The following is a 57083-nucleotide window of genomic DNA, read 5'->3' as shown; positions in this document are numbered from 1 at the left end:
ACAACTGTAACTGGCGTAGAAATGTTCCGTAAACTTCTTGACGAAGGCCGTGCAGGTGAGAACTGTGGTATCTTACTTCGTGGTACTAAGCGTGAAGACGTACAACGTGGTCAAGTACTTGCTAAACCAGGTACAATCAAGCCGCACACTAAATTCGACGCAGAAGTATACGTACTTTCTAAAGAAGAAGGTGGTCGTCACACTCCATTCTTAAATGGTTACCGTCCACAGTTCTACTTCCGTACAACTGACGTAACTGGTGCAATCCAATTACAAGACGGCGTTGAAATGGTTATGCCAGGCGACAACGTTGAAATGTCAGTAGAATTAATCCACCCAATCGCAATGGACCCAGGTCTACGTTTTGCGATCCGTGAAGGTGGTCGTACTGTAGGTGCTGGTGTTGTTGCGAAAGTAACTGCATAAGCATATTATAGTGACGGGTTACGTCTCAGGTTGAGGGCTTTGGCTCTCAACTTGCATTATAGGTCAGTAGTTCAATTGGTAGAGCGTCGGTCTCCAAAACCGAATGTTGGGGGTTCGAGTCCCTCCTGACCTGCCATATTTTGAAATAAAAAGCTTGATGCTGGCTTAGTTGTTCATATAATAAGTCGCGAGTTCTACGACGAGTACAAAAATGTCGAATGATAAACCGCGTGACGCATTGAGCGACGCGCCAATTCCTCAAAGAAATAATTCTGCTGAAGTTGTTCGTTCTGGTTCGCCTCTAGACATTGTTCTATGGGTGATTGCAATAGCATTGTTGCTTTTAGCTACCATGGTGAATCAGCACTTACCAGCGTATTGGGCGCCTGCAAATAATGTTTGGGTGCGCGTTGGGGCAATTTTTGCTTGTATCGTTGTGGCTTTAGGTTTATTATACGCCACCCATCAAGGTAAAGGCTTCGTTCGTTTGCTAAAAGATGCACGAGTCGAATTGCGTCGAGTAACTTGGCCAACAAAACAAGAAACAGTCACTACTTCGTGGCAGGTTCTATTGGTTGTAGTTGTTGCATCACTGGTTTTATGGTGCTTTGACTATGGTTTGGGTTGGTTAATTAAGTTGATTATCGGGTAAAAGAGCTATGAAACGTTGGTACATTATTCATGCCTACTCTGGCTATGAAAAACAAGTGTTGCGTTCACTTACAGAACGAATCCAGCGTAGCGCTGTTGCTGATAGCTTTGGTGATGTCCTTGTTCCTACCGAAGAAGTGGTAGAAATGAAGGATGGTAAGAAACGTAAATCTGAGCGTAAATTCTTTCCTGGCTATGTGTTAGTCGAAATGGAAATGAATGATGATACTTGGCATATTGTTAAAGAATGTCCAAAGGTTCTAGGTTTTATCGGTGGTACACCTGAAAAACCAGCACCAATCACTCAGCGTGAAGCAGATGCGATTCTTGCGCGTGTACGTAATACTGGTGAAGCACCACGTCCTAAAACGATGTTTGAGCCAGGTGAAGAATTACTTGTTATTGACGGTCCATTCACAGACTTTAAAGGTGTGGTGGAAGAAGTTCAATACGATAAGTCACGTTTAACGTTGACGATTAATGTATTTAATCGACCAACTCAGGTTGAACTCGAGTTTCGCCAAGTCGAAAAAACGATTTAATCTCAATTGGTTGAAAAGCGCCCGATTTTATCGGGCATTGTTGTTGTAACAGTAGTGTTGCGTAAAGATTGGGGAGCCTAGCGGCGTTTGTACCCAGAGGTATTTTAAAATGGCTAAGAAGATTGACGGCTATATCAAGCTGCAAGTTCCAGCTGGTAAAGCAAATCCATCTCCACCAATTGGTCCTGCGTTAGGTCAACGTGGTGTAAACATCATGGCATTCTGTAAAGAATTCAATGCTGCTACACAAAAAGTTGAACCAGGTCTTCCAATTCCTGTAGTGATTACTGTGTACAACGACAAGTCGTTCACATTCATCATGAAAACTCCTCCAGCTTCTATTCTTCTTAAGAAAGCTGCTGGTATTCAAAAGGGTTCATCTGTACCAAACAAAACTAAAGTTGGTAAGTTGACTCGTGCTCAGTTAGAAGAAATTGCGACTACTAAAGAACCAGATTTAACTGGTGCTGATTTAGACGCACGTGTTCGTACCATCGCTGGTTCTGCACGTTCTATGGGCTTGGAAGTGGAGCTATAAGACATGGCAAAGTTAACTAAACGTCAAAAAGCCATTGCTGCTGCTGTTGAAGCAAACAAAGTTTACACTTTGGAAGAAGCGGTACAAGTTCTTAACAGCCTACCTGCTGCAAAATTCAAAGAATCTTTGGATGTGGCTGTAAACCTTGGTGTAGATCCACGTAAATCTGATCAGGTTGTTCGTGGCGCAACTACATTACCTGCAGGTACTGGTAAAACTGTACGTGTAGCTGTATTTGCTCAAGGCGCTCAAGCAGAAGCTGCTAAAGAAGCTGGTGCTGATGTTGTAGGTTTTGATGACCTTGCTGAAAGCATCCAAGGTGGAAACCTTGACTTTGATGTTGTAATCGCTGCTCCTGACGCTATGCGTGTTGTTGGTAAGCTCGGTACAATTCTTGGTCCACGTGGTTTAATGCCAAACCCTAAAGTTGGTACTGTAACTCCTGATGTAGCGAATGCTGTTAAAAACGCTAAATCTGGTCAGGCTCGTTACCGTGTAGACAAAGCGGGTATTATCCATGCTGCGATCGGTCAATTAGGCTTTGATGCTGCTGCTATCCGTCAAAACGTTGAAACTTTAGTTGCTGACTTGAAAAAGTTAAAACCTGCAACTTCTAAAGGTGTATACATCAAAAAGATCACTTTGAGCTCAACTATGGGTCCTGGTCTTACTGTTGATGTAAACAACGTTTCTAACTAAGTTTAGACTTAGTAAAGAATTTTAAAGTCCTGATTGAGGACAGAGCCTAAATAAAAATATTTTTATTAGGTGGGGTGGAGCAAAGCTTCATCCCTTACTCATCAGGCGGACTTTGAATTGATAAATGAGAATTTATCAGCGTCAAAGACCTCAGGCGAAAAGATGTTGTTTTCGAATAGCACTTTTCTTAATAAACCAGCCTGCGTAGACGCGGTGGTGTGATTTGTTCCTCCTCCGCGTGTAAGTCGAGAGGCTTACGAATTGGGAGTGTGCCCATTGGGTACATAAATCACCTTAGGAGGTTTTACAATGGCTCTTCTTATTGAAGACAAAAAACAGATCGTTGCGGAAGTAAGTGAAGTTGCTTCTAAGGCGTTTGCAGCCGTTGTTGCTGACTACCAAGGCTTAAGCGTAGAGCAATTAACAACACTTCGTGTTGAAGCTCGTAAGTTAGGTGTTTCTACACGTATTGTACGTAACACTTTGGCTAAACGCGCACTTCAAGATACTCAATTCAATATCTTGAACGACAACCTTGTTGGTCCAACAATTCTAGGTTTTTCAACTTCTGAAGATGACATGGGTGCAGCTGCACGTTTGTTTGAAGATTTTGCTAAAACTAACAAAGCATTTGAGTTAAAAGCTGCTGCATTTGACGGCAAAGTTTATCAAGGTGCTGACGTTAGCGTAATTGCAAACCTTCCGAACCAAGAGAAAGCTCTTACTATGCTTGCCTCTGTCCTTCAAGCTCCTATTTCGAAATTGGGTCGCCTTATTACAGCGCTCAAAGAGAAAAACGAGTCAGAAGCTGCTTAATCAATTTTACACACCATTCAATATCCATTTGGAGTTATTCTCATGGCTTTAACTAACGAAGAAATCTTAAACGCAGTTGCTGAAAAAACTGTTCTTGAACTTGTTGAATTAATTTCTGCTTTCGAAGAGAAATTCAACGTTTCAGCTGCAGCTGTTGCTGTTGCTGCTCCAGCTGGTGGCGCTGCTGCTGCTGCTGAAGAACAATCTGAATTCAATGTTGAGTTGACTTCTTTCGGTGCTAACAAAGTAGCTGTAATTAAAGCAGTTCGTGAAGCAACTGGCCTTGGTCTTAAAGAAGCTAAAGACCTAGTTGAAGGTGCTCCTCAAGTTCTTAAAGAAGGCGTTTCTAAAGAAGAAGGCGAAGAACTTAAGAAGAAACTTGAAGAAGCTGGTGCTACAGTTACACTTAAGTAATTGTAAAAGGAGTCGGTTTTTAAATCGGCTCCATAAAATGGCTGATGGCTCTTGGGTCATCAGCCTTTTTGCGTTACAATAATCGGCTCGATTTTTGTTAGTTTTGTTTGATTTTTGAGAAAGTCGAAATAAAACAAGTAATTTCAAATGTTTACCAATATTTTTCTTTTTTAAAAATATTGTTAAGCGTTTTTATACCACTAAAAATTGCAGCATTTGTAAACAGTGGTGGCCATATCGGCCTGCGTAATTCCTTCTGAGCCCGTTCTGCAGGCGGGCTTAGTTTACTTTCCGAGGACTCCAGATGGCATACTCATATACCGAAAAGAAACGGATCCGTAAGAATTTTGGTAAATTGCCCCAAGTAATGGATGCACCGTACTTACTATCGATTCAGGTCGATTCGTACAGAACATTCTTGCAAGATGGCAAAACTCCAAAAAACCGCGAAGATATCGGTCTCCAAGCCGCATTTCGTTCAGTTTTTCCTATCGAAAGTTATTCTGGCAATGCTGCTTTAGAATTTGTTGAGTATAGCCTTGGTAAACCTGAGTTCGATGTACGCGAATGTATTCTTCGTGGTTCGACTTATGCGGCACCAATGCGCGTTAAAATTCGTTTGATTATTAAAGATCGCGAAACTAAATCAATTAAAGACGTACGAGAACAAGAAGTCTATATGGGTGAAATTCCACTCATGACTGAAAACGGTACATTCGTCATTAATGGTACTGAGCGTGTAATCGTATCTCAATTACACCGTTCACCAGGCGTTTTCTTTGATCACGATAAAGGTAAAACCCACTCAAGTGGTAAAGTGTTGTATTCAGCACGTATTATTCCTTACCGTGGTTCATGGTTAGACTTCGAATTTGATGCGAAAGACTTAGTTTACGTACGTATTGACCGTCGTCGTAAATTACTTGCTACTGTTGTATTACGTGCACTGGGTTATAACAACGAACAAATCTTGAATTTGTTCTATGAAAAAGTACCTGTGTATCTTGATATGGGCAGTTACCAGATTGACCTAGTACCTGAACGTTTACGTGGGGAAATGGCGCAATTTGATATTGCTGACAATGACGGTAAAGTTATTGTTGAGCAAGGTAAGCGTATTAATGCTCGTCACGTACGTCAAATGGAAGCTGCTGGTTTAACAAAACTTTCAGTTCCAGATGAATACTTATATGAGCGTATTACTGCTGAAAATATTACTTTACGTGATGGTGAAGTAATTGCCGCTAATACTTTGTTAAGCCATGAAGTTATGGTGAAACTAGCAGAAGGTGGTGTTAAACAGTTCAATATCTTATTTACGAACGATATTGACCGTGGTTCGTTTGTTGCTGACACATTACGTGCAGATACAACAGCTGGCCGTGAAGAAGCATTAGTTGAAATTTATAAAGTAATGCGTCCAGGCGAGCCGCCAACAAAAGAAGCTGCTGAAAACTTATTCAATAACTTATTCTTCTCTTCTGAGCGTTATGACTTATCTCCAGTAGGTCGTATGAAGTTCAACCGTCGTTTGGGTCGTCCATACGAAGTTGGTACTGACCAGAAGTCACGTGAAGTAGAAGGTATTTTATCGCACGAAGATATCATTGATGTATTACGTACATTAGTTGAAATCCGTAACGGTAAAGGTGAAGTCGACGATATCGATCACTTGGGTAACCGTCGTGTACGTTCTGTTGGTGAAATGACTGAAAACCAATTCCGTGTTGGTTTGGTTCGTGTTGAACGTGCTGTTAAAGAGCGTTTAAGCCAAGCAGAAACAGATAACTTGTCTCCGCAAGATTTAATTAACGCTAAACCAGTTGCAGCTGCAATCAAAGAATTCTTTGGTTCAAGCCAGTTATCTCAGTTCATGGACCAAAACAACCCATTATCTGAGATTACCCATAAGCGTCGTGTATCAGCGCTTGGGCCTGGTGGTTTAACACGTGAACGTGCGGGCTTTGAGGTACGTGACGTACATCAAACTCACTATGGTCGTGTATGTCCAATTGAAACGCCGGAAGGTCCAAACATTGGTTTGATCAACTCGCTTTCTGTATATGCAAAAGCAAATGACTTCGGTTTCTTGGAAACACCTTACCGTAAAGTGGTAGATGGTCGAGTAACTGATGCAGTTGAATACCTTTCTGCTATTGAAGAAGTAGGTACTGTTATTGCACAGGCCGATTCTGCAGTAGATAAAGATGGCAACTTAACAGAAGAGTTTGTTTCTGTTCGTCATCAAGGTGAATTCGTACGTATGCCACCAGAAAAAGTGACGCATATGGACGTTTCTGCTCAGCAGGTTGTATCTGTTGCTGCATCACTTATTCCATTCCTTGAACACGATGACGCGAACCGTGCGCTTATGGGTTCAAACATGCAACGTCAGGCAGTTCCTACTCTACGTGCGGATAAACCGCTTGTAGGTACAGGTATGGAAGCGAACGTTGCACGTGACTCAGGTGTGTGTGTGATCGCAAACCGTGGTGGTGCAATTGAATACGTAGATGCTTCTCGTATCGTTATTCGTGTAAACGAAGATGAAATGATTGCTGGTGAGGCTGGTGTAGATATCTACAACCTCATTAAATATACACGTTCTAACCAGAACACTTGTATTAACCAAAATATTATCGTGAATTTAGGCGACAAAGTTGCTCGCGGTGATATCTTGGCAGACGGTCCGTCTACAGATATGGGTGAGCTTGCGCTTGGTCAAAACATGCGCGTTGCGTTCATGACTTGGAATGGTTACAACTATGAAGACTCGATCTTATTATCTGAGCGTGTACTTCAAGAAGACCGTTTAACTTCTATTCATATTCAAGAGTTATCTTGTGTAGCGCGTGATACTAAGTTAGGTGCAGAAGAAATTACTGCCGATATTCCTAACGTTGGTGAAGCTGCACTTTCTAAACTTGATGAATCAGGTATCGTTTATATCGGTGCTGAAGTTACAGCAGGTGACATCCTTGTTGGTAAAGTAACGCCTAAAGGTGAAACTCAGTTAACTCCTGAAGAAAAATTGCTTCGCGCAATCTTTGGTGAGAAAGCAGCTGATGTTAAAGATTCATCTTTACGTGTTCCATCTGGTACTAAAGGTACAGTTATCGACGTTCAAGTCTTCACTCGTGATGGCTTAGAGAAAGATGACCGTGCACTAGCTATCGAAAAAGCACAGCTTGATGCTTACCGTAAAGACTTGAAAGAAGAATACAAGATCTTTGAAGAAGCAGCTCGTGAGCGTGTAATTCGTTTGCTTAAAGGCCAAGAGTCTAATGGCGGTGGTTCAACTAAACGTGGTGACAAACTCGTTGAAGACGTGTTATCTGGTTTAGAGCTTGTTGATTTGCTTGAAATTCAGCCAGCAGACGAAGCAATCGCTGAGCGTTTAACTCAAATTCAAGTGTTCTTAAAAGAAAAGAGCGCAGAAATTGACGAGAAATTCGCTGAGAAGAAACGTAAGCTTGCAACAGGTGATGAATTAACAACTGGCGTATTGAAAGTTGTTAAAGTTTACTTAGCTGTTAAACGTCGTATTCAGCCTGGTGATAAGATGGCTGGTCGTCACGGTAACAAAGGTGTTGTATCTAACATCCTACCTGTTGAAGACATGCCACATGATGCTAACGGTGTACCAGTAGATATCGTATTGAACCCGTTGGGCGTACCATCTCGTATGAACGTGGGTCAGATTCTTGAGACTCACTTGGGTATGGCGGCTAAAGGGCTTGGTGATAAAATCGAAAAAATGTTGAAAGAACAGCGTACAGTTTTAGAACTGCGTGAATTCTTAGACAAGATTTATAACAAAGTCGGTGGTGAGCAAGAAGATCTTGACAGCTTAACTGATGCTGAAGTCTTAGCTCTTTCAGGCAACTTACGTGCTGGTGTGCCTTTGGCTACTCCTGTATTTGATGGTGCTGAAGAAGGTCAAATTAAAGACTTACTTGAGTTAGCTGGTATCTCTCGTACTGGTCAAACAGTATTGTTTGATGGCCGTACTGGTGAACAGTTTGATCGCCCTGTAACTGTGGGTTACATGTACATGCTCAAATTGAACCACTTGGTTGATGACAAAATGCATGCGCGTTCAACTGGTTCTTACTCTCTTGTTACACAGCAACCGCTTGGTGGTAAAGCACAATTCGGTGGTCAGCGTTTCGGTGAGATGGAGGTCTGGGCACTCGAAGCTTACGGCGCAGCATATACTCTCCAAGAGATGTTAACTGTTAAGTCGGATGACGTTGAAGGTCGTACACGCATCTATAAGAATATTGTAGATGGTAACCATTATATGGATCCGGGTATGCCTGAATCGTTCAACGTATTGACCAAAGAGATCCGTTCTTTAGGTATCAACATTGAACTGAAAAATGGTGATTAAGTCGTAAGACTCACGATTTTTTAGGTAAAAACAATATTTGTGACCCAGTCGGGTAAGCGTTGCTTCCCGACACACGGAGAAAAAAATTGAAAGACTTGCTCGATATCATGCGTAAGAAAACGGACTCAGATGGTCATGCACCAATTGAGTTTGACCGTATCCGTATTGGTCTTGCGTCACCAGAAATGATTAAGTCATGGTCTCATGGTGAAGTTAAAAAACCTGAGACAATTAACTACCGTACTTTTAAACCAGAACGTGACGGTTTGTTCTGTGCCAAAATCTTTGGTCCAGTAAAAGATTACGAATGCTTGTGTGGTAAATACAAGCGTATGAAATACAAAGGCGTCATTTGTGAAAAATGTGGCGTTGAAGTAACTACAGCGAAAGTTCGTCGTGAACGTATGGGTCACATTGAACTTGCTTCTCCAGTTGCACATATCTGGTTCTTAAAATCGTTACCGAGCCGTATCGGTTTATTACTTGATATGACACTGCGTGATATCGAACGTGTATTGTATTTCGAATCATACGTTGTAACTGACCCTGGTATGACTCCGTTTGAAAAGTATCAACTTTTAACAGACGAAGAGTACTTCAATGCACTTGAAGAACACGGTGATGAATTCACTGCGAAAATGGGGGCAGAAGCGGTTCAGGACTTGTTGAAAGATATCGATCTTGAAGCTGAAATCGCACGTTTACGTGAAGAAATCCCTCAAACAACTTCTGAAACGAAGTTGAAAAAAGCGTCTAAACGCTTGAAATTGATGGAAGCATTCAAAGATTCAAACAACAAGCCAGAATGGATGGTGATGAATGTACTTCCTGTACTTCCACCTGATTTACGTCCATTAGTTCCACTTGAAGGTGGTCGTTTCGCGACTTCTGACTTGAACGATTTATATCGTCGTGTCATTAACCGTAACAACCGTTTGAAGCGTCTTCTCGACCTAGCTGCTCCAGATATCATCGTACGTAACGAAAAACGTATGTTACAAGAGTCTGTAGATGCATTGCTTGATAACGGTCGTCGTGGTCGTGCAATTACTGGTTCTAACAAGCGTCCATTAAAATCTTTGGCAGATATGATCAAAGGTAAACAAGGTCGTTTCCGTCAGAACTTATTAGGTAAGCGTGTTGACTATTCTGGTCGTTCGGTAATTACTGTAGGTCCTACTTTACGTCTTCACCAATGTGGTCTACCGAAGAAAATGGCACTTGAATTATTCAAGCCATTCATTTTCGCGAAACTACAAGCTTCAGGTCAGGCGACTACCATTAAAGCTGCGAAGAAAATGGTTGAGCGTGAGACTCCGGAAGTTTGGGACGTTCTTGCTTCTGTAATTCGTCAACACCCAGTAATGTTGAACCGTGCGCCAACACTTCACCGTTTAGGTCTTCAAGCATTTGAACCTATTCTTATTGAAGGTAAGGCAATCCGTCTTCACCCACTCGTTTGTGCTGCGTTTAACGCCGACTTCGATGGTGACCAAATGGCGGTACACGTTCCATTGACACTTGAAGCACAGTTAGAAGCTCGTGCATTGATGATGTCAACAAACAACATCTTGTCACCAGCAAACGGTGAACCGATCATTGTTCCTTCTCAGGACGTTGTCTTGGGTCTTTACTACATCACACGTGATGCTGTAAATGCCAAAGGTGAAGGCATGGTGTTTGCGGATACGCATGAAGTAAACCGTGCACTTGCTACTGGTCAGGTTGCGATCCATGCACGTGTTAAAGTACGTGTACATCAAACTGTTATCAATGAAAATGGTGAGCGTGAACATCAAACTATTATTGTTGACACAACTCCTGGTCGTTGTTTGCTTTGGGAAATTGTTCCACAAGGCTTAAGCTTTGACATGATCAACCTTGAGATGACTAAAAAGAATATCTCTAAATTGATCAACTCTTGCTACCGTAAACTTGGTTTGAAAGATACAGTTATCTTCGCTGACCAATTAATGTACTTGGGCTTCCGTCAAGCGACTCGTTCAGGTGTATCGGTAGGTATGGAAGACATGCTTATTCCACCTACTAAACAGACAATTATTGATAAAGCGGAAACAGAAGTTCGTGAAATCGAACAACAGTTCGAACAAGGTTTCGTAACTGCTGGTGAGCGTTATAACAAAGTTGTCGATATCTGGGCGCGTACAAACGACCAAGTTGCTAAAGCAATGATGGATAACTTGTCTTATACACTTGTGAAAAACAAACAAGGTGAAGACGAGAAGCAAAAATCATTCAACAGCATCTATATGATGTCTGACTCTGGTGCCCGTGGTAGTGCGGCGCAGATTCGTCAGCTTGCTGGTATGCGTGGTTTGATGGCAAAACCGGATGGCTCGATTATTGAGACTCCGATTAAAGCGAACTTCCGTGAAGGTTTAACAGTACTTCAGTACTTTATTTCTACACACGGTGCGCGTAAAGGTTTGGCCGATACAGCATTGAAAACTGCGAACTCTGGTTACTTGACTCGTCGTCTTGTAGACGTAGCGCAAGACTTGGTAATTACTGAACCTGACTGTGGTACAGCGGGTGGTTTAGTAATGACACCATTCATTCAGGGTGGTGATGTCATCGAGCCATTACGTGACCGCGTATTAGGTCGTGTAACTGCTGAAGATGTACGTCGTGCATCTGATGATGAAGTTGTATTACCTCGTGGTACGTTAATTGACGAGAAAATCGCAGCTCAGCTTGAAGAAGCTGGTGTCGATGAAGTTAAAGTACGTTCAGTAATCGCATGTGAATCAACATTCGGTGTGTGTGCTCGTTGTTATGGTCGTGACCTTGCACGTGGTCACTTGGTGAACCCAGGTGAATCAGTGGGTGTAATGGCTGCACAGTCAATTGGTGAGCCAGGTACACAGTTAACGATGCGTACGTTCCACGTTGGTGGTGCTGCGAGCCGAACTTCTGCTGCGAACAGTGTTCAAGTACGTAACAAAGGTACTGTACGTTTCCATAACGTGAAAACTGTACAACATGCAAAAGGCCACTTGGTTTCAGTTTCACGTTCAGGTGAAATTGGTATTGCCGATGATTTAGGTCGTGAGCGTGAGCGCTATAAACTTCCTTACGGTGCAAGCATCTTGTTGAAAGATGGTGAAGCTGTAGAAGCTGGCGGTATCGTAGCGACTTGGGATCCGCATACACATCCATTGGTAACAGAAGTTGCTGGTAAAGCACGTTTCAGCCAAATCGCTGATGGCGTAACTGCAACATCGAAAACTGACGATGCAACTGGTATGACTACTGTTGAAATCTTGCCTGTAACAGCTCGTCCTGCTTCTGGTAAAGATTTACGTCCTGCAATCGTGTTGGATACAACAGATGGCGGCGAACAGTTCTACTTCTTGCCACAAAACACAATCGTGACTGTCCGTGATGGCGAAACGATCGGTGTGGGTGACGTTATTGGTCGTGTACCACAAGAAACATCACGTACTCGTGATATTACCGGTGGTCTTCCGCGTGTAGCTGACTTGTTCGAAGCGCGTAAACCAAAAGAGCATGCAATTCTTGCTGAAGTATCAGGTGTTGTAAGCTTCGGTAAAGAGACTAAGGGTAAAAACCGTTTGGTAATTACTCCTGATGATGGTTCTGAGATTTACGAAGAATTGATTCCAAAATGGCGTCAAATCAACGTATTCGAAGGCGAGCATGTGAACCGTGGTGAGACTATTTCTGATGGTCCACAAAACCCACATGACATCTTGCGTTTGAAAGGTGAAGTTGCATTAACTAACTACATCGTGAACGAAGTTCAAGACGTTTACCGTCTCCAAGGTGTAAAAATCAACGATAAGCACATTGAAGTTATCGTACGTCAAATGTTGCGTAAAGTTGATATCACTGATGGTGGTGATACAAGCTTCATCAAAGGCGAGCAAGTGGATTACATCCGTGTTGTTCAAGAGAACCAAGCTGTCTTGGCTCAGAACAAGTTCCCTGCGAAGTTTGAACGTCAATTAATGGGTATTACGAAAGCATCGCTTTCTACTGACTCGTTCATCTCTGCTGCATCGTTCCAGGAAACAACTCGTGTGTTAACTGAAGCGGCTGTAACAGGTAAAGAAGATGATTTACGTGGCTTGAAAGAAAACGTTGTAGTAGGTCGCTTGATTCCAGCAGGTACTGGTCTTGCATACCACCTAGAACGTCGTCGTCAAGAAGCAGAAGCTGCAGAACATGAGCTTCACAATGACTTCAGCGAAGTAGACCAAGCATTCAGCCAAGCATTAAACTCAGAACAATTCTAAGTTTAGACTGGCACTAAAAAAGGCACCTCAGGGTGCCTTTTTTATTTATAGTTATTTTTAACAATTAAGAGTTGTAATTACATAAACATATTAAAGAGTCATTATTTTATTACTAAAGCGGGATAAAGACTCCATAAAAACACACTAGGCTACCTGCTTATGAAGACTGGAGTAAATCTAATGAAAAAAATGATGATGATTGTTGGTGTTGGCTTGATGTCAGCAACTTTGTTTGTGGGTTGTCAGAATGCAAGCCCAGAAAGTCAACGTATTGGTTCAGCTGCAATTGGTGGTGGTGCAGGTGGTGCGGTAGGTAAACATGTGGGTGGTAATATTGGTGCAGGTCTAGGAGCGGCACTTGGCGCAGGTGTTGCTGCTAATGCCAAAGGATCTAGCAGTAAAACCGTACGTAATAGTGCAATTGGTGCTGGTGTTGGTGCGGTCTTAGGTGGAGCAATTATTGGTGGTGATGCTGGTGCTGCTACAGGTGGAGCACTTGGTGGTAGTGCAGGCGCAGCTTATGAAGAGAAAAAAGGTAAATACTAAAAGTATCCTTAATAATTGTTAAACCATAGAAGTCTTTATGTGATTAAAGACTTCTTTTTTTACGCCTTTTTATAATTAAAATTTTGTTTAATGAGCTTATAAGGATGAGCTTTACAAAATATCAATCGATTAGGACAGACGAATAACACAATCTGATCAAATTCCTCATAAAAGGGGATTATTCTTTTCATTAGAACAGATAGTAGTGAGTACGGTCATGAAAAAAACAATTGGATTAGTTTCTGCGTTAATGTTGTCTACACTTATGTTCACAGGCTGTCAAAATATGAGCCCATCTGATCAACGTATTGGTGCGGCAGCAGCAGGTGGAGCACTTGGTGGTGGTTTAGGTAACCATGTAGGTGGAGGCATTGGTGCAGGCTTAGGCGCAGCGGTAGGTGCTGGCGTTGGTTCTAATACTCAAGGTGGTAGTAAACAGACAACGACTAAGAGTGCAATTGGTGCTGGTATCGGTTCTGTAGTAGGTAAAGCACTGATTGGTGGTGACTCTGGTGCTGCAATTGGTGGTGCGATCGGTGGTGGTGCTGGTGCAGCAATTGAAGAGAAAAGATAAAAGGTTTAGAAGATTCATAAAATAAGCGCTTTATAGCGCTTATTTTTATTGAGGGAAGGGCTTCGCTTTTTTACGTCTGATATAAAGCGTTTTTTGAACCTCTGCAATTCTTACTCCTGATTCATCAAAAATATTTAGATGATAGGTTCTTAGAACGGGCTCATAGTTTTCGGCAAGTTCACGAATTTGTTCAATTTCGGCTAAATCGACTCGAATATCTGCATGTACAGTGCTGCGCCCTGGGGAAAGAAAATTGATTTCAGCAGCTTTATCCCAAACAATATATTTTGATCCGAGATGATGCATAAGAATCATCATATAAAATGGGTCAACCATTGAATAAAGACTTCCACCAAAATGTGTTCCGACTAAATTTTGGTTTTTCCAAGTCAGTGGCATCTTTACACGCACATGGCAAAGTTCTAAATTCATGATTTCAATATAAATCCCCGCGCCACGATAAGGGGGATAGTGATTAAATAGAAATTTTGAAATCGTAGGATTGTTCTGAAGTCTTCTTAAAATAGCCATAATAGTCAATTTTTTTTATTGAAACAGTATTCATACTAGATAAGTATCATCTTTTTTATATTGATGGCAATGCTCTATCCGACTAACGACATGATCGATTGAAAAACAAGATAGGAAATGATTATGCAGCCAAAAGTTCATACAGTAACAACAAGTGATCAACAAACGCTTTGTGCCAAAACATGGGGCGACGAAAAAAATACACCGTTGGTTTTAGTACATGGTTATCCTGACAATCAAGAAGTATGGGAATCAATCATTGAACATTTAATCAATGACTTCTACATTGTTACTTACGATGTACGTGGAGCAGGTTTGTCATCTATACCAAAACGTATACGTGATTACCGTTTAGAGCGTTTATCTTTAGATCTCCAAGAAGTGGTAGATGAGTTATTACCGAATCGCCAATTCCATATGGCTGCGCATGATTGGGGTTCTATTCAGTCTTGGGAATCGGTTACCGAGCCTAAGTTCAAAGGACGTTTATTATCATACACAACCATTTCTGGGCCGTGTCTTGATCATGCCGCTTTATTTTTACGTGATAAATTTAAATCTTCGCCAGCCCAAATCTTAAAAATATTAACCAAATCTTGGTATATCGGCGCATTTCATCTTCCGTTAATAGCACCAACAGTATGGTCTCTTTTTAGCCCAGAAAAATGGGGGAAAATTCTTACTCAATTAGAAAGAAAAAGTAATTTACCTTTAAATAATAATATTAATGCTGATGGAAAATATGGCATTAATTTATATCGTGCCAATTTTATTCCTCGCTTAACTGGCCCACGTCAACGTTATGCACAGTGCCCAGTAAAAGCCGTTATTTTAAAATATGATACTTTTGTGAGTCCTGAATACATCACTGAGGCTATGCCAAAGTGGGTTGAAAAATTTGAATATGTAGAGCTTAACGCAAATCATTGGGCGATTCTGAGTGAGCCAGAGAAAATAGCAACTCATATTCGTGAGTTTATTAAAGCTCAAGCTTAACAGTGAAATAACTGCATAAAACTGTTAATTCGGCGATATTTTCGGCTTCATAGATATGAATCTGCTAGAATATCGCCTTTTGTTTTGCTCTGAACTTATTCATGAATGCTGTCGTTATTGCGATTGCAGTGATGTTCTTATTATCACTGGCGCGCGTATCTGTCGTACTGACTTTAGTGGTTTCTGCCATTGTGGGCGGCCTCGTAGCAGGTTTAAGCCTTTCTCAAACCGTTGAAGCTTTTAACGCTGGTCTTGGCGATGGTGCTGAAGTTGCACTTGCCTATGCGGTGTTAGGGGCATTCGCTCTGGCACTTTCAAAATCTGGATTACCTGATTTACTTGCTCATAAGCTGATTGGTTTATTGGGAATGGAGGCTGGGAAAAGCCGTCAGACTAAAGTGAAGTATCTACTCTTAGGTATTTTATTAATTTCTGCTATTTTCTCTCAAAACCTTATTCCGGTTCATATTGCTTTTATACCAGTATTGGTGCCGCCACTATTAAAAGTAATGAACCATCTAAAATTAGACCGTCGAGCAGCAGCTTGCGTACTTACGCTAGGTTTAGTCGGGACTTATATTTTTCTTCCAGTTGGTTTTGGTGCAATTTTCCTTGAACAGATTTTGATGGGAAATATCAACAAGATTGGTGCGGCGTATGGCTTACATGTTGATCGAGCAATGATGCCAATTGGCATGGCTATTCCTGTTTTAGGAATGGTTTTAGGCACCTTGGTTGCGGTATTTATTAGCTACCGTAAACCAAGAATTTATGCAGATCGTAATATCACGCCTGTGACCACGATCGATTTAGATAAACCTCTTCGTGCAAATACAGAAGTTCAAACAGCTGATTTAAAAGCAGATGCTGAGGAGTTAAAGCATGAGGCAGAGCAAGCCCCGGTTATTGCAAAGAAAACAATCTTGATGGCATTGCTCGCAATTGGCTTAACGCTCGCTGCGCAGCTGTATTCAGGTTCGATGATTTTAGGTGGTTTAGTCGGTTTTGCTGTTCTATCTACTGCCGGAATTTTCAAATGGCAAGATGCTGATGATGTCTTTGTACAAGGCATGCGTATGATGGCTTTAGTAGGTTTCATCATGATTTCTGCTGCCGGTTTCGCCTCGGTCATGACCCATACTGGTGATATTAATCAGTTAGTAAATGGTGTAGTCGAGATTATTGGAGATAACCGCGCGCTTGCAGCATTCTTAATGCTTTGTATTGGTCTATTTGTCACAATTGGTATTGGTTCATCTTTCTCAAGTGTTCCTGTATTAGCTGTTATTTATGTGCCTTTATGTGTGCAGTTTGGTTTCTCACCATTAGCAACGATTGCACTTATTGGTACGGCAGCAGCATTAGGTGATGCTGGATCGCCAGCTTCTGATTCAACCTTAGGGCCAACAGCTGGTTTAGGGGTAGATGGGCAACATGATCATATTTGGGATACAGTTGTACCTACCTTTATTCACTTTAATATTCCGCTATTAATTTTTGGCTGGATCGCTGCAATGGTTTTATAAAGTTTTTATAAAATATTAAAGTGTAAACCTTCTTAATCATAATCTTTAGATTTCAATTAAGAAGGTTTTTTGTTGTCTAAATAAAATATGTATTTAAAATAAATTATATTAAAATACTCGGAATTAAAAAGTTTATTAAAATAGTTGGTAATATAAAATAATCTTGATTAATAAGGTTGAAATAAAAACCTATTAAAATGGTTGGTTAATATATAATTTTATTTAAAACAGTTATTTAAAAATAAATACTAAAATAATTTTATAATGAGTATTGCAAGGTTTTAAAATAAGTGTTTATTATAAATATAAATAAGGTTGGAGATATTAAAGTGTTCAAAAAAGCTTTGGTTATTGCATTAATGGGGATGTCTTCTTTTACTTTTGCTGGTAACTGGCAAGTGAAATTTGGTGGTAGTGTTATTGCTCCATCAGAAGATACAACAACAGCTTTAGGCGTGGTAAAAGCAGATCATGAATATGCATTTACACCATCAGTAGAATACTTCTTTGGCCAATCTCCATTTTCGGCAGAGTTATTGTTAGCAACACCAGTTAATCATGATGTTTTGTTAGATGGAAACAAAGTAGCGCGTATTAAACAGTTACCACCAACGATTACTGCTAAATATCATTTTAAAAACTCGACTCGTTTTACTCCATATATTGGTATCGGTGCTACAGCATTTATTCCTTGGGACGAGCAAGGTGTTGCTGACAAAGTAAAAGAAGATTTTGGTGTGGCAGGACAAGTTGGATTTAATTTCCAACCTGCTGATGCTAAAAATTGGGGTGTATTTGTAGATGTTCGTTATGCTGATTTAAGCCCAGAAGTTACTTTAACAAATGGCGCTAAATTTGATCTAGATATTAATCCTTTTGTTTACACTTTAGGTTATAGCTATAAATTTTAAGCATAATAATAAATAGAAAAAATATAATAATAAAACCTAGACTCAGGCACCTCACATATATTTTATGTGAGGTTTTTTTAAGGATTTTATTTGCACTAAAAAAAGCATAAAACAGACAGTTTTATACATATTTTCTGCAAGTTTTTTTCTAAACTAATTTCTATTCATTACAAGCATGGGAATAAGAACATGAATAACAAATTAGCGATTTGTTTAGCACTTTTGAGCGGTATTGCTTTTACTCAAAATTTACAAGCTGCAAGTTTTTCGTGCGATGCTGCAAAAACGAAAACAGAAAAAAGCATTTGTAAAAACCGTTCTTTAAACGATGCAGATGTAAAAATGGCAACGACGTATCAAATCATTCTGCATGCTTTACCGATGGGTGGACGAGATAACCAAAAAGATACTCAGCAGCAATGGCTGAAAAAAAGAAATGCTTGTGCTGCCAATGTCAGTTGTATTAGCAAAGCTTACCAACAACGTCAAAAGCAGTTAGATACGATATTGCAAGATAGGGTGTTAAGCCACGGCCCATTTTAATTAGATTAAAAATTTTTGATATTCAGGATTGAAAAATTCTAGAAGTACTCCATTCATAAAGCATTCGAGAACAAACAGCTTCAAAATTTAAGGAGTGATTTATGAGTGAACAAGCATCACAAAATTATAGTTTCCAAGCAGAAGTTGCCCAGCTTTTACATTTAGTGACGCATTCTCTCTATTCTAACCCTGAGATTTTCTTGCGTGAGCTTATCTCTAATGCATCAGATGCATGTGATAAGTTACGTTTTGAAGGAATTAATCATCCTGAATATTATGAAAATGATCCGGACTTGCACGTACGAATCAGCTTAAATAAAGAAGATAAAACCTTAACAATTTCTGATAACGGTATTGGTTTAAGCCAGCAAGAAGCAATTGATAACTTAGGTACGATTGCGAAGTCAGGTACTAAAGATTTCATGTCAAAATTGACGGGTGATCAAAAAGCAGATGCTCAATTGATTGGTCAATTTGGTGTTGGTTTCTATTCTGGTTTTATTGTTGCAGACAAGATTACGGTTGAATCACGCCGTGCGGGTCTAGATGCATCTGAAGGGGTGCGCTGGATTAGTGGTGGTACAGGCGAGTTTGAAGTTCAGCAAATTGATAAGGCCTCACGTGGTACCGACATTATTCTTCACTTACGTGATGATGCACTTGATTATTTAGAATCTTATAAAGTTAAGCAGATTGTTAATAAATACTCTGACCACATTAGTCTGCCAATTGAAATGCAAAAAGAAGTTTGGCAAGAAGAAGAGGTTGCTGAAGGTGAAGAGCCTAAAGGCGGCCAAATGGTCAAAACTGACGAGTGGGAAGCGATCAACTCGGCAAGTGCTTTATGGACACGTAACAAAAGCGACGTGACTGAAGAGCAATATATTGAGTTCTATAAAAACTTAACTCATGACTTTGAAGCACCGCTCGCATGGGCACATAACCGTGTTGAAGGTAGTACTGAATATACCCAATTACTTTATATTCCAAGTAAAGCGCCACATGACATTTTTACTCGTGAAGCAAAAGCGGGAATTAAGCTATATGTAAAACGCGTCTTTATTATGGATGATGCGGATAATTTAATTCCAAACTATTTACGCTTTGTTCAAGGTGTAGTGGATAGTGCTGATTTGCCGCTTAATGTTAGCCGCGAGTTGTTGCAAGAAAGCCGTGATGTCAAAACGATTCGTGAAGGTAATGCACGCCGTGTATTAACCGTACTTGATGGTTTGGCTAAATCGGAAGATGAAAAAGACCAAGAAAAATTCAAGACTTTCTATAGTGAGTTTGGCTCAGTACTCAAAGAAGGCTTGGGTGAAGACTTTGGTAACCGTGAACGTATTTTAAAATTATTACGTTATGCGACTTCAACAAATGATGAAGTAACGACTTCTTTTGCTGACTATAAGGCACGTATGAAAGAGGGCCAAAAAGCCATCTATTATGTGACTGCTGACAGTCTAGCAGCAGCGAAAAACTCACCACAGTTAGAGTTGTTCAAAAAAAAAGGCATTGAAGTATTATTAATGGCAGAGCGTGTTGACGAATGGGCAATGAATTTTGTTCATGAGTTTGACGGTACGCCATTAAAGAATGTGTCTAAAGGCGCTGTTGATTTAGGTGATTTGCAAGACGCTGAAGAGAAAAAGGCACTTGAGCAAGCTGCTGAGCAGTTTAAGCCTGTTGTTGAGAAACTAAGTGACTCATTAAAGGCTAAAACTAAAGAAGTACGTGTAACTACACGATTAGTTGATTCTCCAGCGTGTTTAGTGACAAGTGAAGGTGAGTTATCTCCTCAACTGATTCGTATGCTCAAACAAGCAGGCCAAGCGGTGCCGGAAATTAAACCGATTTTAGAAATTAACCCTGAGCATCCTTTAGTGAAGAAACTTGATGGTTCAGAGCAGTTTGATGACTTGGCTAATGTCATTTTTGATCAGGCTGTTATTGCTGAAGGTGGTTTACCGGAAGACCCAGCAGCTTATGTAAAACGTATTAATAGCTTATTGTTGAAATAATTTAGCTTTAAAAGAAGCCTCTGAACTATCAGGGGCTTTTTTTGTGGATAAAGAAAGAGTTATCCACAACTTGATGATATTTGGCTAAAAATTAGCTTCTAGATTCATTTGGACACTAAGCTGATGTTTAGAGTCATCATCAAGATGGTTAAAAAAATTAAGATCATTTTGCATAAAAATCCAATCTCTCCATATCGGTTGTCGCCATGAAATGTAGGGGCCCCAACTATTGAGTCGGATATCATTTTTGGTGTAGACGCCACCGCTATACACACCATAAGTAAGGCTATTATTTTTTACAAACTCAAATTGCTGGAAAGTCCAGTTACCCCAGTTGTAATCTTCATTTTCACTCTTATTCACATTAAATTTGTTAGCGAAAAGGGTATTGTCTTGCATTTTCTGCGTTAAGTTTAGGGTAGTTTCAGAATAATTTCGGCTGGTAGAGCCGTAACGAAAGATCTGTTCTGTATCAATGCTAATGTTATGTCTCAAATTCCATTTCTTCTTTGCTAAAAATTGTACGTAGATATCGCTATCTGAATTTGAACCTAAATCAAGGTCATTTTCAAAAGGCATCCAAGTTGAAATGGTGGCCCAGCTCGCACTCAGTGGATTTATGATAGAAACCTGGGTTGATGAATTCTTCTTCTTTCTTTTACCCAAAGCTTTATACGTTTGTTCACGTTGAGTCGCACGTTTCCAGAACGTATCATTTCCGAATACAGCCATAAGCTCTTGAATTAAAGTAGCATCAGATAAGGTATTGTTTGGCGCTACTTCACAAGGAGAATGTGAAAGTGATTGCAGTTTTACTTGTGCGAAACTTGTAGAAGAGTAGGGATAACGCCGTGACCTTTTATGTTTTAGAGAGTGATAAAAAAATTGAGAATGGGGAAGTAAAGCCAATACACCCAAACTATAAATACAAATGAAGATAGCCGATCTATTTTGAAATGAAAAAGAAGAAAATTGATTCATTTTTAGAGAGAAGGAATCAAAAATAAAAAAAATTAGAACAGTACTTTAGAAGGCTAAGCTTAAAATTTTATTTAAAGGGATTTTATTATTCATCACCTTGGATGAGGTTCCAAGGTGACGTTGGCTAGCTTAAAAAAGTGCTTCTAAGCGTAAGAAGGTGCTGACAAAATGATTACGATCTTCGCGGTGGTCATTAAAGTAATTTACATCACCTTGTACAAAGAACCATTCACGTAAAACGGGTTGGCGCCATGAAACAAACGGTCCCCAACTATTTAAACGTAGGTCATTGTCTTTGTAATAACCACCTGTATAAATACCATAGTTAAAACGGTTGTTTGCAAAGAAATGATGTTCGCGGAAAGTTCTGTTTTCCCAAGCTAGATCGTCATCTTGATCATCCGCATAGGTCAGGCTGAACTGATTCGATAAAAACGGTTGATTTGGTCTGGCATGAGTCAGTTCAAGATTGGTACGTAAATAGTTTTCGCTGTCTATTCCATAACGATAAATTTGTTCAGCATAGAACTTAAAATCATTACGGAGTTGCCAATCTCTTGATGCTTTTAAACGAACATAAATATCGTCCCCAGAACGAATACCTAAGTCGGCATCGGTTTCGAAAGGCAGTTTTTTAGAAAAATTTGACCAACGTAAGGCAATCGAACTATTGTCATCTCGAGTTCGTTTGCCATCTAATTTTTTATTTGGATCTTGATTCGGGTTCTGATTAATATTGGCTGGACTGTTATTAAATTCATCATCTAAAGAATCATCACCAAATACCACGCTTAGACGTTTTTCTAGAGTCGGCAGCTTAATCTTACCGCGAATTCTGGGTTTGATTTCATAGTTATCGTATTCATTCCAATAGTTATCGACCATTACACGGATGGTCGCGGTAGCAGGTTTTTGTGGATCGACTTCACCAAACCAATCATCAATTTTTTCAGACGTACGATCGGCCCAATTACGAATTTTCTTTTGTTTGCGGTCAACCCAAGTTTGATCTTCTGTTTGTTCAGTAGGGGGAACTATAGAATGATTAGACTGCTCTGGAAAAATGGTTGGAGTTGCGTCCACCCAACGCGGTATTTTATCTAATACATTTTCATCTGTAGTAGCTTCGCTTTGTACTCCAGCTGATGTACTCCCTACTTGTGGGGTAGTAGAAGAAGAGGTGGCCTCTGCATGAGTGATGCATACTGAACCAAATCCAATTGTTAAAAGTGCAAAAAGCTGCCGGTACGGCATTACATGAAATGTTTTCATATCTATCTTTATGTTTTGTTGTTGTTTCCACTTTTGTTGATTTTTCTAATAAAATCAAGAGGGCGACACAAAAGTTAAGTAAATTTAACTTTTTTTACATATTTGAAATAAATGAAAAAGTTTAAGCTAGTAGCGATTATTTTTAGCCAAAAAAAATCCCCCATTAATGGGGGATGATAGATCAAGGAAACTTCAAATTCCGATCATTAAACACATAAAAAACAGAACATTACAGCGCGAATATTCTAAGCGGCAATAATAAACTGATTTTTGGCAATTGGATAGTTCTTTTTTTAGAACGCTCTATTGCTAAAATGGTGATAAAACATACGATTTGATCACATTTTTAATTGTGTTGATTTATTTCTGTGGAATATCACATGATTCATCAGTGCAAACAGCTGCATCATCTTGCTCTACTTCTTCAGTATTTGCCTTGATTTGCGCTTTTTCTAACACTTGTAAAAAGACTTCGCGAGGTTGAGCTCCAGCAAGGGCAATTCTTTGATCAAAGACAAAAAATGGTACACCAGTTACATTGAGTTGTTCTCGTGCAATTTTTTCATCATGGCGGACAAAGTCGGATAGTTCATTGGTATCTAATACATATTCAACTTCGGCATTATCAAGGCCAATACGAGATGCAATTTCTTCTACAACTTCACGTTCGCCAATTGCGAGACCTTCTGTCATATAAGCATGGAAGAAAGCTTCTTTAGCTTCATTGCCTAAACCTTTGCTTTGAGCAAGGTGAATAATACGGTGTGCATTAAAACTATTGCCTGAGTTCGCCTTTTGCCATTGGAAATCAATACCTTCAGAGGCAGCCATGGCCGCAATATTGCGCTCCATTTCTTCCATCTCTTCATAAGTACGGCCATATTTTTTAGCTAAGCGCTCAGTATTCGAAGTGTCATGTTTTGCTGGTGCATCAGGATCTAATTCAAAACTATGCCAGTGGATTTCAAGATCAATACCTGCTTCAGCAGCTACATGTTCAAGGCGTTTTTTGCCGATATAACAAAAAGGGCAAACTACATCAGACCAGACATCAACACGCATGGGAGAATCTCATAAATTTTAATTACCCATCATAATAGGGATGATGCACAAGGATTTAAAGCTTTGAGTAGCGAATACAGTGTTGCGTATTGTGAAATAAATGGCATATAAAGAAGAATAAGCTCTATTTTATAACTATAAAGAGCAAAACTATAAGAAGGGAAATAGGAGGTGTGTATGCGCCGAGTTTTGATTGCGATTGCAAGTCTGATTGTTATCACAAGCATTGTTTTTTTCACCTATCAGCATATCAAACAGCAGCAAGCCAAAGACAGTAGTCAAATGTTTGATGTCGTCATGACTGAAAAAATGAATCAGCTCTATGAACAAGCGCAAGACTGGTCTAAACCCGTCCAGCTTGATATTCATGATAAACGTTTGGCAGGACACTATAAGCAAATTTCAGAATTTCTTTTAAGTTATTGGATTCAAAATATTAATGCACGAAATGCATACTTAAGAGAACTCAAAGCCGCCAAATGGGATACTTTTTTAAATGTTGATCGTCTAGATCTTGATAAAAAGCAAAAGTTTGTAGAAACCGAGAAGATGTTAGCTGATGTCCGTATGGCTTCAGATCAGTATCAAACTGAATATGAAAAAATTCATAAAACTTTCTTAGCAAAGGTTCAAGAGTTATCTGTTGATGCAGAAATGAGGCAACTCCTTGAAATGAAATTGGGAACTCAGCAAAAAGCAGATCAAGACCATGCAATTTTTATGATTGAACTACAAATTTTAGATAAAGCAGAACAAATGTTTAAGCTTCTAAAAAATTATGAATGGCAAAAGAAAGATCAGATGATTCTTTTTCACGAAAATGCACAGGTCAAAAAGTTTAATGGGCTTTATCAAGATGTTTTAAAACTAAATGCAAAAATTGAAAAAATTAAGAAAAAAAATGTGGCTGCACTCGAAGGAGATTTAAAAGAATAAGCAGAGTGTGAGCATCAAGAATTATAGTTTGGTACTCTCGGCTTTTCCTTTGGTTAAAAAAGATTGTAATAAACTTTGAGAAGTTTGTAGTTTGTTTAACTGCTCAGACACATGCATGAGTTCAGTTTGCAGTTTCTCTTGAACCACTGAACACAGTGTAAATACACGTTCATCTAAATCAAAACAAGGCAGCAAAACCTGAATATCTTTTAGGTGCATGCCTGCATCATTCAATATTTTAATTTTCTTAATAGTTTCAATATCTTTTTTTGTGTAGCTTCGATAGTTATTACTTGCTCGATGAGGCTGTATAAGTCCTAAACTTTCGTAATAACGCAGCATTCGAGGACTTACTTTTGTGAGCTCTGAAACTTTAGCTAAGTTCATAAAATGGGGTTGACCTTAACAGTGGTGTCATAGTTTAGCATGTTTTTATCTTTCAAAATGGTACTTGTTCAATGATCAGAAAACTCATTTTATTGGTGTTATTCGGATTAATGTCATTTGTTGCAAATGCCAAAACACTTGAACTTCAGGAGAAGAACATGCGTCAAATATTTGTGCTTCATGGTTATTCTGCTTCTATCGATGATCATTGGTTTCTAGATTTAAAACATCAAATAGAAAATGAAAATACAAAGGTTACCTTAATTCCGTTTCCAGATTCTGAGAATCCGGATGCAGAGGCATGGCAAAAAGTTTTAGACCAAAATATTCCTGCGGTAGATGAAAATACTTATTTTGTTGCACACAGTTTAGGGGTGATTACGTTACTGCACTTTTTGCAAAGACACGATTACCAAAATATTGGTGGAATAATTTTAGTATCTGGATTCTCTGGACCAATTTCAGATTTTTCTTCGCTTGATGGTTATATAACAAAAAGCAAAATCGATACAAATTACTTTAAGGGTATAAAGAAAAAGCTAGTGTATTTGTCTGATAATGATGATTTGGTTCCGCCAAAATTGACGATTGAATTGGCGAAAGAAATTGATGCGCCGTACATTACCGTTCCTAATGGCGGGCATTTTTTAGGTAGAGAAGGTTATACGACGTTTCCGCAAGTCGTGAATTCTTTAAAAGAGATGTTAGAAAGCAAATAAAATTTATAAGATAAATCGCACTCTATAATTTGAACACTTTTATTCAAATTATAGAGTGTTTTATTAGAATGCAGTTTTAATAAATAGAAGAACCCTACTATTACATTAAAAAATTTAATTATATTTACCGTTTATCTGAGCATTACTGAATCAAATTCGACTTTGTTGTAGCCTATTTATAGATACTTTTAATTTAATCATCATCTTTTAATTGAAATAGGATGACTGATTTTTGGAGCAAGTTATGAACTTTCTAAAACAATCAGCCTTCATTGCTGCATTTGCTTTTATGGGTTTACCGACTGTTCAAGCAGAAGAAGTGGCTACCTTACCTACAATTCGCGTGATGGCTGAATCTGAGCTACGTGAAGAGGTGGGGTTTGTACCTTTCCAAGAAGATAAAAAAGTGCGTCAGGCGCTGCAACATCGTGAGTATAAAACGCATTACGATATACAGAATGCTTTGGTTCCTGAAGGCATGACTACGGTAGATTATCAGCCAGTCATGGCGCAGCCAGATTTGTCCCAACTTTCTCCATTCTTACAACAATACATTTTAGCGGTAGCAGGTGGGATACAGTCTTCTGATCCAACCAATGGTATTTTTAAGATGTTAGAGCCTCTGAAAATTTACCGAAGTAATGTCGATGCTTATCGTGAGGGTACGATGAAAGTGAATATTAATGACATTATAGATTTACAGAAGAAAATCGAAAATGGATTAGCTGGTCGATAAAAAAATCCCCACATTGAGCGGGGATTTTTTTATCTTGCTGTTAATTAAACACGTTCGATCACTGTTGCAATACCTTGACCAAGGCCGATACACATGGTCGCAAGACCAATTTGAGTATCTTGTTGTTCCATTACGTTTAACAACGTAGTGGTGATACGAGCACCAGAACAGCCTAGTGGGTGACCCAAAGCAATCGCACCACCATTTAAATTAATGATGTCTTGCTTGTCATAAATACCTAAGCCTTTCATTACTGATAAGCCTTGAGCAGCAAATGCTTCGTTTAATTCGATAGTTTGAATATCAGCCATCGTTAAACCAGCACGTTTAAGTGCTTTTTGAGTTGCCGGAACTGGACCGTAACCCATGATTGCTGCGTCACAGCCTGCAACCGCCATAGAACGAATTACAGCGCGTGGTTTTAAACCTAATGCTTGTGCGCGTTCAGCAGACATAAGTAACATTGCAGAAGCACCATCAGATAAAGCTGAAGATGTAGCTGCAGTTACAGTACCGCCTTTCGGGTCAAATACAGGACGTAGTGCTTTGAATGCTTCAAGGTTTGCATCTGGACGAATTACTTCGTCGATGTCGCAAAGGATTTTAAAACCATTTGCATCGTGGCCTTCAACACCAACGATTTCGTTTTTGAAACGACCTTCTTGAGTTGCAGCCCAAGCACGACGGTGAGATTCAACACCAAAAGCGTCTTGCTCTTCACGGCTAATGCCATTCATGCGACCTAACATTTCAGCAGTTAAGCCCATCATGTTAGATGCTTTTGCATAGTGTTTAGATGCTTCTGGGTTTAAGTCGATACCGTGCATCATACCTACGTGACCCATGTGCTCTACACCACCAATAATGAAGATATCACCTTGGTTTGTTGCGATCTGTGCAGCAGCAGTATGAAGCGCTTGCATAGAAGAACCGCAAAGACGGTTTACCGTTTGACCAGCAACAGTTTTTGGTAAGTCAGCCAGTAGGCCAATGTTACGGCCAATGTTCATACCTTGTTCTAAAGTCTGGTTTACACAGCCCCAGATTAGGTCTTCAACTTCGTTTACATCAAACTGGTTACGAGCAACGAGTGCACGAACCAATTCAGCAGATAAGCTGTCAGCACGTACATTACGGAACATACCGTTTTTGGTTTTACCCATTGCAGAACGTACGCCATCAACGATGACAACGTCACGTGGATTTAAAGTAGCCATTCACGTTGCTCCTTAACCGTAGAATTTTTTGTTGTTAGCAGCCATGTCACGCAACATTTGTGGCGCTTCATAAGCCTTACCTAAGTGTGCATATTTGTCGCAAAGTGCAACGTATTCAGCAACACCTGTTTGGTCGATATAACGACATGGACCACCACGGAATGGAGGGAAACCTACACCCATAATCATTGCCATGTCTGCTTCAGCAGCAGTTGCAACAATGTTGTCTTCCAAGCAACGAACTGTTTCGTTACAGAAAGCAAGCATCATACGGTCAATGATTTCTTGGTTATCAAACTCGCGTTTTTCACCCGTTACGAAAGGAGCAATGATTTCATATGCTGTTGGATCAACAGTTTTTGCTTTTTTGCCTTTCTTATCGAGTTCGTATTTGTAGAAACCAACGTCATTCTTTTGACCAAGGCGTTTAGCTTCATACATTGCTTGGATTGAACCTTTGTAGTCTGGCTTCATACGGTCTGGGAAACCTTCAGCCATGACTTCCGCACCATGTACACCTGTGTCGATACCTACAACGTCGATGAGGTAAGCAGGACCCATTGGCCAGCCAAATTTAGACATTACATTGTCAACTTGCTGGAAGTCTGCGCCGTCTTTTACAAGAAGGTCAAACGCACCAAAGTAAGGGAACAAAACACGGTTAACCAAGAACCCTGGGCAGTCGTTTACAACGATTGGTGTTTTACCCATTTTTTGAGCAAGAACAACAGTAGTTGCAATCGCTTCTTCAGAAGTCTTTTCACCACGAATTACTTCTACAAGCGGCATCATGTGAACTGGATTGAAGAAGTGCATACCAACGAAGTTTTCAGGACGTTGTAATGCTTTTGCTAAACGCGTGATTGAAATCGTAGAAGTATTAGAAGCAATGATTGTATTTTCACGAACATTCTTCTCAGTATCCGCAAGTACCATTTCTTTAACTTTTGGATTTTCTGTAACTGCTTCGATCACGATATCAACTTCTTTAAACTCATCGTAGCTTAAAGTAGGACGGATACGTGCAAGGGTTTCACCCATTTGCGCAGGTTTCATTTTCTTGCGTTCAACTTGCTTAGTTAACAAGCTGTTCGCTTCTTTCATCCCTAGAGCAAGTTGTGGGTTACCAATATCTTTCATGATAATTGGTGTGCCTTTGCTTGCCGCTTGGTAAGCAATACCACCACCCATAATACCAGCGCCAAGTACAGCTGCTTGGTTTACAGGGTGCGCACCTTTTTCATATTTTTTAGCAGTTTTCTTAACTACTTGGTCATTGAGGAATAAACCAATCAATGCACCGGCTTGTGGAGTAATTGCAGCTTTTGCAAAACCTTCGGCTTCGGCTTTTAACGCTTCATCACGCGCAAGGCTTGCACCTGCTTGTAATGAATCAAGTAATAATTTTGGAGCAGGGTATTGAGCAGGATTTGCTTTAGCAAGTACTGCGCCTTTTGCAGTATTGAACGCCATCATTTGTTCAAGCGGGTTCAATTTTACCGCTTCAAGCTTTTCTTGACGTTTTACTTTCCAGTTTAAACGACCAGAAATCGCTTGCTTAACCAAGTCAGTTGCAGCTTCAAGTAATTTATCAGCAGCTACAACCGCATCTACAGCACCATCTTTTAGAGCAGCAGCCGGTTTTTTAGGAGCAGCCATCGCCATCCATTCAACCGCGTTGTCGATACCGATCAGACGGCTTAAACGTACGCTACCACCGAAACCTGGGTAAATACCAAGTTTAATTTCCGGTAAGCCCACTTGTGCAGCTTCTGACATCACACGATAGTCACACACTAAACACATTTCAAAACCGCCGCCTAACGCCATACCATTAATAGCAACAACTTTTGGAATTTCTAAATCTTCAAAGCTATTGAAGATTTCGTGAACAGGCATAAGCCAGTCAACAATCGCTTTTTCGCCTTGTGCGAAGTTTTCACCAAATTCGGTAATGTCTGCTCCAACAATAAATGTTGATTTGCCCGAGGTAACAACTAAGCCTTTAATATCATTATTTGCTTTTACCGCAGCAATAGCAGCTTGGAAATCTTCAATTGTTGCACGGTTAAATTTATTGACCGACTCACCTTGTAAGTCAAAGCGGAATTCTGCAATTCCGTCCGAAAGCATTTGGACGGTAATGGCATTGCCAGCGTGGATCATGCCTGATCTCCTTAGTTTTGGAGGACTTCTAAGTTGATGTTATGAAGCGTGTGCACAACTTCGGTACACATTTATGCTTCGCTAATCTTACGATAACTATATCTAAAAAAAACCTGACAAGTTGTATCAAGCCGTGACGCAAGGGTCATCTTATTTACTATTCAATTCATCTATATGAAATGCATAAAGGAAATCATAAAGATACGAATTAACTTAAGGCATTTGTTTTAATTTGATTTTTTCTTTATCAGGCATTCAAGTTATTAAGTTTTTGTATCAAAACCATTAAGTTTTAAAAGTTAATTTTTTGTCAAAAATGTCAATTGTTAATAGGCTAGACTGTAAATCACAGTATAAATATTGATGAATTTTAAACCCTTTGAAGTTAGGGAAAAATACAGTATGTTTTAAATTTTTATTGAAACAATACTGTCTATTATTTGACTTAATTTTTTTACATTCGCTTTTTATAAGTCAATTTTGTTAAAATTTGCGCCAATTAAATAAACTTCCGGTTTCTCTCTCCTTAAATATAAGGTGAAGTTGCCCCCTAATCTTTTGAAAGAGTAGCAATATGATTAAGTGGATCATATTAGCGATTTTTGTGATATCAGCATTGTATATCCAACATCGCGGCAAAGTGCGTCACTCGTTTTATCGTCAATTTTTTGACCATTCAACCTTGCTCGCACCGATTAACTTTTTAATGTATATCTTTTCAAAGGTGCCGAATCAACCTTATATCGATACACAGCATTTTAAAGATTTAAAAGTGCTGGATGAAAATTGGGAAATGATTCGAGATGAAGCGAAAGCTTTATATGACCAAGGCGGAATTAAAGCTTCAAGTACCTATAATGACTTAGGTTTTAACTCATTCTTTAAAACAGGTTGGAAGCGTTTTTACCTCAAATGGTATGAATCGAGTCATCCGTCTGCTGCTGAGCTTTGCCCAAAAACCACAGCACTTCTGAAAACATTGCCAACAATTAAAGCAGCCATGTTTACCGAGCTTGCACCTGACAGTCGTTTGGTAAGACACCGTGATCCGTATGCGGGTTCACTGCGTTATCACTTAGGTTTAATTACGCCAAATGATGATCGTTGTTTTATTGATGTTGATGGTGAAAGATACTCTTGGCGAGATGGTCAAAGTGTCGTGTTTGATGAAACTTATATTCACTATGCTGAAAATAAGACTGATCAAAACCGTATTATTTTCTTTGCAGACGTTGAACGTCCAATGAAAGTAAAATGGATGGAGCGTTTCAATCATTGGTTTGGTCGTAATGTGATGACTGCGGCAAGCTCACCGAATGAAACAGGTGACCAAACAGGTGGCCTAAATAAAGCTTTTGGTTATGTGTATCAAATTCGTATTAAAGCTAAAGCTTTAAAAGCTAAAAACCGTAAGTTGTATTATTTCTTAAAATGGTTCCTCATGCTTGGGATTTTTTTTCTGATTTTTGTTCGACCATATGTATTTTAATTAAAGCGCCCGAAAGGGCGTTTTTTATTTTGAGCTAAAATAGCCTGTTATAAGGAATAGATTATTAATAAAATGATTAGTCAATAAGTTTACCATTTTTGAAAACTTGAATAAGACTTCCTTGCCAACCATAGATGACAACACGATCTATCTCTGATTCAATCATTAAATATCCTTTTTCTATATCGCCTTCAACAATAATCTCTACTTCAGAATTTGATTCAATATTATATTCTTCTGCCCAAGGTTCTAGTATTAATTTGATTTTCTCGTTTTTTGAGTTTTTATAAATAATCTTTTGTTTTAATCTCATAACTATATTTCCCTCGTTATAATTCCTTATATATCATTGTGATCTGTTTCTTTCTGTTATTTGGGTAAGGAATTCATCTTGTAGATCTCCATTTAAAATTACTGTCTTCTCATTTTCTGTATATGTCAGTGTAAAGTCACCAGAGTTCTGATTTAAGCTCACAGGACCATCAATAATCCCTAAAATTGTACTTGTAGTATCAATAGTAGTCTGTTTAATGATTTTAAATAAGGTTTCCTTATCTTTTTGAGATAAAGATTGATAAAAAGTGAGAGCATCAAACCAGTAGGGATCTTTTTTAATTTTATTATCGATTAAGGTAGATGAATAAATCTGTTGATAAGTATCGATATATTCATCTGAAACAGTATTTATAAGTTCTTTGACAAATTCTTTATTATTCATAGAAATTAACCTTTATTAAATTTTGTGACTCACTTCACAGTGCTGGCAATTTGTTACAACTATTAAAAGCCAATAAGCAATTTTGATTCTACAATGGCGCGGTTTTTTCGAAGACTGGTCAGCGGAAGTAGGTTTTAAAATGGCTCATGCTCATCACGCAGCTCATGCACATGTTCACCATATCGAAGTGAGAAAAGAAGACAGTTCTCAAGGCGATTTAAAAACAAAAGCGATGTTAAGACAAGCAGCTTCGAAGACTGAAAAATCTAAACGATCTAAAAGCAAAAACCGTAAAACTGAAGATCAAAATATTAATTTGCATAAGTTCTCAAGTAAGCTTGAAAGTATCTCTGCCAACCATAGTAAAGAGAAATGCGCCAAAAATATTCGTATTGCCCTACAAGCAGCAGGAGCAGATGTATCAAAGCATCCTGTAGCTGCTTCTGATTGGGGGCAAACGCTAGAAAAGAATGGTTATAAGAAAATTAAACCTGCTTTCAACCGTCCACAAGAAGGTGACATTTACATTATTGAGCGAACAAGTGGTCATACCTATGGTCATATTGCGGGCTATACAGGCAATGGTTGGTTCTCGGATTTCCGTCAAAAAACCTACGCGGTCTACAAAGAAAAAGACGTTAAATATAGTTACTATCGTCTAGATTCTTAAGCATGTACGACACAGTCTGTCGGGCCATATTCAGAACTGTTCCCAAATTTATGTTCTAGCACAGTAAAGCACTTGAAAAGTAAGGGTGAAAACATCACATTAGGTATTCAGTATTAAGCCATGCATGTCAATAGTGAATCAAAACGCTCGTCCCCATATTGAAAAAATTTTAGCCAACATGACCCAACTTCCAGGTGTTTATAAAATGCTAGGGAAAGAGGGCGAATTATTATATGTCGGCAAAGCAAAAAACCTAAAAAATCGGGTGTCGAGTTATTTTGTTAAAACCATTGAGCATCCTAAAACTCAGGCCTTAGTTGCACGAATTTATGATATTGAAACTTTGGTTACTCGTTCAGAAACTGAAGCTTTACTCTTAGAACAAAATTTAATTAAACAACATCGTCCGCCTTATAACATTATGCTGCGGGACGATAAGTCTTATGTCTATATTTTTGTTTCGGCTGATAAGCCTTATCCTCGGCTTGCCAGTGGGCGTGGTAAAGGTAAACACCAAATTGGTAAGTTTTTTGGCCCGTACCCAAGTGCCTATAGTGCACGCGATACGTTACTGGTTTTACAAAAACTTTTTAATGTTCGTCAGTGCGAAAATAGCTATTTTTCACAGCGCAAGCGTCCATGTCTGCAATATCAAATCAAGCGTTGTTCGGCCCCTTGTGTAGGTCTGATTTCGCCCGAAGATTATAAAGAAGACGTTAATAATAGTATCCGCTTTTTGCAAGGTGATACTAAAGAGCTTAACCAAGAGCTCATTTCCAAAATGGAACAAGCAGCGGCTGAGCTTGAATTTGAAAAAGCTGTTTTTTACCGTGATCGTTTATCTTTACTGCGTGAAGTTCAAGCGCAACAAGCCGTGTTTAAAGTCAAAGGCGAAGCGGATATTCTGGCAATCGCATATCAGGCAGGTGTGACATGCGTGCAAATTATGTATGTACGCAATGGGCGAATGCTGGGTGGAAAAAGTTATTTCCCAGACATGCTCGGTGATGATCTTGGGCAAATGCTCAGTGACTTTATGGCGAACTTTTACTTTCAGGTTGCAGATGAAGTACCTAATGAGCTCATCGTAAATATTGCTTTGCCTGACTGTAAAGAATTAGAAGAAGCATTGGCACAGCAGTTTGGTAAAAAAGTTCAGATTAAGAGTAATGTTCGTGAAACTCGCGCCGAGTGGCTAGAGTTAGCCGAAATGAATGTTCAACATGCCATTAAGGGGCAATTGAGTAATCATTTAGAACTTAATGAACGTTTCCATCAGTTAGAGCAAGTGGTGGGAAGACCTGTCGATCGTATTGAGTGTTTTGATATTAGTCATACCATGGGTGAAGCTCCAATTGCTTCATGTGTCGTGTTTGACCAAGGCGGAGCGCGTAAGCGTGACTATCGCCAGTTTGCGATTCAAGATATTACAGCAGGCGATGATTATGCTGCTATGCGTCAAGCTTTAACACGACGTTATAAAAAGGCCATATTGCCTGATTTGCTGTTGATTGATGGTGGTAAAGGCCAGCTCCATATGGCGATGGAGGTCATGCAAGAGCTTGGACTAGATGCTTTTATGGTGGGTGTATCCAAAGGTGAAGGGCGTAAACCCGGACTTGAAACTCTACATTTTACTGATGGCACAAAAATCCAGTTACCGGAAGACCATAAGGCATTGCATTTGATTCAGCAGGTGCGTGATGAGGCCCATCGTTTTGCGATTACCAAACATCGTGCTAAACGTGATAAACGCCGAAGTACCTCAGTTTTGGAAGCAATTCCGGGGCTGGGACCAAAGCGCCGTCGAGATTTATTAACTCATTTTGGTGGGATTCAAGGTGTTTTAAAAGCATCTGAAAAAGAGCTCACTCTTGTGCCCGGTTTTGGTGAGATGATGGCGAGAACGATTTATAAAATTCTGCATGAATAAAGGTACGTTTTTATGCCGAGTGACCAAATAGTTGGCATATAAGTAGAAGAATGATCATTCATATTCTCTTTAAAATGATGAAAGATGTTTCATCAAGAGTCAGAGTGCTTTAGGGAAGTGAATGTCATTACTGCAATTATTTGAAGAAATAAAACAAAAGGAATGTATTGAAATACCTGAAGGGTGGTTACAAGGACGAACCGTTTTTGGTGGTCTTGTCGCTGGATTACTCATGCAAAAGGCCTGCTGCAATATTCAAGATCCAAATAAAAGATTACTAAGCTGTAGTATTACTTTTGTGGGGCCTGTACAGCAGGGACCTGCTCAATTGACTATTGAAATTTTAAGAGAAGGGAGGTCGGTCACTACGCTTGAAACGCGTTTATGGCAAGATGGAGCGGTACAGACCATTTTGGTTGCGAGCTTTGGTGTACCTCGTGCATCCAGTATTGAGGTAAGACATGAGCCTATCGTTCCAGTTTATGCACCACCAGAAGATTTACAACCTATTCCTTTTGCTAGACAAATGCCAGAATGCTATCAACATTTTGATGTATGCTGGGCAGAAGGTCACTATCCTGTTACAGGAAGTCAGTATGCTGACTTTGGAGGATGGTCAAGGTTCTCTCCAGAGAAGCATGAAAATCGTCAAATGACCTTGCCAGATTTAATTGTTTTGATGGATATTTGGCCACCTGGTGTATTGCCGATGTTTAAGCAAGTTGCTCCTGCAAGTTCTTTAACTTGGCACATTACCTATGTCCATCCGTTCCAACATCAATTGTGTGACTGGTTTAAATATAAAGTGATAACTGAATATGCGGGTGAAGGTTATTCCACGGAATATGCTCATCTTTGGGACCAAAATGATCATTTAATTGCAATTTTACGGCAAACTGTTACGGTATTTACTTAAGCAGTCTACTTCCTCGATTCATATATTTCGTATAAAGTGGCTGTTACAGATAGATACAATATTGAAGAAAGTATTTTTGTCTGTTACAAGATGCTTGAAGACTTAATTGGCGGTGTTTATGACCACAGGGCGAATCCTGAATATCCCAAATATCCTAACTTTGGCGCGTATCGCGCTTATTCCTGTATTTTTGGTGATTGCGTATTGGCCGCCTGCAATGGGTATTGGTGAGCACGAAGGAAATATGAGTCGTCATATTATCTTGACGGCTATTTTTGTGTTTGCTGCTATTACCGATTGGTTTGATGGCTATTTGGCACGAACTTTAAACCAGACTTCAGCATTTGGCCGTTTCTTAGATCCAGTTGCAGATAAGCTCATGGTGGCGGCCGCACTGATTGTTTTAGTACAGTGGAATCCAACAATTTCAATGGCTTTTGCAGCAATTGTGATTATTTCACGGGAAATTACGGTTTCTGCTTTACGTGAATGGATGGCAGAACTTGGCGCACGAACCAGTGTAGCCGTATCAACTGTAGGTAAATATAAAACAGCCTTTCAGATGATTGCTATTAGTGTGTTCTTACTCAATTGGCAACCTTTAGAAATGCTTGCCTATGCTTTGTTATATACAGCGGTCATTTTAACTTTATGGTCTATGTTTATTTACCTCAAAGCAGCTTGGCCTTATTTAAAGCAGCCTTAAGCCCAAATTGAATGATGAAGCCTTTCTACAATGAAAGGCTTTTTTATTTTTGAAGAGTGCAAGAATCGGGTCGTCATAGGGCTTTGGCTACTTTAATGTAAGATATAAGTGCTAAGGAGGTGACATATGCAAATGCTTTCTTCTCGGCAATTTGCTGTAATTGCCACTGTAATTGAATATTTATATGAACATCTAGACCAGCAACCGAGTCTAGACGATGTTGCGAGTCATATGAATTTAAGTTCAGGTTATATCCAACGTCAGTTTCAGGAATGGGTAGGGATCAGCCCGAAAAAATTTGTTCAATATATGAGTTTGCAGCAGGCCAAATATTATCTGTTGCAGCAACGGAGTTTATTAGAAACTGCGTTAAATACGGGTTTATCTGGTACTGGTCGTTTACATGATCTGTTTATTCAGCTTGAAGGGATGACACCCGGTGAATATAAACAGCAGGGCGAAGGCGTTATTCTTAATTATTCGGTTGAGACAAGCCCATTTGGTGAGTTGTTAGTGGTCAGTAGTGAAAAAGGCATATGTTCTATAAGGTTTATCGAAACTCACGAGAATATTGAACATCTCATTCAACAGTCTTTTCCGAAAGCTCAATTAAAAAATCAGTCACCGATTTGGCATCAACAAATTGCAAAATGGTTTGAACAGGATTTTTCAGAACATTTACAGCAGAAACTTCCTCTTAATTTGGCTGGAACCCCATTTCAGCTGCAAGTATGGGAAGCCTTGCTTACTATTCCAGAAGGACAACTTCGGACTTACCAAGATATTGCAGAGCAAATTGGCAAGCCTAAAGCAGTCAGAGCTGTAGCTACCGCAATTGGACAAAATCCGATTGCATATCTGATTCCTTGCCATCGAGTGATCCGTGCCACTGGTATGGTCGGTGAATACCATTGGCAAAAAGGGCGTAAATTGGCATTGTTAGCTTGGGAGATGTCAAAGCAACACGGAGAAACTGTATGACCTTGGATTTATTTTCTCCAGAGCCTTGTGAGAATTTATTACCCTACGATGGTGAAGTTCAGGACTATGGTTGTATTTTAAGCCCTGAAGAAGCTGAACAATATTTTCACTATCTTTATCAACACCTCGCATGGAAACATGACGAGGCTAAGTTGTATGGCAAGCACTTTATTACAGCCCGAAAAGTTGCATGGTATGGAGATGACTACTATCAATATAAATATTCGGGTGTCGCGCGTGATTCTTTGCCTTGGGACAAAGCACTCGCCAAACTAAAACAACAGGTAGAGCAAATACTTTCAGAAAAATTTAATTCTTGTTTGGCAAATCTTTATGAAGATGGGACTCAAGGAATGGCTTGGCACAGTGACTCAGATGTGTCTTTGGCAAGAACAACCACAATCGCTTCTTTAAGCTTTGGTGCTACCCGAAAATTTTCTTTTAGGCATATTCAAAGTAAAGAGAAAGTTGAATTGTGGTTACAGCCAGGCCAACTCATTGTGATGCGCGGTGAGACTCAACAATATTGGCAACACCGTTTAAATCGCTCAACAAAGATTTTACAACCGCGTATTAATCTTACTTTTCGGCAATTTCAGTTTTTATAACCTTCATTAAAAAGCGGGCAAGAAAAAAGCCCATGATGGCAACATGAGCTTATTCCTCTGAGGGGGATGCTTCTATTGATGAGCTGCTGATGAAAAGAATCATCAATAAGAGCTAAAATCATAATATGAGAATATTGTGACATATTCAATGTTTTAAAGTGTAAGAAAAGTTTAAATTATCATAAGGTGGAGTTTTAGATTTCACCTTTTTCAGATAATTCCATAAAACGTTGTTCAATAAGTGCTGCATTTTCTTGCAAAATTTCAATGAGCTTTTCAACATTTAAAAAGTCAAAACGATTTTTAGAAGCCACTAGAGTCAAGGCTAAAGGTACTTCTTTATTTGAAAAACGAACAGGAACCGCTAGACCTGAAACATTCGGATCAATCTCACCTTGTGAGAAATAGAAGCCTTGTTTTTTGATTTTACGCATACGCTGAATAAAGCTTGGTTCATCTTCAGCAAAACCTGATTGTTTTAATTCTTGTTGGTAACGGTGGTAGTAGTCCTGCATTCGTTGTTTACTTAAATGCGAAACCATTGTTTTTGGAGATGATCCAACGTAAATCGGTCTTGGGCAACCTCGACCATATGAAAGTAATTCAGTGTCTTTAAATATTTCATGATGTATGTCAATGCAATAGTCATCATTTAAATAAGTAAGTAAACAGCACAGTTCGGTACGTTCTACAATATTTCGCATAAACGGTGTGCTGATCTGAACCAGTGGGTCGGTTGTTCTAGAGATATAGTCAAGAACTGCAATTTTTGAGCCTAAGGTATAATCGCCAGAGGTTCCATTAATACGTTTTAATAGATCGGCTGATACTAGCTCTTTGAGGTAACGGTAACTCGTTGGTTTGGACAAGCCAAGTTCTTCGCAAATAATATCGACGTTAATGATTGGACGCGAAACTGAAAATAGGTCCAGTACGGTTAAAATTTTGCCAAAACTTGAAATTGCCATAATGTCTTGTTCGTATCCTTTAACAACGGGTCATCTTTGAGTTTTTATAACAGAAAAAAAGAAGATTTGTCTTAATTCTAAAATAAATGCCTGATTTGAGTATTTTACTCTGACAAAGAGAAAACTTCTCTTGGCTTATACATCATATACGATAATTAAAAAATATATCAAATTATCAAATAGAGATATTTTAGTTGACTAAATCGCTTTATTTTGAAAAAATTGCCAAACAAAATATCTAATCGAGAAATTGGTCGGTTCCAGATTGATTTCTTGATACCTCTTCTTTCCAAAGCTTGGCCGTTTAAATGGCGCCCGAACTGAAATCATCTCGGCCAATCAGGCGAGATGTGGAAAAATCATTGTATTGAAGGATGCTCCTCATATCATTTGCTTATAAGCAAATGGCAAAGTTGTGTTGTCTTTAGAAAGGCAATCAAACATTGAAGGGCATGCTCATCAGTTCAAATCTGTATTTGAGATGAGTTCATGTTATTAAAGCAAATACTGGCGTTCCGCCCGAGTAGGCTTGATCTGATCTTTGCCTTAAAAACATTTATTGCCGGAATGTTGGCACTATTTGTTTCGTTTGAATTAGATCTAATTAACCCGATGTGGTCGATTGGTACGGTTCTGATTATTGCCAATCCATATTCAGGAATGGTGTCTTCTAAATGTGTCTATCGAGTGGTAGGGACAATTGGCGGAGCTGTGATTGCCTTAACCCTAACACCACATCTAATTAATACACCTTGGATATTTACCGTGGTGTTGTCGTTGTGGGTGGGTTTTGCGCTTTATGTGTCGTTACTCGATCGTACTCCACGTAGTTATGCTTTTATGCTGGCGGGTTACTCGACAGCCATGATTGTCTTCAATGCGATTACCTATATTGATCAATATAATATATTTGATATTGCTTTAGCTCGAGTCATAGAAATCTCAATTGGCGTGATTTCAAGTGCTGTGGTTTCTGCCACGATTCTTCCAATGCACATTGGCTCGGCAATTAAACAGCGGGTGATCAAAACCCTAAAAGATACAGAAAATCTGTTTGCTAATTTATTAAATACAGATTCGCAGCAGAACAATACTCAGCTTTTGGCTGCCATTACTCGCGACACCACAGACATTCATGCCTTGGCAGTACATTTGAGCTATGAAAAGGGCGAACTGCATGGCATGACCAAACCCTTGCAAGAAATGCTCCATCAAATATCAATGGTGGTGGCTAATCTGGTGGCTTTATCTGAGCGTATTAAGCAGCTTCAAGAACTTCGGTTTATCGAGACGCATGCAGAAAAGCTGCAACAGCTCTCAGCTCATGTCGTACAGTTTTTAGAGCAAAAAGATCTGATTATTGATGAAAATATTTTGCAGTTGCCTGATGAGTTTGAAAGTGATTTTGCAAGTTTGATGGAGTCGGCTTCTACACACCAGCAAGTTTTGGTTGCAGCTATGAAAATGGATGTGCGCCATTTCATTAGCAATGTGTTAGCGGTTAAAGTCTTGTGGCAGCGAATTCAGCACGGTAATAAAGAAATTCCTGACAACATTACCCCAATGACGACCAAATATCCAAGTTTGCACCGAGATCATGGTGTGGCGATACGAGGCGGTATCAGTGCAGTCCTTATTACATTTATTGTGACTGGAGTCTGGATTGTTTCGGGATGGAAAGCTGGATTTATGATGGCACAGATGGGCGCAGTAACGGCCTGTATTTTAACGGCCTTAGATAACCCGGTTCCGGTTTTGCGTATTTTTATCTGGGGCAGTATAGCTTCAGCAGTTTTAGTCTTCGTTTATGCATTTGGTATTTTCCCACATGTCACCACTTTTTGGGAACTTGGATTGGTTTTATTACCGATGTTCTTATTCGCCGTGTCTATGATGGCTAACCAGATGCTGATGCCGGTAGGTATGGTGTTGGGTATTAATACCATGATGGGACTAAACCTGCACAATGCTTATAGCATGGATGCGGTGTCTTATCTTGATAGTTCATTTGCCATGATCTTAGGTGTTTTAGTGTCTTTGATTGTCATTGACGTTGTTCGCGCTATGTCACCAGATACAAGTGCAAGCCGTATTTTAGCCTTGCATTATCGTGCCATGCGACAAGCGATCTATCTGCCATATGGTCTTGATTTTAAAGTTCATCTACGCAGTATGCTAGATCGAATTGGGATTCTAAACAGCAAAATGGTGCAGTCTGACGAGATTAAAACTTCAATTCATCAGGCCCTGATTGAGTCGAGTAGTATTGTCGATTTAAGCCGATTGCAAGAGTTAGCCAATCAGTTCCCTCAAACCTCCGAACTCACTCAGCATATTGGTCATTTGCAACAAAATCTGGATGAGCTGTTTAGAGCGAAAGAAAATGATGGAAATGATACAACCGCTTTGGTAGAGCGAATCTACCGAGCGTTATTTGAATTAAAACAGCTTGCTTCAAATGTTGAAGATATGACTATGCGACAAAGATTACTCATTTCACTGAACAATATTGCTTATAGCATGTGCCATGTTTCATCAGAGCAAATGAATGAAAACAGCCCCCTGAGAGGAGCCACAGCAAATGGGTGAGTTTAATGTTTATGGGATTTATGTGCCTTCTTTGCTCGTTCAAGCACTCTTGGCATATATCTGTTTCCGTGGGTTAAGTCCTTTAACAAACAAGTTGATTGCACAAGGCTGGATTGCATTACCTAGTATTTTTAATTTGTGTTTTTACCTCTTACTGCTTTTGGTAATACATCAAATTTTTGTTGGGGTCGGTGCGTAGAGATGTTTGCGAAATTAAAGATTGAGTTAGGTGAGTGAAATGAATCAGGTGGATTTGAAAAAAGTCATCCGTCCAGTAATTTTGATTGTCGCATTAATGGTGGCGGTCTATACCATTGTGCATTTGTGGAATTACTATAACGCGGCGCCGTGGACCCGCGATGGGCGAGTTCGTGGTGACGTTATTCAAGTATCTTCGGATGTCGCAGGGCTTGTCACAGAAGTATTGGTTCAAGATAACCAGACTGTGAAAAAAGGTCAGGTGCTATTTAAAATTGATGTTTCTCGCCGAGCTTTAGACGTAGAGCAGGCAAAGTCTGATTTAGCAAAAGCAAAAGCAGCCTTTGCCCAAGCACAAGCTGGTTTGGCACAAGCAAAAGCGAACCTGATTAAATCAGATACGAATATTAAGTTAGCCGAGAAAAACGCAAGCCGCTATTCAAATCTCATGGATGGTGCTATCTCTAAACAAGAACAAGATCAGGTTTTCGCAACACGTGATCAATCTCACGCTGAACATGAGCAACTCCAAGCTGCCATTCAACAAGCGGAAGCGACTGTGAAGCAACAACAGGCTTTGATTGAAGCCGCAACGAGTAATTTGCATTTAGCTGAGCTTAATATGCATCGTGCTGCGGTGGTTGCTCCAGCTGATGGTACTTTATCTAACTTTGATATGCGCCCAGGTAACTATGTTCAAGTTGGACAGGCTGTTGCAGCACTACTTGACCGTAAACAACTCTATGTTGTGGGTTATTTTGAAGAGACTAAATTAAACCGTATTCATGTTGGTGATCAGGCTAGTGTACAGTTAATGGGTGACAGCCAGAAAATTAAAGGCCATGTACAAGGTATTGCATCGGGTATCGAAGATCGCGAGCGCTCAAGCAGCTCTAAACTTCTTGCCAATGTAAATCCAACGTTTAGTTGGGTTCGTTTAGCGCAGCGTGTACCTGTGAAAATTGTATTAGATGAAACACCGAAAAACCAGCTTGCTTTCGTCTCTGGGCGTACGGCAACTGTGCATATTATCGAGAAATAAAACGAGAAATAAAAAAGGAAGGCTTCAGCCTTCCTTTTTTATTAATCTTACGGTGTTAAACCGACTGGATTTCGATACCAACTCTGGATGAGTAATGCTGCTGCAAAACTATCTGCCGAGAGTTTTTTGGCTCGACCTTGCTCTTGGTAGAAGCCTAGTTCTTCTCGTGCTTCACGGGTAGTTAAACGCTCATCTACCATGAATGTTTCAATATTGGTTTGATGGCGTAAACGTCTCGCAAATTTACGGGCACGTGTAGAAAGTTCTGACTCGCTATCATCCATGTTTAAAGGCAAACCCACCAAAAATAAATCAGGTTGCCATTCTTTCACGATTTTTAACAGCTGTTCCCAGTTTGGAATCCCATCTTTCATGACAAATAGAGGGAGGGGATTGGCACTTTCAATTGAAGACTGGCCAATCGCCATTCCCATTTTTTGAGTACCAAAGTCAAAAGCCATAATCGATTTTGATTGTGTCTCGGTCATTAAGCATGTCCGATTTCAGATGCTAACCACGCACGATCTACACCGATTTTCTTATAAGCTGCATCCCAACGATCGTCGTAAGGCAGATTAAAAATCAGGTCCATATCGGCATCACAAATCAGCCAGTCACCACGCGTAATTTCTTCTTCTAACTGATTTTTGCTCCAGCTCGCATAGCCTAGAGCAATCTGATATCGACCAACACCTTCATTATGGGCAATCGCATCCAGAATATCTTTACTGGTGGTAATACAGACATTTTCACCTACAGCAATAGATGAATGCCATGTTGGCTGTCCAGTATGAAGAACAAATCCAGCTTCGGGACGTAATGGGCCACCTTGTAAAACCGCATGTGGATTTACATTGTCTGCTTCAATGTCGAGATCATTGAGTAATTCTTTAATTTGGATACCGGAAGGACGATTAATAATAATGCCTTGAGCACCTTCTTCATCATGACGTGCAAGATAAATTACAGTGTTTGCAAAAAAGTCATCTGCCATTTCTGGCGGGGCAATCAGACAACGGTGAGTCAGATATTGTTTGGTCACCTAAGCGGTTCTCCCTCAAAAAATGTCACTAGAGGGTCTCTCGACCCTTTTATCTATATAGGTTCTTTTTATCAACATACAAGAGTTAATCGGATTTCGCCAATCTTTTTCTCTCATTTTTTATTAATTTGAAGAAGCCTGAAATTTAAGTTGGCGTAATTGTTTTGCGTGTTGCAAGGTTGTTTCATTAATTTCAACACCGCCTGACATGCGTGCTAACTCAAAAATGATTTGATTTTCGTCTAGTTCCACAATTGTACTGCTGGCTGGGTCAGTTTGTTGTTTCTTCACTAATAAATGCTGATCAGACTGTGCTGCAACTTGTGCTTGGTGAGTAATACATAAGAGCTGAACATGTTGGGCTAGGTCGGCAAGTAAACGTCCTACCACTTCTGCGGTACCACCACTAATCCCGACATCAATTTCATCAAACACCAATACTTCGGCTTCAGTTTTCTCAGCATTCATCACTTGCATCACGAGTGCAATACGTGAAAGTTCACCACCTGAAGCGACGCGTGCTAGTGGTTGTGGCGGAATACCTTTGTTAGCCGTAAATAAAAGCTGAATAAAACTTAAACCTTCAGCAGTAGGCTGCTCGAGTGGTTCAAACTTAAACTCGAAGTGTGCCTCTGGTAACGCTAAAGGTTTAACTTGTTCGGTTAATTGTTTAGCAAGTGGGGTGGCAGCTTCACGACGAATATTGTCTAAATGTTGAGCTTTTTCTAAGAATTCCTCATGAGACTTTTCAACTTGTTCGGCCAGTGTTTCTGGGTCTTCAAGTTGATGTAATTGCTCAAGCTCGCTTTGCCAAGCTTCATATTCTTCTTTAAGCGTTTCTGGTTGAGTTCGGTATTTACGTGCTAAACGATGGAAGACTTCAAGTTTAGAATTAAGTTCTTCCATTCGTTCTGGATCAAAACTTTGACGATCAATAAATTGACGCAAGTTTGCTGTTGCATCATCTATTTCACTTTGAGCATTGAGTAAAGAATTATAGATCTCAGAAAGCTGTTCGCTACGCCCCGCGTGGGATTCTAATCTGCGAATAATCGAAGACATTTCTTGAGTAATATTTTGCTCAGCTTCATCAAGCACATTTAAACTATAGCTACAGTCTTGCATGATATGTTCATGATGACTGAGGCGATCAAACTCTTGCTCAATTTCTTTATAGTCAGTTTGAATGACCTCTTCGAGTTCTTCAATTTGATGCTCTAAAGTACCAATACGTTGTAGACGGGTTGCTTGTGCATCTAAAGCTGCTTGATGCAAACGAATGGTACGTTGCCATGTGCTATAAGCATCACGTACATCATTTGCTTCAGCATAAAAATTGTTATAACGATCTAGCCAATGCTTTGGATAAGGCGGCTCAAGAAGTTGCTGCTGGCTGTACTGACTATAGAGCTGAACCAGCAAACGCCCTAGCTCTTTAAGTTCAGATAGACTGCTCGGACGTCCATTAACCCATGCTTTGCTGCGTCCGGTTGCAAAAATCACACGGCGTAAATGAATTTCCCCAGAATCATCATCTAGCTCGTGGTCTTGGAGCCATTTTGCTTCAGGACTATTATTTTGATAGGTAAAAACAGCGGTGATATCCGCTTTATCCGAACCGTAACGGACATAATTTGTATCTGTACGTTCCCCAAGGCAGGCAGAAAGTGCATCCAGTAATAATGATTTCCCGGCACCTGTTTCGCCTGTTAGAACATTAAATCCTTGTTCTATATCAATAGCCAAATGATCAGCTAATGCAAAATTAATTAAAGTTAAATGTGTGAGCATAAACGCATCCAACGCGCCAAATTATGGGTTAAAGATAGAGAAGTTTTGAATTTGCTACAAGTGATCTATTATTCTAACTGAAATTATAGAACAGCAAGATTACGGATATTTACAATGAAAAAAACATTAAGCTTACCGAAACCACCAATAGGGATGATGAACCGCCATAAAAAAAACAATCCTGTGGAAATGAATAAAATTTTAAATCAACATTTTAATGCATTTAAACAAGCAGCAGCACAAGGCGATTATGCCAAAGCTTATCAACATGTTAAACAAGCTGTTAGCTTAGTTCCTAAACATCCGGGAGCTTTATCTGACTTGGCTTATACCGAATTACGTTTAGGTCGTTATAACGAAGCCTATCAGCATTATTTACAAGCGATTCAGGCGAGTGTGACGAATGTAAATACCAACTTATATGATGGACTCACAGAAGTTTGTCATCATTTAAAGAAAAAAGAAGAAACAATCAAATTTGGACGCTTGGCAATTTCAACCAAAAAAGAATTAGCTAAGAGTGAACCTGTTTTGGTGATTCCAGATCAAGCACCACCAGCATTTAGTGCAAACCCTGAAGAAAATATTATTGCTTTTTCATTGTTTGGGGCAAACCCCCGTTATTGTGAAACCTCTATTTTAAATACTCAGCTTGCCAAACAGATTTATCCAGAATGGACGTGTCGCTTTTATGTCGATGAAAGTGTGCCAGTACTGGTACAACAGCGCTTAAAAGAGAAGGGCGCGCAAGTTATTCAGGTTACAGATTCTCAAAAACAGCTATCTGGTCTGTTTTGGCGCTTTTTGGTGATGGATGATCCGACAATTAAACGTTTTCTGATACGTGATGCTGACTCCATTGTCTCGAACCGAGAAAAAGCAGCTGTAGATGCTTGGCTCAGGAGTGATAAATGGTTTCACTTAATGCGAGATAATTATTCTCATACCGAATTAATTTTAGCGGGAATGTGGGGCGGATGTACGGGGATTTTTCATAATATTGAAGCACATATCAGGGATTATGTTGCCACCGGACGTTATCTGGATAATCGGGTGATGGATCAACATTATTTGCGCTACTGTATTTGGCCGACTTTAAAACAAAGTGTGCTGATACACGATAGTCAGCAATTTGACTCAGAGGCTATCGATTTTCCAGTTTATGATCTGGCGTTAATGCAAAATGACAGTGAAAATTTTCATGTAGGAATGAATGACGGTTCACCAATAATTGCTACAGCAGTTGCCCATCCAACTGCACAGAGAGTTTGTTGGGTGCTCTTAGATGAAAATCAGGTCGAAGTTTGCAGATACGATGCAATTGTGTCGAATAGTCGAAATATTGAGATTAACTTACCTTATGCTTTTGCCAAAAAAATTCAGGCACAGCAGTGGAAATTACAAGTCTATCCGTATGAAAACTGATTGATTAGTTATTTAGGCACAATTAAACTACATTCAACATAATTTATATAAATACGGCATTATCTGGAGAGTGTGCATGAGTTCAACCCAATTTGATCATGTAACGGTCATCAAAAAATCAAACGTTTATTTTGGTGGAGCATGTATCAGCCATACCGTGCAATTTGAAGATGGAACAAAAAAAACACTAGGTGTTATTTTGCCGACTGAGCAAGCTTTAACTTTTGAAACGCATGTTCCTGAGCGTATGGAAATTATTTCAGGTGAATGCCGCGTAACAATTGCGGACAGCAATGAAAGTGAATTGTTCCGTGCAGGACAATCATTTTATGTGCCTGGCAACAGCCTCTTTAAAATCGAAACTGATGAAGTCCTCGATTATGTGTGCCATTTAGAAGGCTAAGAAATTCCTATTCAAATCGGGTACACTATGCCCAAAGAAATCCTGTGAAGTTGGCTTTGCAGGATTTTTATTTTTTTGCTCAAACGTTGTTAGAGGTCATGCATGGCAAAACCGGAATATTATTATGGCGTTCATTCAGTGGAGTCATTGTTAGAACTTGAGCCGGAACGTGTGCTAACCCTGTTTACTTTAAAAGGACGGGATGACCAGCGTTTGCAAAAGATTTTGCAATTAGCAGAGCCTTTTGGAATTAGTGTACAAAAAGCAAGCCGTGATAGTCTCGAAAAGCTTGCTGGTCTACCGTTTCATCAAGGCGTGGTTGCAGCAGTACGTCCGCATCCGACTTTAAATGAAAAAGATCTAGATCAGATCTTGGCTGAAACGCCAGATGCTTTATTGTTGGCATTAGATCAGGTGACAGACCCGCATAACTTAGGGGCTTGCATCCGTACCGCTGCTGCAATGGGCGTGCAAGCAGTGATTGTACCTCGTGATCGTTCGGCAAGTTTAACCCCCACAGCTCGTAAAGTTGCCGCGGGTGGAGCTGAAAAAGTTAAATTCATTCAAGTCACAAACTTGGCTCGTACATTAGCCCATCTCAAAGAAACGACTCATACACGTGTGATTGGCACTATGCTTGATGAAAGTGCAATGCCAATTCAAAAATGTGATTTCTCCGGTCCAGTCGTGATTGTGATGGGAGCCGAAGATACAGGTTTACGCCCAATTACACAGGCACAATGTGATCATAAAGTGTATATTCCGATGTCTGGAAATTTACAGAGCCTAAACGTAAGTGTGGCAACAGGTATGGCACTTTATGAGGCTTGCCGTCAGCGTTCTGAGATATAATCTAGCTGCCTTTCTAGTTTTTAAGCAGTCTTGATATGTCTCCCCGTAAGCAAGGTTATTTCTTTGTATTGGTGACCATGTGCATTTGGGGCGGGTTTACGCTTTTTGCCCGTTTAAATGCACAGTGGCATATCAGTGCTTGGGACATTGCTGCCCTGCGTTTTGCTATAGCCTTCCTGATTTTGATGCCGATTCTAATCTATAAAAAAGATCTCGCTTTTTTATGGAGTAAGCACGCTGTTATTTTGGCTCTGATTGGCGGGGTCATTTATTGTCTTACCGTCTATACCGCGTTTCTCTATGCTCCCGCTGCACATGCTGCTATTTTTTTAAATGGTTGTATTCCAATTTGTACTGCAATTGCAGCATACATTTTATTTAGGCAACCATTTGATAAGCATACATGGGTGAGTTTGGCAATTATGATCACTGCCTTGGCTCTCATGAGTGTGTTGATGTTGCAAGGTAATGCTTCTGCTTTTGGCGTGGGGGATTTACTTCTATTTATTAGTGCGATTTGGTGGGGCATTTTCACTGTATTACTTAAACAGTGGAAACTTTCCGCATGGCACTCTATGGCAAGTGTTGCGATTTGGTCTGCAATGATCTATTTACCCATCTATGCTTTATTTTTGCCTAAACATTTTATGGAAGTGAGTCCTATTCATTTAGCGATACAGGGCATTTTCCACGGTGTGTTTGTCGTTATTATTGCAACTTTGACTTATGTAGCAGCGATTCAGCGACTTGGTGCTTTTAAAACGGGAAGTATTGTTACTTTAGCGCCGTTTATTGCTGCCATTTTAGCTGTACCTTTACTTGGCGAGTCATTAAGCCCATCGATTGTAGTGGGCTTGGTCGGAATGGGAATCGGTGCCTTACAACCTTGGCGCTGGTTTCGACAAGATAGCTTGGCGCAAAAGATTCAACTGCAAAATAAGCAAGATTAGTTTGTACGTTTCAAATAGCTTTGATGTAAAGGCTCTAATTGCTGATATAAATGTTCGAGTAGTCCGTCATTAAACACAATGTCATTGGCAAGTTCACGTTTGCGCTCGCGTGGCATTTGTGCGGCAATAATTTTCTGAATTTGTTCTTGGTTTTGCCCATCGCGCTGGCTTGCACGCTGAATTTGAGTTTGTTCACTCGCATCAACTAATAAGGTGTGGTTAACCAGCTCATGCTGGTTGGTTTCAAAAAGTAGTGGTGAAACTAAAATCACATACGGACTTTTAGGATTTTGTAGCTGTTGAATAATAGATTGGCGAATGGCTGGATGTGTGATTTTCTCAAGGGTTTGTCTCGCTTCAGGGTTTTGAAAAATATATTCACGTAGGGCTCGGCGGTCTAGATTGCCGTCGGATTGAAGCACCCAATCTCCAAAAGTTTGTTGAATTTTTTGAAGGGCAGGTTGGCCTTTTTCAACCACTTCGCGAGCAACGATGTCGGCATCGACGACTTGGATTCCTTGGGACTCAAACCATTGTGTTGCTGCAGATTTTCCACTGCCAATTCCACCTGTGATTCCCAGAATAAAAGCCATCTTAACCTCCCAAATAAATTTTCATAATCTGATCACCCCATAAAAAGGCAACCCAACCCGCAATGGCAATATAGGGCCCAAAAGCAAAGGGCTGATTATCATTACGTAATTTTAGTAAAATGATGCCAATAATTGCACCTAGTAAAGATGACAATAGCACAATTAATGGCAGCATCAATGGCCCCATCCACGCGCCCAATGCGGCAAGCAATTTAAAGTCGCCGTAGCCCATACCTTCTTTGCCTGTAATCACTTTAAATAAGTAATACACAATCCAAAGGCATAAAAAGCCGATTAAATATCCCCAAATGGCTGAGTTAGGCGAGGTGTAAATATTAAATGTATTAATACCTAAGCCGAGAGCAGCCAAAGGCAAGGTAAAACGGTCGGGGAGCAGCTGAGTATCAAAGTCTATAAATGTTAAAGCAATCAAAACCCAAGTCAGGACTAGCCCCCAAAGCATTTGTAGGGTTGGGCCAAAAACCATGACGACTACTAATGAACATAGCATGGTGAGTAGTTCAACCGCTGGATAACGAATGCTAATAGGATGCTGGCAATGACTGCATTTCCCTCTTAACATCAACCAGCTTATGACAGGAATATTTTGATACCAACGGATAGGTTGATGGCACTCTGGACATGATGAAGCAGGTTTACTTAATGTTAGTTTTTCATGCTCAATGATGGGTTGCTCAGGATTAAGCAACATTTGACATTCCTGCTGCCAATCTTGCTCCATCATTCTTGGGGTGCGATAAATTACTACATTCAAAAAACTACCAATACATAGGCTCAATAGTGCAACAGCAATATAAAGTGCAGTTAAGTTTTGAATGAAATAAGCAATAATTTCTTGCATTATATGACTGAGCCCATTTGGAAAATTGGAAGATACATAGCAATCACTAGCCCACCTACAAGCACCCCTAAAATTGCCATGATTAAAGGTTCCATCATTGAAGTTAAACCATCAACGGCATTATCAACTTCATTTTCATAATAAGTGGCAACTTTATCGAGCATGCTGTCTAGTGCACCAGATTCTTCACCAATTGCGACCATTTGTATAGCCATAGATGGAAAACGATTTGAAACGCGCATCGCAAATTGGAGTTGTTGGCCTGTAGCCACATCTTCACGAATTTTCATGACGGCTTGTTCATAAATAACATTGTTGGTTGCACCAGCCGTTGACTCAAGCGCATCAATAAGCGGAACACCTGCGGCAAACGTGGTGGCTAAAGTACGGCTATAACGGGCAATAATCGCTTTGTAAACCAGATCACCAAAGATAGGTAGTTTCAGGGTGAGTTTATCTAAACCATCACGGAATTTTTTACTACGCTTTTTGGCTTCCAAAAATGCAGCAATAATTGCTCCAATTACAATGATCATAATGAACCAGTATTCCTGCATCCATTTCGACATATTTACGACCATTTGGGTGAATGCAGGTAAATCTGCACCAAAAGATGAAAACAGGTCTTGGAAAACGGGAACGACTTTAACCATCAAAATAATGGTAACAACCACGGCAACCACGATAACCGTTGCTGGATATTTCATAGCCTTCTTAATTTTCTGTTTAAGCAATTCACTTTTTTCTTTGTAAATTGCCACGCGATCCAACATGGTTTCAAGTGCGCCAGATTGTTCGCCAGACTCTACAAGAGAACAAAACAAGTTATCGAAGTGTTGAGGATACTTTCTTAAAGCCGAAGCAAAGGTACTACCACCTTCAACTTCGCCTTTAATACCGAGTACTACTTCGCGCATAGCTGGGTTTTCTAGACCTTCCGCTACAATTTCAAAGCCTTGTACCAGTGGAACCCCTGCTTTCATCATCGTTGCAAGTTGACGGGTGAAAATCGTGATATCGAGTGTCGATACTTTCTTCTTGAATAAACCTTCAAGAATATTTTTACGCTTTTCTCGAATATTACGGACAGTTACCCCTTGTTTGCGTAGGGTGACTTTGGCTAAGGCCATATTCTTAGCCGGAAGTTCTCCCTTAATTTTTACGCCCTTACGGTCAACCCCTTCATAAGCAAAAGTCGGCATCATTTGTGCCTTTTTGACAGTCATGAATTATCCTTATTTTTAAATTGTCTTTTATTCACTGGTCACGCGGTTGACTTCCTGTAAAGAAGTAACACCTTGCATGACTTTCTTTAATCCTGAACGACGCAGATTATTAAACCCCAGTTTTTCAGAAGCAGCAGCGATTTCTAAAGCATTGCCATCTTCCATAATAATCTTGGAAATTTCAGCTGTAACTTTCATTACCTCGTAAATACCTACTCGACCTTTATAGCCTTCCCGACACTCAGTACAACCGACAGGTTGAAAAACTTGAAAATCGGGATGAGTCAGATCTTGTTCGGTAAAGCCCATTTCTAATAGGCTCTGTTTAGGAATGTCGGCAGGTATTTTACACTGAGTGCATAGCCGACGTGCTAAACGTTGAGCAATCACTAGATTGACAGAAGTTGCGATATTAAAGGATGGAACACCCATATTACGTAGGCGAGTAAGTGTTTCTGGAGCACTATTGGTATGCAGTGTGGACATTACCATGTGACCGGTTTGCGCAGCTTTAATCGCAATTTCAGCCGTTTCTAAGTCACGAATCTCACCAACCATAATAATGTCAGGGTCCTGACGTAAAAATGATTTAAGTGCGGCCGAAAAAGTCAGACCTACTTTCGGGTTGACATTAACCTGATTAATACCTTCAAGGTTGATTTCGACTGGATCTTCGGCAGTGGAAATATTAGAGCTTTCAGTATTTAAAATATTTAAGCCTGTATATAAAGATACCGTTTTACCAGAGCCAGTAGGCCCTGTAATTAAAAGCATGCCTTGGGGCTTATCCAGTGCTTCTAAAAAAAGAGCTTTCTGATCTTCTTCATATCCTAAAGCATCAATTCCGAGCATCGCGCTAGAGGGATCGAGAATACGCAGAACTAGTTTTTCACCAAACAAGGTTGGAAGTGAGTTCACACGAAAATCGATTGCTTTAGTTTTTGAGAGCTTAAGTTTGATACGACCATCTTGAGGCACCCGTTTTTCGGAAATATCCATTTGAGACATGACTTTTAAACGTGAAGCCAAACGGTTAGCCAATTGCAAAGGCGGATTTGCAATCTGACGCAACACGCCGTCGACTCGGTAACGGACCCGATATGATTTTTCATAGGGTTCAAAATGTAAGTCTGAAGCCCCCATACGAATCGCATCTATGAGTAATTTATTAATATATTTAACAATAGGTGCTTCATCGCCTTGGGGTGTTTCTTCCTCATCCTCTTGTGATGGTGGTGCTTCAAGGTCTACATCAAGATCAAACTCTTCATCACTAAACTCGAAACTGCTTTCTTCGGTAAATTGTTGCGTCAGAATTTTCTCAAGCTTATGGTGCTCGACAATAACTGGTTCAACCATAAGTTTACTATTGAAGCGAATGGCATCAATCGCTTCAATATTACTTGGATTGCTGGTCGCGACATATAAAATCTGTCCTCTTTGTATAAGAGGTAAGATCCGATGTTTTAAAATCAGTTTTTGGTCAACCAAATCTTTAGGAATTTGGCTGGTATCGTAAACGTCCAGATCAAAATATGGTTCAGCAAATTCAATAGAAATAGTTTCAGCTAATAAAGAAGGGGAGAGATGAACCTCTTCAATCAGGTACGCAACCGTATCCCGTTTAGCTCTTTTTGCTGCATCTAATGCTGTTTGCATGGTCGCTGCCGACACATGTTTTTCTTCGACTAACCGTCGAAAAAACCCCGAAAATTTTGGAGATGTATGTATGACTGACATCTGCCTACCTGTGCTCATATGTTTATAATTGGTATATAAAAAATTATACTTTTGTTATCTAAAATTACTACCTTAGAAAATGATGCTCTGGTCTTGATCCACTCACCAAAGCTTGAACTAGTCGAAGTTTTTATTCATTAATTTTTAAAAGACGATTCTTTAGAATCAATAAAGTTTTATAACTGTTTTCAATAACTAGAAAAGATAGCGGCAAAGCCGTTAAAGAAAAGTATCTGAAATTTGTATAAATGCGTGTAGAATGTGCTGCATTTTTGATGAAAGGTGAGCCGTATGTCGGGTTCGACGATTACGCCTTGGGTAGTTGGCAACTGGAAAATGAACCCAATGCGTGCCAATGCCAAACAACTTATAGAAGAATTTAAACAACTATTGCAACAAGACCAAATTGCAGATGAAAGCTGTCATGTAGGGGTTGCTCCAGTTTCTATTGCACTTGCAATGGTACAAACACAATTGCAAGATGCTGCAAGAACAGTATATACAGTTGCACAAGACGTATCACGTGTAGCGGGTACTGGTGCGTATACTGGCGAAGTCAGCGCAGAACTATTAAAAGATAGCCAAATTAATTTTGTACTAGTTGGGCATTCTGAGCGCCGTGATATTTTTGGCGACAACGTTGAAATTTTGAAAGCTAAACTCCAAAATGCATTAAATGCGGGTTTGACTGTCATTTATTGTGTTGGTGAAAGCCTCGAACAACGTGAACAAGGTTTGGCAGAACAAGTTGTATTGCAACAAATTTGTGATATTGCTCCTGTAGTGACTGCTGAGCAGTGGCAAAAGCAAATTGTAGTTGCCTATGAACCAATCTGGGCAATTGGGACAGGTAAAACAGCCTCTCCACAAGATGCACAGGCAATGCATGCTAAGATTCGTGAAGGTTTAAGTCAGATTACCTCAGCGGGTTCAAGCATTGCGATTTTATATGGCGGTAGTGTAAAAGCTGAAAATGCAGTCGAATTGGCAGCATGTCCAGATATTAATGGTGCGTTGGTAGGTGGTGCTTCATTAAGTGCAGTATCTTTTTATCAAATTGTACAAGCCTTTGCACAAAGTAAATAACGAGGATAGGGTATGCACTCTTTTGTACTGATCGTACATATTATTTTAGCGGTACTGATGATTGCCTTGATTCTAGTGCAACACGGTAAAGGTGCTGACGCTGGTGCTTCTTTCGGCGGTGGCGGAGCAGCAACTGTATTCGGTGCATCAGGTTCGGGTAACTTCCTTACCCGCCTTACTGCAGTTTTAACAGCCTTGTTCTTCGTGACGAGTTTAACTCTTGCTGTTTTTGCAAAAAAACAGACTACTGATGCATATAGCTTGAAAACTGTACAAACTACAGCACCTGTTCAAACGACATCGCCTGAAACTTCACCAAATGCACCAAAATCGAGTCAATAATTCGAAATAAGGCTTTCCTTTTGCAGTTGGAAGGACTAGAATGCGTCCCACAAGCTGCGGTGGTGGTGGAATTGGTAGACACGCTACCTTGAGGTGGTAGTGCCTTCGGGCGTGGGGGTTCAAGTCCCCCCTTCCGCACCAACTTTGAACCAGAAAGTTGAGTGCAAGCAGTTTATTGATGCGGGATGGAGCAGTCTGGTAGCTCGTCGGGCTCATAACCCGAAGGTCGTTGGTTCAAATCCAGCTCCCGCTACCAATTTGATTAAGGTGCAACTTAATCAAGCTAATATTGGATAAGTTTACATTGACTTTTTTCGATATTTGTATATAATTTTTGCACGTTGATGCGGGATGGAGCAGTCTGGTAGCTCGTCGGGCTCATAACCCGAAGGTCGTTGGTTCAAATCCAGCTCCCGCTACCAAGTTTCTTAAAAGAGGCTCACAGACAGGTGGGCCTTTTTGCACAGTGGACTATTGTTTTCTGTGCTAAATAGGGGCGATTAACGCCCTTTTTTATTGGTTATCGTATCGCTATCGTGTAGTGTCGACATCAATTGGTCAAATAGTCATGCTTCACTATAGTAGGTCTGTGTCGGTTAAAACAACCGATTGAATCGCACGAGAATGACGAGAGTAAATGAAATTATCAAATAAATCCCAAGCATTGCATGACTTAATTGTTCCTGCAGTGGAAGCATGTGGTGTTGACCTTTGGGGAATCGAATTTCTCCCACAAGGTAAACGTTCATTATTGCGTATTTATATCGATAAACCGGTAAGTGAAGATGCTGAGCCTGTAATTAATGAAGATGGCGAAGTAGAACTAGGCCGTGGTATTGGTGTACAAGATTGTGTGCGTGTAACACAACAAGTTGGCGCAATGTTGGATGTTCATGATCCAATTTCAGGTGAGTATTCATTAGAAGTTTCTTCACCAGGCTGGGATCGTCCTTTTTTCCAACTAGAACAGTTACAAGGCTACATCGGACAACAAATTGCTTTGCGTTTAATTGCAGCAGTAGAAAACCGTCGTAAATTTCAAGCAAAACTTATCGCAGTAGACCTTGAAAATGAAGAAATTCAGGTTGAAGTTGATGGGAAGCATGTGCTTGTGATCGACAGCAACAATATCGATAAAGCAAACTTGATCTATCAAGATTAAATTTATTTAAATTTTATAAGAAATCGGTAGGTGACTTATGGGCCGCGAAATTCTTACCGTTGTTGAAACGGTTAGTAATGAAAAAGGTGTTAGTCGTGAAGCGATCTTCGAGGCTTTAGAACAAGCTCTAGTTGCTGCAACGAAGAAAAGATTTTACGAAGGTACGCACGCTGAAGAAGCTCAGCTTCGTGTAGAAATTGATCGTAAAACTGGTGATTACCGTACGTTCCGTCAATGGACTGTCGTGGCAGATGAAGATCATGAAATGCCAGCTTGCCAAGATGCAATTTCTGACGTTGATCCAGCTAAATGGTCAATTGGTGACGTGCGTGAACTCGAAGTAGAATCTATTGAGTTTGGTCGTATCGCTGCACAAATTGCAAAACAAGTTATCGTACAAAAAATTCGTGAAGCTGAGCGTGCTTTAGTTGCTGATGCATACGAGTCTAAAGTTGGTGAGTTAATTTACGGTGAAGTGAAAAAACAAACCAAAGATGGCTTCATTATCGACTTGGGCGACAACGCAGAAGCTTACCTTGCACGTGAAGAGATGATTCCAAAAGAAATTCTTCGTCCAAAACAACGTGTAAACGCTATTTTATATAATGTTAACCGTGAAGGTCGTGGCGCTCAGTTGTTGTTATCACGCGCTAAGCCTGAAATGTTAATTGCTTTAATGAAAAAAGAAATTCCAGAAATTTCTGAAGAAATCATTGAAATTAAAGCGGCAGCACGTCAACCGGGCGTTCGTGCTAAAATTGCAGTGAAAACAAATGATCACCGTATTGACCCTGTAGGTGCATGTATTGGTATGCGTGGTACGCGTATTCAAGCTGTACAACAAGAGTTAAATGGTGAGCGTATTGATGTAGTGGTCTGGTCTGATGATCCGGCTCAATACATTGCTA

54 protein-coding genes, 4 tRNA genes and 2 pseudogenes (1 of these 60 cut by a window edge) are annotated in these 57083 nt (G+C 39.9%); 42 read left to right on the top strand and 18 right to left on the bottom strand.

Going from position 1 to position 57083, the window contains the following annotated elements; translation table 11 throughout:
- From AWW73_RS10955 to AWW73_RS10900, 12 genes are all read left to right on the top strand, one after another.
- Positions 1-426 (top strand): EF-Tu C-terminal domain-related protein (locus AWW73_RS10955; protein WP_240491652.1); only part of this gene is annotated, 426 nt, incomplete at its 5' end.
- Positions 427-486: 60 nt separating this feature from the next.
- Positions 487-562: transfer RNA gene (locus AWW73_RS10950), tRNA-Trp, on the top strand.
- Positions 563-637: 75 nt separating this feature from the next.
- Positions 638-1078, top strand: coding sequence for a preprotein translocase subunit SecE (gene secE, locus AWW73_RS10945; RefSeq protein WP_031947182.1), 441 nt, complete (start codon positions 638-640; stop codon positions 1076-1078).
- A gap of 7 nt (positions 1079-1085) precedes the next feature.
- Positions 1086-1619 carry a transcription termination/antitermination protein NusG gene (nusG, locus tag AWW73_RS10940; RefSeq protein WP_016142418.1) on the top strand — a complete coding sequence of 178 codons (534 nt, stop codon included), beginning with the start codon at positions 1086-1088 and terminating at the stop codon, positions 1617-1619.
- 109 nt (positions 1620-1728) lie between these two features.
- Entirely contained in the window at positions 1729-2157 is a 429-nt protein-coding gene (rplK, locus tag AWW73_RS10935; protein WP_001074682.1) for a 50S ribosomal protein L11, read from the top strand.
- A 3-nt stretch (positions 2158-2160) separates the two neighbouring features.
- Positions 2161-2856: a 50S ribosomal protein L1 gene (rplA, locus tag AWW73_RS10930; RefSeq protein ID WP_005065788.1), complete on the top strand. Its 696-nt coding sequence runs from the start codon at positions 2161-2163 to the stop codon at positions 2854-2856.
- A 309-nt stretch (positions 2857-3165) separates the two neighbouring features.
- Positions 3166-3672, top strand: a complete 507-nt coding sequence (gene rplJ, locus AWW73_RS10925; protein ID WP_002115099.1) for a 50S ribosomal protein L10 — start codon at positions 3166-3168, stop codon at positions 3670-3672.
- A 42-nt stretch (positions 3673-3714) separates the two neighbouring features.
- Positions 3715-4086: a 50S ribosomal protein L7/L12 gene (gene rplL, locus AWW73_RS10920; RefSeq protein WP_001229360.1), complete on the top strand. Its 372-nt coding sequence runs from the start codon at positions 3715-3717 to the stop codon at positions 4084-4086.
- Positions 4087-4390: 304 nt separating this feature from the next.
- The gene (gene rpoB, locus AWW73_RS10915; protein ID WP_061874431.1) at positions 4391-8479 is read left to right on the top strand and encodes a DNA-directed RNA polymerase subunit beta; all 4089 of its coding nucleotides are present in this window, start codon (positions 4391-4393) and stop codon (positions 8477-8479) included.
- A gap of 86 nt (positions 8480-8565) precedes the next feature.
- Positions 8566-12759 (top strand): DNA-directed RNA polymerase subunit beta', encoded by a 4194-nt coding sequence (gene rpoC / locus AWW73_RS10910; RefSeq protein WP_025470536.1) that lies wholly within the window; start codon positions 8566-8568, stop codon positions 12757-12759.
- A gap of 180 nt (positions 12760-12939) precedes the next feature.
- Positions 12940-13305 (top strand): hypothetical protein, encoded by a 366-nt coding sequence (locus tag AWW73_RS10905; RefSeq protein ID WP_031947183.1) that lies wholly within the window; start codon positions 12940-12942, stop codon positions 13303-13305.
- A 217-nt stretch (positions 13306-13522) separates the two neighbouring features.
- Positions 13523-13879, top strand: a complete 357-nt coding sequence (locus AWW73_RS10900) for a hypothetical protein (protein ID WP_002115127.1) — start codon at positions 13523-13525, stop codon at positions 13877-13879.
- Between the two features lie 45 nt (positions 13880-13924).
- On the opposite strand, the gene AWW73_RS10895 is transcribed toward AWW73_RS10900, so the two are convergent.
- Entirely contained in the window at positions 13925-14410 is a 486-nt protein-coding gene (locus AWW73_RS10895) for a DUF4442 domain-containing protein (RefSeq protein WP_005079397.1), read from the bottom strand.
- 117 nt (positions 14411-14527) lie between these two features.
- Here AWW73_RS10895 and AWW73_RS10890 point away from each other — a divergent pair, with 117 nt between their 5' ends.
- From AWW73_RS10890 to htpG, 5 genes are all read left to right on the top strand, one after another.
- Positions 14528-15406 (top strand): alpha/beta fold hydrolase, encoded by an 879-nt coding sequence (locus AWW73_RS10890; protein WP_081409580.1) that lies wholly within the window; start codon positions 14528-14530, stop codon positions 15404-15406.
- Positions 15407-15507: 101 nt separating this feature from the next.
- Positions 15508-16932: a Na+/H+ antiporter family protein gene (locus AWW73_RS10885; protein ID WP_016142410.1), complete on the top strand. Its 1425-nt coding sequence runs from the start codon at positions 15508-15510 to the stop codon at positions 16930-16932.
- Between the two features lie 329 nt (positions 16933-17261).
- Positions 17262-17843 carry an OmpW/AlkL family protein gene (locus tag AWW73_RS10880; protein ID WP_016144139.1) on the top strand — a complete coding sequence of 194 codons (582 nt, stop codon included), beginning with the start codon at positions 17262-17264 and terminating at the stop codon, positions 17841-17843.
- Between the two features lie 189 nt (positions 17844-18032).
- Positions 18033-18386, top strand: a complete 354-nt coding sequence (locus AWW73_RS10875) for a lysozyme inhibitor LprI family protein (RefSeq protein WP_002114852.1) — start codon at positions 18033-18035, stop codon at positions 18384-18386.
- 101 nt (positions 18387-18487) lie between these two features.
- Entirely contained in the window at positions 18488-20407 is a 1920-nt protein-coding gene (gene htpG, locus AWW73_RS10870) for a molecular chaperone HtpG (protein ID WP_062849636.1), read from the top strand.
- Positions 20408-20491: 84 nt separating this feature from the next.
- On the opposite strand, the gene AWW73_RS10865 is transcribed toward htpG, so the two are convergent.
- From AWW73_RS10865 to AWW73_RS10855, 3 genes are all read right to left on the bottom strand, one after another.
- Entirely contained in the window at positions 20492-21388 is an 897-nt protein-coding gene (locus tag AWW73_RS10865) for a hypothetical protein (RefSeq protein WP_062849635.1), read from the bottom strand.
- Positions 21389-21517: 129 nt separating this feature from the next.
- A complete protein-coding gene (locus tag AWW73_RS10860; protein WP_062849634.1) occupies positions 21518-22660 on the bottom strand; it encodes a hypothetical protein in 1143 nt (380 codons plus the stop codon).
- A 360-nt stretch (positions 22661-23020) separates the two neighbouring features.
- Positions 23021-23722 carry a DsbA family oxidoreductase gene (locus tag AWW73_RS10855; protein WP_032005715.1) on the bottom strand — a complete coding sequence of 234 codons (702 nt, stop codon included), beginning with the start codon at positions 23720-23722 and terminating at the stop codon, positions 23021-23023.
- 177 nt (positions 23723-23899) lie between these two features.
- Between AWW73_RS10855 and AWW73_RS10850 the strand changes: the two genes are divergently transcribed.
- Positions 23900-24658, top strand: a complete 759-nt coding sequence (locus tag AWW73_RS10850) for a hypothetical protein (protein ID WP_062849633.1) — start codon at positions 23900-23902, stop codon at positions 24656-24658.
- A 21-nt stretch (positions 24659-24679) separates the two neighbouring features.
- On the opposite strand, the gene AWW73_RS10845 is transcribed toward AWW73_RS10850, so the two are convergent.
- On the bottom strand, positions 24680-25045 hold the full coding sequence (locus AWW73_RS10845) for a MerR family transcriptional regulator (RefSeq protein WP_016144145.1): 366 nt from the start codon (positions 25043-25045) through the stop codon (positions 24680-24682).
- A 71-nt stretch (positions 25046-25116) separates the two neighbouring features.
- Between AWW73_RS10845 and AWW73_RS10840 the strand changes: the two genes are divergently transcribed.
- Both AWW73_RS10840 and AWW73_RS10835 read left to right on the top strand, forming a co-directional pair.
- Positions 25117-25764: an RBBP9/YdeN family alpha/beta hydrolase gene (locus AWW73_RS10840; RefSeq protein WP_062849632.1), complete on the top strand. Its 648-nt coding sequence runs from the start codon at positions 25117-25119 to the stop codon at positions 25762-25764.
- A gap of 244 nt (positions 25765-26008) precedes the next feature.
- On the top strand, positions 26009-26500 hold the full coding sequence (locus tag AWW73_RS10835) for a hypothetical protein (RefSeq protein WP_061874442.1): 492 nt from the start codon (positions 26009-26011) through the stop codon (positions 26498-26500).
- 44 nt (positions 26501-26544) lie between these two features.
- Here the strand turns inward: AWW73_RS10835 and fadA are convergent, their stop codons facing one another.
- The 3 genes and pseudogenes from fadA to AWW73_RS18630 form a co-directional block, all read right to left on the bottom strand.
- Positions 26545-27717, bottom strand: a complete 1173-nt coding sequence (gene fadA / locus AWW73_RS10830) for an acetyl-CoA C-acyltransferase FadA (RefSeq protein WP_005065826.1) — start codon at positions 27715-27717, stop codon at positions 26545-26547.
- Positions 27718-27729: 12 nt separating this feature from the next.
- Positions 27730-29883, bottom strand: coding sequence for a fatty acid oxidation complex subunit alpha FadB (fadB, locus tag AWW73_RS10825; RefSeq protein WP_062849631.1), 2154 nt, complete (start codon positions 29881-29883; stop codon positions 27730-27732).
- Between the two features lie 150 nt (positions 29884-30033).
- Positions 30034-30138 (bottom strand): annotated as a pseudogene (locus tag AWW73_RS18630) (hypothetical protein).
- A 319-nt stretch (positions 30139-30457) separates the two neighbouring features.
- On the opposite strand from AWW73_RS18630, the gene lpxO reads away from it, so the two are divergent.
- Complete coding sequence (gene lpxO, locus AWW73_RS10820) at positions 30458-31372, top strand: lipid A hydroxylase LpxO (protein ID WP_000598899.1); 915 nt, start codon at positions 30458-30460, stop codon at positions 31370-31372.
- A 76-nt stretch (positions 31373-31448) separates the two neighbouring features.
- Here the strand turns inward: lpxO and AWW73_RS10815 are convergent, their stop codons facing one another.
- Together AWW73_RS10815 and AWW73_RS10810 are read right to left on the bottom strand one after the other, a co-directional pair.
- Complete coding sequence (locus tag AWW73_RS10815; protein ID WP_062849630.1) at positions 31449-31685, bottom strand: hypothetical protein; 237 nt, start codon at positions 31683-31685, stop codon at positions 31449-31451.
- A gap of 33 nt (positions 31686-31718) precedes the next feature.
- Complete coding sequence (locus AWW73_RS10810; RefSeq protein ID WP_062849629.1) at positions 31719-32090, bottom strand: hypothetical protein; 372 nt, start codon at positions 32088-32090, stop codon at positions 31719-31721.
- Between the two features lie 139 nt (positions 32091-32229).
- Here AWW73_RS10810 and AWW73_RS10805 point away from each other — a divergent pair, with 139 nt between their 5' ends.
- The 6 genes from AWW73_RS10805 to AWW73_RS10780 all read left to right on the top strand — a co-directional run bounded on the left by AWW73_RS10805 (position 32230) and on the right by AWW73_RS10780 (position 37904).
- Positions 32230-32760, top strand: a complete 531-nt coding sequence (locus tag AWW73_RS10805; protein WP_016144150.1) for a CHAP domain-containing protein — start codon at positions 32230-32232, stop codon at positions 32758-32760.
- Between the two features lie 133 nt (positions 32761-32893).
- The gene (gene uvrC, locus AWW73_RS10800; RefSeq protein ID WP_062849638.1) at positions 32894-34693 is read left to right on the top strand and encodes an excinuclease ABC subunit UvrC; all 1800 of its coding nucleotides are present in this window, start codon (positions 32894-32896) and stop codon (positions 34691-34693) included.
- A 121-nt stretch (positions 34694-34814) separates the two neighbouring features.
- Entirely contained in the window at positions 34815-35609 is a 795-nt protein-coding gene (locus tag AWW73_RS10795; RefSeq protein WP_062849628.1) for a thioesterase family protein, read from the top strand.
- A gap of 118 nt (positions 35610-35727) precedes the next feature.
- The gene (gene pgsA / locus AWW73_RS10790) at positions 35728-36315 is read left to right on the top strand and encodes a CDP-diacylglycerol--glycerol-3-phosphate 3-phosphatidyltransferase (RefSeq protein ID WP_062849627.1); all 588 of its coding nucleotides are present in this window, start codon (positions 35728-35730) and stop codon (positions 36313-36315) included.
- Positions 36316-36441: 126 nt separating this feature from the next.
- Positions 36442-37296: a methylated-DNA--[protein]-cysteine S-methyltransferase gene (locus AWW73_RS10785; protein WP_031947202.1), complete on the top strand. Its 855-nt coding sequence runs from the start codon at positions 36442-36444 to the stop codon at positions 37294-37296.
- Complete coding sequence (locus AWW73_RS10780) at positions 37293-37904, top strand: alpha-ketoglutarate-dependent dioxygenase AlkB family protein (RefSeq protein WP_016144153.1); 612 nt, start codon at positions 37293-37295, stop codon at positions 37902-37904. The genes AWW73_RS10785 and AWW73_RS10780 overlap by 4 nt, the downstream gene beginning before the upstream one ends.
- A gap of 194 nt (positions 37905-38098) precedes the next feature.
- Here the strand turns inward: AWW73_RS10780 and AWW73_RS10775 are convergent, their stop codons facing one another.
- Positions 38099-38872 (bottom strand): IclR family transcriptional regulator, encoded by a 774-nt coding sequence (locus AWW73_RS10775; protein ID WP_002114686.1) that lies wholly within the window; start codon positions 38870-38872, stop codon positions 38099-38101.
- A 367-nt stretch (positions 38873-39239) separates the two neighbouring features.
- On the opposite strand from AWW73_RS10775, the pseudogene AWW73_RS18620 reads away from it, so the two are divergent.
- The 4 genes and pseudogenes from AWW73_RS18620 to AWW73_RS10760 all read left to right on the top strand — a co-directional run bounded on the left by AWW73_RS18620 (position 39240) and on the right by AWW73_RS10760 (position 42701).
- A pseudogene (locus AWW73_RS18620) lies at positions 39240-39371 on the top strand (hypothetical protein).
- On the top strand, positions 39362-41461 hold the full coding sequence (locus tag AWW73_RS10770; RefSeq protein ID WP_062849626.1) for an FUSC family protein: 2100 nt from the start codon (positions 39362-39364) through the stop codon (positions 41459-41461). The pseudogene AWW73_RS18620 and the gene AWW73_RS10770 overlap by 10 nt, the downstream one beginning before the upstream one ends.
- The gene (locus tag AWW73_RS10765) at positions 41454-41660 is read left to right on the top strand and encodes a DUF1656 domain-containing protein (RefSeq protein ID WP_002115096.1); all 207 of its coding nucleotides are present in this window, start codon (positions 41454-41456) and stop codon (positions 41658-41660) included. The genes AWW73_RS10770 and AWW73_RS10765 overlap by 8 nt, the downstream gene beginning before the upstream one ends.
- A 39-nt stretch (positions 41661-41699) precedes the next feature.
- Positions 41700-42701, top strand: coding sequence for an HlyD family secretion protein (locus tag AWW73_RS10760; protein ID WP_016144157.1), 1002 nt, complete (start codon positions 41700-41702; stop codon positions 42699-42701).
- A 47-nt stretch (positions 42702-42748) separates the two neighbouring features.
- Here AWW73_RS10760 and ruvX read toward each other — a convergent pair whose 3' ends face one another.
- The 3 genes from ruvX to recN form a co-directional block, all read right to left on the bottom strand.
- Complete coding sequence (gene ruvX, locus AWW73_RS10755) at positions 42749-43189, bottom strand: Holliday junction resolvase RuvX (RefSeq protein WP_016144158.1); 441 nt, start codon at positions 43187-43189, stop codon at positions 42749-42751.
- Positions 43189-43743, bottom strand: coding sequence for a YqgE/AlgH family protein (locus AWW73_RS10750; protein ID WP_016144159.1), 555 nt, complete (start codon positions 43741-43743; stop codon positions 43189-43191). The genes ruvX and AWW73_RS10750 overlap by 1 nt, the downstream gene beginning before the upstream one ends.
- Positions 43744-43866: 123 nt before the next feature.
- The gene (gene recN, locus AWW73_RS10745; protein ID WP_062849625.1) at positions 43867-45534 is read right to left on the bottom strand and encodes a DNA repair protein RecN; all 1668 of its coding nucleotides are present in this window, start codon (positions 45532-45534) and stop codon (positions 43867-43869) included.
- A 114-nt stretch (positions 45535-45648) separates the two neighbouring features.
- Here recN and AWW73_RS10740 point away from each other — a divergent pair, with 114 nt between their 5' ends.
- From AWW73_RS10740 to AWW73_RS10725, 4 genes are all read left to right on the top strand, one after another.
- Entirely contained in the window at positions 45649-46959 is a 1311-nt protein-coding gene (locus AWW73_RS10740; RefSeq protein WP_062849624.1) for a tetratricopeptide repeat protein, read from the top strand.
- Between the two features lie 76 nt (positions 46960-47035).
- A complete protein-coding gene (gene ppnP / locus AWW73_RS10735; RefSeq protein WP_002115102.1) occupies positions 47036-47362 on the top strand; it encodes a pyrimidine/purine nucleoside phosphorylase in 327 nt (108 codons plus the stop codon).
- 102 nt (positions 47363-47464) lie between these two features.
- Positions 47465-48214: a 23S rRNA (guanosine(2251)-2'-O)-methyltransferase RlmB gene (gene rlmB, locus AWW73_RS10730; protein ID WP_062849623.1), complete on the top strand. Its 750-nt coding sequence runs from the start codon at positions 47465-47467 to the stop codon at positions 48212-48214.
- A gap of 35 nt (positions 48215-48249) precedes the next feature.
- Positions 48250-49164: a DMT family transporter gene (locus AWW73_RS10725; RefSeq protein WP_062849622.1), complete on the top strand. Its 915-nt coding sequence runs from the start codon at positions 48250-48252 to the stop codon at positions 49162-49164.
- Here the strand turns inward: AWW73_RS10725 and coaE are convergent.
- The 4 genes from coaE to pilB are packed head-to-tail and all read right to left on the bottom strand — an operon-like array spanning position 49161 to position 53585.
- A complete protein-coding gene (coaE, locus tag AWW73_RS10720; protein WP_062849621.1) occupies positions 49161-49757 on the bottom strand; it encodes a dephospho-CoA kinase in 597 nt (198 codons plus the stop codon). The genes AWW73_RS10725 and coaE overlap by 4 nt on opposite strands.
- Position 49758: 1 nt before the next feature.
- Positions 49759-50619 carry a prepilin peptidase gene (locus AWW73_RS19270; RefSeq protein WP_016144165.1) on the bottom strand — a complete coding sequence of 287 codons (861 nt, stop codon included), beginning with the start codon at positions 50617-50619 and terminating at the stop codon, positions 49759-49761.
- Positions 50619-51845, bottom strand: a complete 1227-nt coding sequence (locus AWW73_RS10710) for a type II secretion system F family protein (RefSeq protein ID WP_016144166.1) — start codon at positions 51843-51845, stop codon at positions 50619-50621. The genes AWW73_RS19270 and AWW73_RS10710 overlap by 1 nt, the downstream gene beginning before the upstream one ends.
- 27 nt (positions 51846-51872) lie before the next feature.
- On the bottom strand, positions 51873-53585 hold the full coding sequence (gene pilB / locus AWW73_RS10705) for a type IV-A pilus assembly ATPase PilB (protein WP_062849620.1): 1713 nt from the start codon (positions 53583-53585) through the stop codon (positions 51873-51875).
- Between the two features lie 291 nt (positions 53586-53876).
- Here pilB and tpiA point away from each other — a divergent pair, with 291 nt between their 5' ends.
- The 7 genes from tpiA to nusA form a co-directional block, all read left to right on the top strand.
- Positions 53877-54671, top strand: coding sequence for a triose-phosphate isomerase (gene tpiA, locus AWW73_RS10700; protein ID WP_062849619.1), 795 nt, complete (start codon positions 53877-53879; stop codon positions 54669-54671).
- A gap of 12 nt (positions 54672-54683) precedes the next feature.
- Positions 54684-55013: a preprotein translocase subunit SecG gene (secG, locus tag AWW73_RS10695; protein ID WP_016142373.1), complete on the top strand. Its 330-nt coding sequence runs from the start codon at positions 54684-54686 to the stop codon at positions 55011-55013.
- A gap of 56 nt (positions 55014-55069) precedes the next feature.
- Positions 55070-55154, top strand: a tRNA-Leu gene (locus AWW73_RS10690).
- A gap of 38 nt (positions 55155-55192) precedes the next feature.
- Positions 55193-55269: transfer RNA gene (locus AWW73_RS10685), tRNA-Met, on the top strand.
- A gap of 89 nt (positions 55270-55358) precedes the next feature.
- A tRNA-Met gene (locus AWW73_RS10680) sits at positions 55359-55435 on the top strand.
- 215 nt (positions 55436-55650) lie between these two features.
- Positions 55651-56175 carry a ribosome maturation factor RimP gene (gene rimP / locus AWW73_RS10675; RefSeq protein ID WP_016144169.1) on the top strand — a complete coding sequence of 175 codons (525 nt, stop codon included), beginning with the start codon at positions 55651-55653 and terminating at the stop codon, positions 56173-56175.
- A 37-nt stretch (positions 56176-56212) separates the two neighbouring features.
- Positions 56213-57083, top strand: the 5' portion of a protein-coding gene (gene nusA, locus AWW73_RS10670) for a transcription termination factor NusA (RefSeq protein WP_002115134.1). 614 nt of this gene lie beyond the right edge of the window; 871 of the gene's 1485 nt are visible here — the first part of the coding sequence; its start codon is at positions 56213-56215; the stop codon falls past the right edge of the window.

This window comes from Acinetobacter lactucae, from assembly GCF_001605885.1.
GTDB classification, from domain to species: Bacteria; Pseudomonadota; Gammaproteobacteria; order Pseudomonadales; family Moraxellaceae; genus Acinetobacter; species Acinetobacter lactucae.
Note: the sequence above shows the minus strand (reverse complement) of the source record. Positions and strands in the feature narration are given on the sequence as shown.

What these genes read in the sequence shown, in the direction of transcription:
- nusG (WP_016142418.1), top strand. Translation starts at nt 1,086, where the DNA reads ATGAAACGTTGGTACATTATTCATGCCTACTCTGGCTATGAAAAACAA.
- AWW73_RS10810 (WP_062849629.1), bottom strand. Translation starts at nt 32,090, where the DNA reads ATGAATAATAAAGAATTTGTCAAAGAACTTATAAATACTGTTTCAGAT.
- rplL (WP_001229360.1), top strand. Translation starts at nt 3,715, where the DNA reads ATGGCTTTAACTAACGAAGAAATCTTAAACGCAGTTGCTGAAAAAACT.
- secG (WP_016142373.1), top strand. Translation starts at nt 54,684, where the DNA reads ATGCACTCTTTTGTACTGATCGTACATATTATTTTAGCGGTACTGATG.
- AWW73_RS19270 (WP_016144165.1), bottom strand. Translation starts at nt 50,619, where the DNA reads ATGCAAGAAATTATTGCTTATTTCATTCAAAACTTAACTGCACTTTAT.
- rpoB (WP_061874431.1), top strand. Translation starts at nt 4,391, where the DNA reads ATGGCATACTCATATACCGAAAAGAAACGGATCCGTAAGAATTTTGGT.
- AWW73_RS10795 (WP_062849628.1), top strand. Translation starts at nt 34,815, where the DNA reads ATGTCATTACTGCAATTATTTGAAGAAATAAAACAAAAGGAATGTATT.
- fadB (WP_062849631.1), bottom strand. Translation starts at nt 29,883, where the DNA reads ATGATCCACGCTGGCAATGCCATTACCGTCCAAATGCTTTCGGACGGA.
- AWW73_RS10835 (WP_061874442.1), top strand. Translation starts at nt 26,009, where the DNA reads ATGAACTTTCTAAAACAATCAGCCTTCATTGCTGCATTTGCTTTTATG.
- rplK (WP_001074682.1), top strand. Translation starts at nt 1,729, where the DNA reads ATGGCTAAGAAGATTGACGGCTATATCAAGCTGCAAGTTCCAGCTGGT.
- AWW73_RS10785 (WP_031947202.1), top strand. Translation starts at nt 36,442, where the DNA reads ATGCAAATGCTTTCTTCTCGGCAATTTGCTGTAATTGCCACTGTAATT.
- pgsA (WP_062849627.1), top strand. Translation starts at nt 35,728, where the DNA reads ATGACCACAGGGCGAATCCTGAATATCCCAAATATCCTAACTTTGGCG.
- AWW73_RS10860 (WP_062849634.1), bottom strand. Translation starts at nt 22,660, where the DNA reads ATGAAAACATTTCATGTAATGCCGTACCGGCAGCTTTTTGCACTTTTA.
- AWW73_RS10855 (WP_032005715.1), bottom strand. Translation starts at nt 23,722, where the DNA reads ATGCGTGTTGATGTCTGGTCTGATGTAGTTTGCCCTTTTTGTTATATC.
- AWW73_RS10710 (WP_016144166.1), bottom strand. Translation starts at nt 51,845, where the DNA reads ATGACTGTCAAAAAGGCACAAATGATGCCGACTTTTGCTTATGAAGGG.
- AWW73_RS10845 (WP_016144145.1), bottom strand. Translation starts at nt 25,045, where the DNA reads ATGAACTTAGCTAAAGTTTCAGAGCTCACAAAAGTAAGTCCTCGAATG.
- htpG (WP_062849636.1), top strand. Translation starts at nt 18,488, where the DNA reads ATGAGTGAACAAGCATCACAAAATTATAGTTTCCAAGCAGAAGTTGCC.
- ppnP (WP_002115102.1), top strand. Translation starts at nt 47,036, where the DNA reads ATGAGTTCAACCCAATTTGATCATGTAACGGTCATCAAAAAATCAAAC.
- tpiA (WP_062849619.1), top strand. Translation starts at nt 53,877, where the DNA reads ATGTCGGGTTCGACGATTACGCCTTGGGTAGTTGGCAACTGGAAAATG.
- AWW73_RS10900 (WP_002115127.1), top strand. Translation starts at nt 13,523, where the DNA reads ATGAAAAAAACAATTGGATTAGTTTCTGCGTTAATGTTGTCTACACTT.
- ruvX (WP_016144158.1), bottom strand. Translation starts at nt 43,189, where the DNA reads ATGACCGAGACACAATCAAAATCGATTATGGCTTTTGACTTTGGTACT.
- AWW73_RS10875 (WP_002114852.1), top strand. Translation starts at nt 18,033, where the DNA reads ATGAATAACAAATTAGCGATTTGTTTAGCACTTTTGAGCGGTATTGCT.
- rplA (WP_005065788.1), top strand. Translation starts at nt 2,161, where the DNA reads ATGGCAAAGTTAACTAAACGTCAAAAAGCCATTGCTGCTGCTGTTGAA.
- rplJ (WP_002115099.1), top strand. Translation starts at nt 3,166, where the DNA reads ATGGCTCTTCTTATTGAAGACAAAAAACAGATCGTTGCGGAAGTAAGT.
- AWW73_RS10765 (WP_002115096.1), top strand. Translation starts at nt 41,454, where the DNA reads ATGGGTGAGTTTAATGTTTATGGGATTTATGTGCCTTCTTTGCTCGTT.
- fadA (WP_005065826.1), bottom strand. Translation starts at nt 27,717, where the DNA reads ATGGCTACTTTAAATCCACGTGACGTTGTCATCGTTGATGGCGTACGT.
- secE (WP_031947182.1), top strand. Translation starts at nt 638, where the DNA reads ATGTCGAATGATAAACCGCGTGACGCATTGAGCGACGCGCCAATTCCT.
- AWW73_RS10905 (WP_031947183.1), top strand. Translation starts at nt 12,940, where the DNA reads ATGAAAAAAATGATGATGATTGTTGGTGTTGGCTTGATGTCAGCAACT.
- rlmB (WP_062849623.1), top strand. Translation starts at nt 47,465, where the DNA reads ATGGCAAAACCGGAATATTATTATGGCGTTCATTCAGTGGAGTCATTG.
- AWW73_RS10740 (WP_062849624.1), top strand. Translation starts at nt 45,649, where the DNA reads ATGAAAAAAACATTAAGCTTACCGAAACCACCAATAGGGATGATGAAC.
- AWW73_RS10815 (WP_062849630.1), bottom strand. Translation starts at nt 31,685, where the DNA reads ATGAGATTAAAACAAAAGATTATTTATAAAAACTCAAAAAACGAGAAA.
- rimP (WP_016144169.1), top strand. Translation starts at nt 55,651, where the DNA reads ATGAAATTATCAAATAAATCCCAAGCATTGCATGACTTAATTGTTCCT.
- AWW73_RS10865 (WP_062849635.1), bottom strand. Translation starts at nt 21,388, where the DNA reads ATGAATCAATTTTCTTCTTTTTCATTTCAAAATAGATCGGCTATCTTC.
- AWW73_RS10775 (WP_002114686.1), bottom strand. Translation starts at nt 38,872, where the DNA reads ATGGCAATTTCAAGTTTTGGCAAAATTTTAACCGTACTGGACCTATTT.
- AWW73_RS10725 (WP_062849622.1), top strand. Translation starts at nt 48,250, where the DNA reads ATGTCTCCCCGTAAGCAAGGTTATTTCTTTGTATTGGTGACCATGTGC.
- coaE (WP_062849621.1), bottom strand. Translation starts at nt 49,757, where the DNA reads ATGGCTTTTATTCTGGGAATCACAGGTGGAATTGGCAGTGGAAAATCT.
- AWW73_RS10850 (WP_062849633.1), top strand. Translation starts at nt 23,900, where the DNA reads ATGCGCCGAGTTTTGATTGCGATTGCAAGTCTGATTGTTATCACAAGC.
- AWW73_RS10890 (WP_081409580.1), top strand. Translation starts at nt 14,528, where the DNA reads ATGATTATGCAGCCAAAAGTTCATACAGTAACAACAAGTGATCAACAA.
- AWW73_RS10805 (WP_016144150.1), top strand. Translation starts at nt 32,230, where the DNA reads ATGGCTCATGCTCATCACGCAGCTCATGCACATGTTCACCATATCGAA.
- AWW73_RS10895 (WP_005079397.1), bottom strand. Translation starts at nt 14,410, where the DNA reads ATGGCTATTTTAAGAAGACTTCAGAACAATCCTACGATTTCAAAATTT.
- pilB (WP_062849620.1), bottom strand. Translation starts at nt 53,585, where the DNA reads ATGTCAGTCATACATACATCTCCAAAATTTTCGGGGTTTTTTCGACGG.
- AWW73_RS10780 (WP_016144153.1), top strand. Translation starts at nt 37,293, where the DNA reads ATGACCTTGGATTTATTTTCTCCAGAGCCTTGTGAGAATTTATTACCC.
- lpxO (WP_000598899.1), top strand. Translation starts at nt 30,458, where the DNA reads ATGATTAAGTGGATCATATTAGCGATTTTTGTGATATCAGCATTGTAT.
- AWW73_RS10840 (WP_062849632.1), top strand. Translation starts at nt 25,117, where the DNA reads ATGATCAGAAAACTCATTTTATTGGTGTTATTCGGATTAATGTCATTT.
- AWW73_RS10760 (WP_016144157.1), top strand. Translation starts at nt 41,700, where the DNA reads ATGAATCAGGTGGATTTGAAAAAAGTCATCCGTCCAGTAATTTTGATT.
- recN (WP_062849625.1), bottom strand. Translation starts at nt 45,534, where the DNA reads ATGCTCACACATTTAACTTTAATTAATTTTGCATTAGCTGATCATTTG.
- AWW73_RS10885 (WP_016142410.1), top strand. Translation starts at nt 15,508, where the DNA reads ATGAATGCTGTCGTTATTGCGATTGCAGTGATGTTCTTATTATCACTG.
- AWW73_RS10770 (WP_062849626.1), top strand. Translation starts at nt 39,362, where the DNA reads ATGTTATTAAAGCAAATACTGGCGTTCCGCCCGAGTAGGCTTGATCTG.